Origin of the sequence: Sporosarcina gallistercoris, assembly GCF_014836415.1 — a bacterium.
In the GTDB taxonomy this organism is placed as follows: Bacteria; Bacillota; Bacilli; order Bacillales_A; family Planococcaceae; genus Sporosarcina; species Sporosarcina gallistercoris.
Genome location: NZ_JACSQY010000001.1, coordinates 576,713 through 632,869, shown reverse-complemented (window position 1 = coordinate 632,869; position 56,157 = coordinate 576,713). Strand labels below are relative to the sequence as shown.

The 56,157-nt window shown below is 43.1% G+C and carries 58 protein-coding genes, 1 tRNA gene and 1 other annotated feature (1 of these 60 running past the window's edge); of the genes, 41 read left to right on the top strand and 18 right to left on the bottom strand.

Features of this window, described 5'->3' with window-relative positions; translation table 11 throughout:
- Window positions 1-177: 177 nt before the first annotated feature.
- Entirely contained in the window at window positions 178-396 is a 219-nt protein-coding gene (locus tag H9659_RS03220; protein ID WP_191688493.1) for a hypothetical protein, read from the top strand.
- On the opposite strand, the gene trpS is transcribed toward H9659_RS03220, so the two are convergent.
- On the bottom strand, window positions 353-1,339 hold the full coding sequence (trpS, locus tag H9659_RS03215) for a tryptophan--tRNA ligase (protein WP_191688492.1): 987 nt from the start codon (window positions 1,337-1,339) through the stop codon (window positions 353-355). The genes H9659_RS03220 and trpS overlap by 44 nt on opposite strands.
- Window positions 1,340-1,491: 152 nt before the next feature.
- Window positions 1,492-1,712: a binding site (T-box leader), on the bottom strand.
- 441 nt (window positions 1,713-2,153) lie between these two features.
- Here trpS and spxA point away from each other — a divergent pair.
- From spxA to pepF, 4 genes are all read left to right on the top strand, one after another.
- Entirely contained in the window at window positions 2,154-2,552 is a 399-nt protein-coding gene (gene spxA / locus H9659_RS03210; protein WP_025786060.1) for a transcriptional regulator SpxA, read from the top strand.
- Between the two features lie 280 nt (window positions 2,553-2,832).
- Entirely contained in the window at window positions 2,833-3,495 is a 663-nt protein-coding gene (mecA, locus tag H9659_RS03205; protein ID WP_191688491.1) for an adaptor protein MecA, read from the top strand.
- Window positions 3,496-3,615: 120 nt separating this feature from the next.
- Window positions 3,616-4,782, top strand: a complete 1,167-nt coding sequence (locus H9659_RS03200; RefSeq protein ID WP_318240677.1) for a competence protein CoiA — start codon at window positions 3,616-3,618, stop codon at window positions 4,780-4,782.
- Window positions 4,783-4,835: 53 nt separating this feature from the next.
- Window positions 4,836-6,644 (top strand): oligoendopeptidase F, encoded by a 1,809-nt coding sequence (pepF, locus tag H9659_RS03195; protein ID WP_191688489.1) that lies wholly within the window; start codon window positions 4,836-4,838, stop codon window positions 6,642-6,644.
- A gap of 1,002 nt (window positions 6,645-7,646) precedes the next feature.
- Here pepF and H9659_RS03190 read toward each other — a convergent pair.
- The 3 genes from H9659_RS03190 to H9659_RS03180 form a co-directional block, all read right to left on the bottom strand.
- On the bottom strand, window positions 7,647-8,459 hold the full coding sequence (locus H9659_RS03190; RefSeq protein ID WP_191688488.1) for a DsbA family protein: 813 nt from the start codon (window positions 8,457-8,459) through the stop codon (window positions 7,647-7,649).
- The gene (locus H9659_RS03185) at window positions 8,456-8,848 is read right to left on the bottom strand and encodes a globin domain-containing protein (RefSeq protein WP_191688487.1); all 393 of its coding nucleotides are present in this window, start codon (window positions 8,846-8,848) and stop codon (window positions 8,456-8,458) included. Before H9659_RS03185 ends, H9659_RS03190 begins: the two co-directional genes overlap by 4 nt.
- Window positions 8,849-8,942: 94 nt before the next feature.
- Window positions 8,943-9,650 carry a lytic transglycosylase domain-containing protein gene (locus H9659_RS03180; RefSeq protein ID WP_191688486.1) on the bottom strand — a complete coding sequence of 236 codons (708 nt, stop codon included), beginning with the start codon at window positions 9,648-9,650 and terminating at the stop codon, window positions 8,943-8,945.
- A 156-nt stretch (window positions 9,651-9,806) separates the two neighbouring features.
- Between H9659_RS03180 and H9659_RS03175 the strand changes: the two genes are divergently transcribed.
- From H9659_RS03175 to H9659_RS03160, 4 genes are read left to right on the top strand one after another with little or no spacing between them, the layout of a single operon-like run.
- On the top strand, window positions 9,807-10,199 hold the full coding sequence (locus H9659_RS03175; RefSeq protein WP_191688485.1) for a UPF0738 family protein: 393 nt from the start codon (window positions 9,807-9,809) through the stop codon (window positions 10,197-10,199).
- Between the two features lie 27 nt (window positions 10,200-10,226).
- Window positions 10,227-10,901 (top strand): GTP pyrophosphokinase, encoded by a 675-nt coding sequence (locus H9659_RS03170; protein WP_191688484.1) that lies wholly within the window; start codon window positions 10,227-10,229, stop codon window positions 10,899-10,901.
- Window positions 10,901-11,707 (top strand): NAD kinase, encoded by an 807-nt coding sequence (locus H9659_RS03165; protein ID WP_191688535.1) that lies wholly within the window; start codon window positions 10,901-10,903, stop codon window positions 11,705-11,707. The genes H9659_RS03170 and H9659_RS03165 overlap by 1 nt, the downstream gene beginning before the upstream one ends.
- Window positions 11,694-12,644, top strand: a complete 951-nt coding sequence (locus H9659_RS03160) for an RluA family pseudouridine synthase (RefSeq protein WP_191688483.1) — start codon at window positions 11,694-11,696, stop codon at window positions 12,642-12,644. Before H9659_RS03165 ends, H9659_RS03160 begins: the two co-directional genes overlap by 14 nt.
- On the opposite strand, the gene prpE is transcribed toward H9659_RS03160, so the two are convergent.
- Window positions 12,611-13,351: a bis(5'-nucleosyl)-tetraphosphatase PrpE gene (gene prpE, locus H9659_RS03155; protein WP_191688482.1), complete on the bottom strand. Its 741-nt coding sequence runs from the start codon at window positions 13,349-13,351 to the stop codon at window positions 12,611-12,613. The two genes, H9659_RS03160 and prpE, sit on opposite strands and share 34 nt — an antisense overlap.
- A 93-nt stretch (window positions 13,352-13,444) precedes the next feature.
- On the opposite strand from prpE, the gene mgtE reads away from it, so the two are divergent.
- Window positions 13,445-14,818 carry a magnesium transporter gene (gene mgtE / locus H9659_RS03150; RefSeq protein WP_191688481.1) on the top strand — a complete coding sequence of 458 codons (1,374 nt, stop codon included), beginning with the start codon at window positions 13,445-13,447 and terminating at the stop codon, window positions 14,816-14,818.
- A 48-nt stretch (window positions 14,819-14,866) separates the two neighbouring features.
- On the top strand, window positions 14,867-15,286 hold the full coding sequence (locus H9659_RS03145) for a hypothetical protein (protein WP_191688480.1): 420 nt from the start codon (window positions 14,867-14,869) through the stop codon (window positions 15,284-15,286).
- Window positions 15,287-15,389: 103 nt separating this feature from the next.
- On the opposite strand, the gene H9659_RS03140 is transcribed toward H9659_RS03145, so the two are convergent.
- Entirely contained in the window at window positions 15,390-15,929 is a 540-nt protein-coding gene (locus tag H9659_RS03140; RefSeq protein WP_191688479.1) for a CotY/CotZ family spore coat protein, read from the bottom strand.
- Window positions 15,930-16,052: 123 nt separating this feature from the next.
- Here H9659_RS03140 and H9659_RS03135 point away from each other — a divergent pair, with 123 nt between their 5' ends.
- The 7 genes from H9659_RS03135 to H9659_RS03105 all read left to right on the top strand — a co-directional run bounded on the left by H9659_RS03135 (window position 16,053) and on the right by H9659_RS03105 (window position 19,170).
- Window positions 16,053-16,454, top strand: coding sequence for a hypothetical protein (locus tag H9659_RS03135; protein ID WP_191688478.1), 402 nt, complete (start codon window positions 16,053-16,055; stop codon window positions 16,452-16,454).
- On the top strand, window positions 16,454-16,909 hold the full coding sequence (gene spoVAC / locus H9659_RS03130; protein WP_191688477.1) for a stage V sporulation protein AC: 456 nt from the start codon (window positions 16,454-16,456) through the stop codon (window positions 16,907-16,909). Before H9659_RS03135 ends, spoVAC begins: the two co-directional genes overlap by 1 nt.
- A complete protein-coding gene (locus H9659_RS03125; protein WP_191688534.1) occupies window positions 16,906-17,910 on the top strand; it encodes a stage V sporulation protein AD in 1,005 nt (334 codons plus the stop codon). Before spoVAC ends, H9659_RS03125 begins: the two co-directional genes overlap by 4 nt.
- A gap of 10 nt (window positions 17,911-17,920) precedes the next feature.
- On the top strand, window positions 17,921-18,283 hold the full coding sequence (spoVAE, locus tag H9659_RS03120; RefSeq protein ID WP_191688476.1) for a stage V sporulation protein AE: 363 nt from the start codon (window positions 17,921-17,923) through the stop codon (window positions 18,281-18,283).
- Between the two features lie 88 nt (window positions 18,284-18,371).
- Entirely contained in the window at window positions 18,372-18,512 is a 141-nt protein-coding gene (locus tag H9659_RS03115; RefSeq protein WP_191688475.1) for a YjcZ family sporulation protein, read from the top strand.
- A 21-nt stretch (window positions 18,513-18,533) separates the two neighbouring features.
- Window positions 18,534-18,785 carry a stage VI sporulation protein F gene (locus H9659_RS03110; RefSeq protein WP_191688474.1) on the top strand — a complete coding sequence of 84 codons (252 nt, stop codon included), beginning with the start codon at window positions 18,534-18,536 and terminating at the stop codon, window positions 18,783-18,785.
- 73 nt (window positions 18,786-18,858) lie between these two features.
- Complete coding sequence (locus tag H9659_RS03105) at window positions 18,859-19,170, top strand: hypothetical protein (RefSeq protein ID WP_191688473.1); 312 nt, start codon at window positions 18,859-18,861, stop codon at window positions 19,168-19,170.
- Between the two features lie 61 nt (window positions 19,171-19,231).
- Here H9659_RS03105 and H9659_RS03100 read toward each other — a convergent pair whose 3' ends face one another.
- The 3 genes from H9659_RS03100 to H9659_RS03090 all read right to left on the bottom strand — a co-directional run bounded on the left by H9659_RS03100 (window position 19,232) and on the right by H9659_RS03090 (window position 20,991).
- Window positions 19,232-19,672, bottom strand: coding sequence for a GNAT family N-acetyltransferase (locus tag H9659_RS03100; RefSeq protein ID WP_191688472.1), 441 nt, complete (start codon window positions 19,670-19,672; stop codon window positions 19,232-19,234).
- A gap of 1 nt (window position 19,673) precedes the next feature.
- Entirely contained in the window at window positions 19,674-20,192 is a 519-nt protein-coding gene (locus H9659_RS03095) for a YjcG family protein (protein ID WP_191688471.1), read from the bottom strand.
- Window positions 20,193-20,268: 76 nt separating this feature from the next.
- Window positions 20,269-20,991 carry an esterase family protein gene (locus H9659_RS03090; RefSeq protein WP_191688470.1) on the bottom strand — a complete coding sequence of 241 codons (723 nt, stop codon included), beginning with the start codon at window positions 20,989-20,991 and terminating at the stop codon, window positions 20,269-20,271.
- A 117-nt stretch (window positions 20,992-21,108) separates the two neighbouring features.
- On the opposite strand from H9659_RS03090, the gene H9659_RS03085 reads away from it, so the two are divergent.
- The 5 genes from H9659_RS03085 (at window position 21,109) to H9659_RS03065 (ending at window position 25,993) form a co-directional block, all read left to right on the top strand.
- Window positions 21,109-21,660 (top strand): phosphatidylglycerophosphatase A family protein, encoded by a 552-nt coding sequence (locus tag H9659_RS03085; RefSeq protein WP_191688469.1) that lies wholly within the window; start codon window positions 21,109-21,111, stop codon window positions 21,658-21,660.
- A 175-nt stretch (window positions 21,661-21,835) separates the two neighbouring features.
- The gene (locus H9659_RS03080; RefSeq protein WP_191688468.1) at window positions 21,836-22,828 is read left to right on the top strand and encodes a TAXI family TRAP transporter solute-binding subunit; all 993 of its coding nucleotides are present in this window, start codon (window positions 21,836-21,838) and stop codon (window positions 22,826-22,828) included.
- Window positions 22,829-22,913: 85 nt separating this feature from the next.
- Window positions 22,914-23,444, top strand: a complete 531-nt coding sequence (locus tag H9659_RS03075) for a DUF1850 domain-containing protein (protein ID WP_191688467.1) — start codon at window positions 22,914-22,916, stop codon at window positions 23,442-23,444.
- Entirely contained in the window at window positions 23,428-25,467 is a 2,040-nt protein-coding gene (locus H9659_RS03070; protein WP_191688466.1) for a TRAP transporter permease, read from the top strand. Before H9659_RS03075 ends, H9659_RS03070 begins: the two co-directional genes overlap by 17 nt.
- Before the next feature lie 100 nt (window positions 25,468-25,567).
- A complete protein-coding gene (locus H9659_RS03065) occupies window positions 25,568-25,993 on the top strand; it encodes a hypothetical protein (RefSeq protein ID WP_191688465.1) in 426 nt (141 codons plus the stop codon).
- Between the two features lie 41 nt (window positions 25,994-26,034).
- Here H9659_RS03065 and H9659_RS03060 read toward each other — a convergent pair whose 3' ends face one another.
- Window positions 26,035-26,316, bottom strand: coding sequence for a hypothetical protein (locus H9659_RS03060; RefSeq protein ID WP_191688464.1), 282 nt, complete (start codon window positions 26,314-26,316; stop codon window positions 26,035-26,037).
- Window positions 26,317-26,507: 191 nt separating this feature from the next.
- On the opposite strand from H9659_RS03060, the gene H9659_RS03055 reads away from it, so the two are divergent.
- The 7 genes from H9659_RS03055 (at window position 26,508) to H9659_RS03025 (ending at window position 34,717) form a co-directional block, all read left to right on the top strand.
- Window positions 26,508-26,580: transfer RNA gene (locus H9659_RS03055), tRNA-Val, on the top strand.
- A 355-nt stretch (window positions 26,581-26,935) separates the two neighbouring features.
- Window positions 26,936-27,781 (top strand): DegV family protein, encoded by an 846-nt coding sequence (locus tag H9659_RS03050; protein WP_191688463.1) that lies wholly within the window; start codon window positions 26,936-26,938, stop codon window positions 27,779-27,781.
- Window positions 27,782-28,276: 495 nt separating this feature from the next.
- Window positions 28,277-29,137, top strand: a complete 861-nt coding sequence (locus H9659_RS03045) for a DNA-3-methyladenine glycosylase family protein (protein ID WP_191688462.1) — start codon at window positions 28,277-28,279, stop codon at window positions 29,135-29,137.
- Between the two features lie 219 nt (window positions 29,138-29,356).
- Window positions 29,357-30,733 carry a sigma 54-interacting transcriptional regulator gene (locus tag H9659_RS03040; RefSeq protein ID WP_191688461.1) on the top strand — a complete coding sequence of 459 codons (1,377 nt, stop codon included), beginning with the start codon at window positions 29,357-29,359 and terminating at the stop codon, window positions 30,731-30,733.
- Window positions 30,734-30,812: 79 nt separating this feature from the next.
- Window positions 30,813-32,132, top strand: coding sequence for an aspartate aminotransferase family protein (locus H9659_RS03035; RefSeq protein WP_191688460.1), 1,320 nt, complete (start codon window positions 30,813-30,815; stop codon window positions 32,130-32,132).
- 13 nt (window positions 32,133-32,145) lie between these two features.
- Entirely contained in the window at window positions 32,146-33,516 is a 1,371-nt protein-coding gene (locus H9659_RS03030) for a YjiH family protein (RefSeq protein ID WP_191688459.1), read from the top strand.
- Between the two features lie 85 nt (window positions 33,517-33,601).
- Window positions 33,602-34,717: an alpha-hydroxy-acid oxidizing protein gene (locus H9659_RS03025; protein ID WP_191688458.1), complete on the top strand. Its 1,116-nt coding sequence runs from the start codon at window positions 33,602-33,604 to the stop codon at window positions 34,715-34,717.
- Window positions 34,718-34,876: 159 nt separating this feature from the next.
- Here the strand turns inward: H9659_RS03025 and qoxD are convergent, their stop codons facing one another.
- The 5 genes from qoxD to H9659_RS03000 form a co-directional block, all read right to left on the bottom strand.
- A complete protein-coding gene (qoxD, locus tag H9659_RS03020; protein ID WP_191688457.1) occupies window positions 34,877-35,161 on the bottom strand; it encodes a cytochrome aa3 quinol oxidase subunit IV in 285 nt (94 codons plus the stop codon).
- Between the two features lies 1 nt (window position 35,162).
- Window positions 35,163-35,759 (bottom strand): cytochrome aa3 quinol oxidase subunit III, encoded by a 597-nt coding sequence (gene qoxC, locus H9659_RS03015; RefSeq protein ID WP_191688456.1) that lies wholly within the window; start codon window positions 35,757-35,759, stop codon window positions 35,163-35,165.
- The gene (gene qoxB / locus H9659_RS03010; protein ID WP_191688455.1) at window positions 35,749-37,698 is read right to left on the bottom strand and encodes a cytochrome aa3 quinol oxidase subunit I; all 1,950 of its coding nucleotides are present in this window, start codon (window positions 37,696-37,698) and stop codon (window positions 35,749-35,751) included. The genes qoxC and qoxB overlap by 11 nt, the downstream gene beginning before the upstream one ends.
- A 63-nt stretch (window positions 37,699-37,761) precedes the next feature.
- Window positions 37,762-38,685, bottom strand: a complete 924-nt coding sequence (gene qoxA, locus H9659_RS03005; RefSeq protein WP_191688454.1) for a cytochrome aa3 quinol oxidase subunit II — start codon at window positions 38,683-38,685, stop codon at window positions 37,762-37,764.
- A gap of 449 nt (window positions 38,686-39,134) precedes the next feature.
- The gene (locus tag H9659_RS03000) at window positions 39,135-39,278 is read right to left on the bottom strand and encodes a hypothetical protein (protein ID WP_191688453.1); all 144 of its coding nucleotides are present in this window, start codon (window positions 39,276-39,278) and stop codon (window positions 39,135-39,137) included.
- 325 nt (window positions 39,279-39,603) lie between these two features.
- Between H9659_RS03000 and H9659_RS02995 the strand changes: the two genes are divergently transcribed.
- The 8 genes from H9659_RS02995 (at window position 39,604) to H9659_RS02960 (ending at window position 52,471) form a co-directional block, all read left to right on the top strand.
- Window positions 39,604-40,992, top strand: coding sequence for an aldehyde dehydrogenase (locus H9659_RS02995; RefSeq protein WP_191688452.1), 1,389 nt, complete (start codon window positions 39,604-39,606; stop codon window positions 40,990-40,992).
- 145 nt (window positions 40,993-41,137) lie between these two features.
- Window positions 41,138-42,628, top strand: coding sequence for a UDP-N-acetylmuramoyl-L-alanyl-D-glutamate--2,6-diaminopimelate ligase (locus H9659_RS02990; RefSeq protein ID WP_191688451.1), 1,491 nt, complete (start codon window positions 41,138-41,140; stop codon window positions 42,626-42,628).
- A 33-nt stretch (window positions 42,629-42,661) separates the two neighbouring features.
- A complete protein-coding gene (locus H9659_RS02985) occupies window positions 42,662-44,236 on the top strand; it encodes a peptide chain release factor 3 (RefSeq protein WP_191688450.1) in 1,575 nt (524 codons plus the stop codon).
- A 143-nt stretch (window positions 44,237-44,379) separates the two neighbouring features.
- Window positions 44,380-47,457 carry an efflux RND transporter permease subunit gene (locus tag H9659_RS02980; protein ID WP_191688449.1) on the top strand — a complete coding sequence of 1,026 codons (3,078 nt, stop codon included), beginning with the start codon at window positions 44,380-44,382 and terminating at the stop codon, window positions 47,455-47,457.
- 472 nt (window positions 47,458-47,929) lie between these two features.
- Window positions 47,930-48,688 carry a TerC family protein gene (locus H9659_RS02975; protein WP_191688448.1) on the top strand — a complete coding sequence of 253 codons (759 nt, stop codon included), beginning with the start codon at window positions 47,930-47,932 and terminating at the stop codon, window positions 48,686-48,688.
- Window positions 48,689-48,906: 218 nt separating this feature from the next.
- Window positions 48,907-50,256: a TrkH family potassium uptake protein gene (locus H9659_RS02970; RefSeq protein ID WP_191688447.1), complete on the top strand. Its 1,350-nt coding sequence runs from the start codon at window positions 48,907-48,909 to the stop codon at window positions 50,254-50,256.
- Between the two features lie 234 nt (window positions 50,257-50,490).
- Window positions 50,491-51,930, top strand: a complete 1,440-nt coding sequence (locus H9659_RS02965; RefSeq protein WP_191688446.1) for an ATP-binding protein — start codon at window positions 50,491-50,493, stop codon at window positions 51,928-51,930.
- Window positions 51,931-52,018: 88 nt separating this feature from the next.
- A complete protein-coding gene (locus H9659_RS02960; protein WP_191688445.1) occupies window positions 52,019-52,471 on the top strand; it encodes a MarR family winged helix-turn-helix transcriptional regulator in 453 nt (150 codons plus the stop codon).
- A gap of 37 nt (window positions 52,472-52,508) precedes the next feature.
- Here H9659_RS02960 and H9659_RS02955 read toward each other — a convergent pair whose 3' ends face one another.
- Window positions 52,509-53,249 carry a hypothetical protein gene (locus tag H9659_RS02955; RefSeq protein ID WP_191688444.1) on the bottom strand — a complete coding sequence of 247 codons (741 nt, stop codon included), beginning with the start codon at window positions 53,247-53,249 and terminating at the stop codon, window positions 52,509-52,511.
- A gap of 49 nt (window positions 53,250-53,298) precedes the next feature.
- Window positions 53,299-53,505, bottom strand: coding sequence for a YkvS family protein (locus tag H9659_RS02950; RefSeq protein ID WP_191688443.1), 207 nt, complete (start codon window positions 53,503-53,505; stop codon window positions 53,299-53,301).
- A 205-nt stretch (window positions 53,506-53,710) separates the two neighbouring features.
- On the opposite strand from H9659_RS02950, the gene H9659_RS02945 reads away from it, so the two are divergent.
- On the top strand, window positions 53,711-53,920 hold the full coding sequence (locus tag H9659_RS02945) for an aspartyl-phosphate phosphatase Spo0E family protein (RefSeq protein WP_191688442.1): 210 nt from the start codon (window positions 53,711-53,713) through the stop codon (window positions 53,918-53,920).
- A 177-nt stretch (window positions 53,921-54,097) separates the two neighbouring features.
- On the top strand, window positions 54,098-54,961 hold the full coding sequence (locus tag H9659_RS02940) for an NAD(P)-dependent oxidoreductase (RefSeq protein ID WP_191688441.1): 864 nt from the start codon (window positions 54,098-54,100) through the stop codon (window positions 54,959-54,961).
- Between the two features lie 30 nt (window positions 54,962-54,991).
- On the opposite strand, the gene H9659_RS02935 is transcribed toward H9659_RS02940, so the two are convergent.
- Window positions 54,992-55,462, bottom strand: coding sequence for a YkyB family protein (locus H9659_RS02935; protein ID WP_225217598.1), 471 nt, complete (start codon window positions 55,460-55,462; stop codon window positions 54,992-54,994).
- A 210-nt stretch (window positions 55,463-55,672) separates the two neighbouring features.
- On the opposite strand from H9659_RS02935, the gene fadH reads away from it, so the two are divergent.
- On the top strand, window positions 55,673-56,157 hold the 5' portion of the coding sequence (gene fadH, locus H9659_RS02930) for a 2,4-dienoyl-CoA reductase (protein ID WP_039044180.1). The gene runs 274 nt beyond the window's last position; only the first 485 of its 759 coding nucleotides appear in the window; the start codon lies at window positions 55,673-55,675; its stop codon lies beyond the right edge, outside the window.

Genomic DNA, 56,157 nt, shown 5'->3' with positions numbered 1-56,157 from the left:
CAATCGCCGGTTCAATACCGACAATTGGCTGCATAATAAGGTGTTTTTTACTTGTCTCAAAAAGGTTAGTCAGTGCCGATTCATCCGAAGTAGCTCTTTTTTACATGGGCAGTGTATCAGTCTTAAAATCCAAATAGCTTTCATATAGTAGGACAAAACTAAAAAAGGATCGATGTCATGACGCGACTGTTCTTCTTCCTTCTTAGCTATGGCCTTATTGTGACGACTTGTACGACGATGATTACGTATCTGAATTACACATCCATGGGATTCGATATGAGGACTGTCGGGCTTTTCATCTTGCAATCAGCGGACTTTGCGCTGTTTATCGGGGCGGTTCTCTTACTATTGCTTACCGTTTACGTCCGAGTCCCATCGCGGCTTCCATCTTCGTAAGGGTCTCCGATGCGATTGCATTCGCTTTAATAGCGCCTGCATCCAGGATATCATCCAATTTGTCGGACTCCATCAGGTCATGATACGTTTCTTGGATTGGTGCTAAGTGCTGTATGACGCTTTCAGCAACGCCCGCTTTAAAGGCGCCATATCCTTGCCCCTCATACTTGGCAACCAGTTCATCTACGGAAACACCTGTCAGTGCAGATTCGATGATCAATAAATTTGAGACACCAGGCTTATTCTCGACATCAAAACGGACAACTCCTTCAGAATCTGTGACCGCACTTTTTATCTTTTTCTCGATTTGTTTCGGCGTATCCATTAAGAAAATCGTTGCCTTCTGATTCGGATCCGACTTGCTCATCTTCTTTAACGGATCTTGCAGCGACTTAATGCGCGCGCCGACTTTTGGTATGCGCACTTCTGGAATTGTGAGCACATTTGCATAACGGCGGTTGAATCGCTCTGCTAAGTCACGTGTCAGTTCCAAGTGCTGTTTCTGGTCTTCTCCAACAGGGACGACATCTGTATTGTAAAGGAGAATATCAGCTGCCATCAGTGGCGGATAGGTTAGCAAACCAGCAGAAACACCATCTTGCCCATCCGACTTATCTTTGAACTGAGTCATGCGCTCGAGTTCTCCGATAGAAGACGTACATTGCATAATCCATCCAGCTTGTGCGTGTGCAGGCACTTCCGATTGAATGAACAATACGGACTTCTCCGGATCGATTCCGCTTGCGATATACGTCGCTGCAAGCGAACGAATTGCTTGTTTCAGTTCATCGGGATCTTGCTGTACCGTAATTGCATGCTGATCCACGATACAGAAAATGCAATCCGCTTCATGTTGAAGCTCGATGAATTGGCGGAACGCTCCAATATAGTTCCCTAATGTAATGATGCCAGTCGGTTGAACACCTGAAAAAATAGTTGTCATAAACGCTTCCTCCTTCGAAATTAGCTTAACAAATGTTGCTTGGATATCAGATAGCCCTGTTGAAGGAAGCGGTAAGGCGTCCGCCTGCAGTTGAACTCAACAAGGCTAACAATATCTCTAAATACAAAAAAACACCGACACATCCCTATAAAAATAGGGACGGTCGATGTGCAGGAACCGCGGTGCCACCCGAATTGCCCGAAGGCCACTCAAAACCCCTTAACGCGGGGGAACGCAGTGGAAAAGTAGCAGCAGCCTACTTATTCAACCGAGCTCGGGAGCCCATTCCTCATAACCGCTTCACCTGTTCACACCACCCACAGGCTCTCTTAAGAAGCTGGATTAAAAGTACTTGTTCCGTCTAAGCCGTTCTTATAATTGGAGTAATTATAATATGCACATTCTCGGAATGCAAGTACTATTCGGTTTCAAACTATTTTCTTCGGGAATACTCGAAGTAATCAGTAAAAAATTATTGCAAATTGGAACCTTTTGGAGTTTGAAACGTACTAGTAAACAAGAACATATTTTCACTTCGATTTTGTAATTGATAATGCAAATTGAAAAAAATTGATGTTTAATCTCTTTCTGAAAAGGGAATAACGATATTGATTACATAATTACTTATGTTGAGAAATGTTGATTATTGCGGAAATGTTACAATCTTGAAGAGCACAGGAAATATTTTTTAAAAAGTGTATTCATTGAGAACAAATGTGTGTATAATAGTCATTATGAAGATTAATTTAAAATGATTCTAATGTAAAAAAGTAGTCACCATTATATGAAGCCGATTGAAAGGGAGTGTCAGCAAATGGGCGTTACATTATTTACATCACCAAGCTGTACATCATGTCGTAAAGCGAAAGCATGGTTGGAGGAACATGAAATTCCTTATGAGGAGCGTAATATTTTCTCTGAACCTTTAAATATTGATGAAATCAAACAAATTCTTCGTATGACCGAAGATGGAACAGATGAGATCATCTCTACTCGCTCTAAGATCTTCCAAAAACTCAATGTCGACGTAGAGAGTTTGCCTTTGCAACGGTTATATGAATTGATCCAAGAACATCCGGGTCTTTTAAGAAGACCGATCATCTTAGATGAAAAGCGTCTTCAAGTAGGGTATAATGAAGATGAAATACGCCGCTTCTTGCCTAGGAAGGTTAGAGCCTATCAGTTATTAGAAGCACGTCGCATGGTAAACTAACGAATACTTATAAATAAGCTGATAGGGGATCTCATGGTGAATGCCGTAAACCTATCAGCTTTTTCCATTCTCCTAGTTTCCGTGCACGATGCAACGGATGGATTCTACTCAGTAACTAGGCGCAGATAGTGGTTTTTTCGCTAAAAAAATTTTGTCTGCAATGTTCGAGGCAAAACCCTTTCGTTACTGATGATTTGAACATATAGTAGAAGAAGCATCGCGGGAACGAAAAAAAGAGGTTGGACAGCACGTCCACTTCAGGGGAAAGGAGAGAGAAATCATGGAAATCGAGAGAATCAATGAAAATACTGTTAAATTCTATTTGACTTATATGGATATTGAAGAGCGGGGCTTTACTCGTGAAGAAGTATGGTACAACCGCGATAAGAGTGAGGAATTGTTTTGGGATATGATGGAGGAAATCGATTCGGAGTCCGACATTGAATTTGAAATTGAAGGTCCTTTATGGATACAAGTGCATGCTATGAGCGGCGGGATCGAAGTTCTTGTGACCCGTGCACAACTTCCTGAAGATGGAGAATCGACGGAGTATCCTTATGGCATTGATGATCCTCGTAAACTCTTCCAGCCTGAACTTGAAGCATCGATGGACTCTTCTGAGTCGGCAAATGAGTCAGTTGCAGATAGCAGAATGGCAGCAGCACGTGAATTGTTTGTATTCAAAGACTTTGATGATTTAATCCCTTTGGCTTCTCAACTTTCTGATTTTGATGAAGCGACTGCATTATATGCTTTCGAAGAGAAGTACTACTTGTATATCGACTATAGTTCATCAGACAAAGAAATCTCAGATAAGATTGATGTGGAAAGTATTATTCTTGAATATGGTACGCCTACGAACTTGACGATTCATCGCTTAAAAGAATATGGAACTGAAGTAATGGGTTCTAATGTGTTCCAAACGATTGAATCTTATTTCTAAATGATCCACAGCCACCTTTCGAGGTGGTTTTTCTATGCTTGAAAATCCATTTGGAGGTAAGAAATAGATGAGCAATGAAATCAAAGTTGCTATTTCACGTATTAGTTCGTAAACTATTCAGTGAAAGGAGTGATTCACATACTGACCGCATCTTTGAACGATGGTACACCCGTTATTCTCGACGAAACCGTCAAACGAGAATACTTGAGAACGTGGCGTACCGAGCAACAATTCCATTGTCCGCAATGTGGCGAGCGTGTACTTTTGAAAGTTGGTTCCATACGGATTCCTCACTTTGCTCATGAAGCGGATTCATCCTGTTCGGCTAACTTTTCGGAAGGAGAGTCAATCCCGCACCTTCAAGGAAAACAGGTTTTGCACTCATTCTTTCAGCGCCTGGAGAAATCATCCGTTTTGGAGCCCCTCATACCAGAACTTGCACAACGTCCTGACTTACTTGTGCAGCATAAGGGTGAATCGATTCCGATTGAATTCCAATGCAGCCGTTTGCCTGAAGATGTGAAATCCAGTCGGACTGAAGGATATAGGTCCATAGGAATGGAACCTATTTGGATTTTACAAACTCCAGAAAAGTATAAGGAGCGTCCTGAAGGCATGGGACTATTCAGTTTTTCTGCTTTTCATCAACTGTTTTTTACAAAGAGCATATCCCCAGAAGACACTCTGCTCACGTTATCCCCCGAGACAAAGCAATTCCATTATTTCAGTCATCTGATGCTTATCGATGGAAATCGCTTCATCGCAAATCATCGTAAGTTATCGACTCATTTACAAACTTTTCCGTTTGCACGACCAAAACTTCCCGATCGACAGATGCTTCTCCACTACTACAAATCTTATAAAATTCAACGGGCGACGTATTTACAGCGTTCCATCTTTTTAAACCGCCGTGGCGTCCAGAACCCTTTCTTACGCCATTGTTACGAACTGAAACTGCATCCGACAGAACTACCCTTGTGGATAGGGGTTCCCGTCAAAGGGAATCGTGCATTCTCTGTTCACGACTGCCAGTGGCAAATTGGAATCATATATTTGTTACACCGCTTCGAGCTTTCACCGACCCGTGTCCCGCTTCGCCGATTGCGCCGATTTGTACATGCTTATGCAGGAAACGATGAGCAGCAAATTGAAGCCTGTTTGTACTATTTACAATTCCTTCAGAGAATCGGTTGGAAAAAGAAGGACTCCATCGCAATTGCTCGAATAGAGAAAGAGATTGTTCACATACTTCTAGAGCGATTCCTTGCAATACAGATGGAAAATTGAGAAAATGGGAAAAGATTCGATTCCCGAATCATCGGGATCAAGGAGGAATTACATTGGCAGAGAAACTACTTACGCGTGATGAAGTGAAAGTGGAAGAAACATGGAACTTGGAAAACATCTTTGAAAGCGATGCAGCATGGACTGCGGAGTACGAGGAAATCGAGAAACTTTCATCCGAAGCGGAATCTTACCAAGGTACGCTGGACGATGGACCAGAAGCACTTTTGAAAGCACTTACTTATCGGGATGAACTCTCACAACGATTAGGGAAACTATACACGTATTCACATTTGAAGACAGACCAGGATACAACAAATAGCACATACCAAGCAATGGATAGCCGTGCAAAATCTTTGGCTGTCAAGGTTTCCACGAAGCTGTCATTTTTCCTGCCAGAATTACTTGCTATAGATGAAGCGAAGCTCAATCAACTGGTAGAAGAAAATGAAGGGCTCGCTCTCTACAAACAAGAAGTGAAAGAATTGAACAGCATGCGTCCGCACGTGCTTCCTGCCGAACAGGAATCACTGATTGCTCAAATGTCTGAAGTTGCACAAGGTTCATCCAAAACATTCAGCATGTTGAATAACGCAGACTTGACGTTCCCGACTGTAAAAAATGAAAAAGGGGAAGAGGTCGAGCTTTCTCAAGGCCGCTTCATCAATTTTCTGGAAAGCCCAGACCGTTCAGTTCGTGAAGAAGCGTTCAAAGCGATGTATGCAACATACGGATCGTTCAAAAACACATTTGCGTCAACTCTATCTGGAAATGTGAAGACAAATAACGTCAACGCTTCAATCCGGAATTATGAATCTGCTCGTGACGCTGCCTTGTCGAACAACCATATTCCTGAGCAAGTATACGAGAACCTTGTGAATACAATTTCCGATAACGTAGGGTTGCTTCACCGCTATATCGCACTTCGCAAGAAAGTATTTGAATTGGACGACCTTCACATGTGGGATCTTTATGCGCCACTCGTGAAAGATCTGGATATGAAAATCACTTATGAGGACGCAGCGAAGACGATGCTTGAGAGCTTTGAACCAATGGGTGAAGAATATCGGTCCATCATTAAGAAAGGATTGGAGAGCCGTTGGGTGGATGTCCGTGAAAACAAAGGGAAGCGTTCAGGAGCATATTCTTCAGGCTCATATGGCACGAATCCTTATATTTTAATGAACTGGCAAGACAATGTGAATAACATGTTCACTTTAGCTCACGAATTCGGCCACAGTGCCCACAGTTACTATTCACGTGCAAACCAGCCATACATCTATAGCGGTTATTCGATTTTCGTCGCTGAAGTGGCTTCAACTGTAAATGAGGCGTTGCTGAATGATTATTTGCTGAAAACGACAGACGATGATCAGAAACGGATTTACCTATTGAATCATTGGCTGGATGGATTCCGTGGAACCGTATTCCGTCAGACGATGTTTGCCGAGTTTGAACATAGGATCTATCAGTTGGACCAACAAGGGGAAGCCTTGACAGCTGAGAAGCTCACTGAAGAGTATTATGCTTTGAATGAAAAGTATTTTGGTGGCGCGATGACAGTGGATGAAGAGATCGGATTGGAATGGTCACGGATTCCTCACTTCTACATGAATTATTACGTGTACCAATATGCAACAGGGTATAGCGCCGCAGTGGCATTGAGCCATCAAATCCTTACTGAGGGTGAGCCGGCAGTAGAACGCTATGTGACAAACTTCTTGAAAGCTGGATCTTCCGATTATCCAATTGAAGTGTTGAAGAAAGCGGGAGTCGATATGACAACGACTGCACCGATCGAGGAAGCATGCCGAGTATTCGAAGAGCGTTTGAATGAGTTGGAACAATTGCTTGCGAAACAATAAGTACTGAATATGATATATTGAAATAGCATTAAAACAGACATTCATACAAAGTGCGCATGGATGTCTGTTTTGATATCTTGAAATAATTCCTATAAGTAAGCGTTTTCAAACAGGCCATATGTGACAAATCCATGAAATCGCTTGTGAATTGTTGATGTAACAATTATTTTGTGATAGATTTAACTTGTGAATGAAACTCACAAACCAAACATACACCCCTTTTGTTTGAACGTGAACATTTTTCCCATTCCCTTTATACGAGCACCGCTTCCCCCCAGGAGCGGTGTTCTTTTCATTTCTACAATGAAAAGACCCGGATCCGTGATTGAATGATGCACAAAGCTCATAAATTGCAGAAAGTGATCATAACCCGGGGAAAACGCTCATAAATCGCGGAAAATGATCATAACCCGGGGAAAGCGCTCATAAATCGAGAAAAGTGATCATAACCCGGGGAAAGCGCTCATAAATCGTGGAAAATGATCATAACTCATGGAAAACGCTCATAAATCGCGGAAAATGATCATAACCCATGGAAAACGCTCATAAATCGCGGAAAATGATCGTAACTCGGGGAAAGCGCTCATAAATCGCAAAAAGTGATCATAACCCGAGGAAAACGCTCATAAATCGAGAAAAGTGATCATAACCCGGGGAAAGCGCTCATAAATCGCAGAAAGTGATCATAACCCGTGGAAAACGCTCATAAATCGCAAAAAGTGATCATAACCCGAGGAAAGCGCTCATAAATCGCAAAAAGTGATCATAACCCGAGGAAAGCGCTCATAAATCGCAGAAAGTGATCATGCCCCGAGGAAAGCGCTCATAAATAACAAAAAATGCTCATAACCCACACCAAGCGCAAATATCCCCACAAAAAAACTTCCATAATCTATCTTATTTCATCAAACCCAATCACCGACCACATTCAATTAAATTAAAAAACAGATGGAGAAAATCTCTCCATCTGTTACGTATAATAATCGAATGCAAACACTATCCTTAGTGTTTGCGCCATAAGACTTTATCGTTAATAAAAATGCGTTCTACCTCTTGTTTCAGCAGAAGTTTCTTTAGCTCTCGTTCGCTCTCTTTTTCAGGGACACCGTAGATAGCTGCTATTTCTGCAGTTGCGAGCATCTCGAATCGGCTGAATAACTCTTCCAACGATGGAGCACGATCCCGGATGATTGGAGAACCTGTAAGCTCTTCTATAATTTGTTCATAGATTTCATAGCTGTACGAGCCGTCCACCATTAGGCCTTCGTCTTCAATGTTTTCATTGAAAAATACGAAGGTTGGGGATTTCAGAACTTCCATCTCTTTTGCTAAATGTAAATCGACTTGCAAGGACTGGAGAACGTTTTTTGAGAAGAAATCGCTGATGAATTCTTGTTTGTCCAAGTTCAATTTCTCGGCAATTTCAACGAGAACAGCAAAGGATTTAACGTTACGTGATTTTAAAAATGAATACTCGAATAGTTTTGTAAGAAATCTGAAACCGGCGCGTTTCCCTTGAAACTCCGCTGCCTTGATCGCAATGCTTGGGAACGCCGGATGTGACTTTTCAAATGCATGGGCTTCTTCACATTCGTCATCCACTAAAGGGAGTGCTTTATAATTCATCTTCGGCAGGGACGTAAGAAGACCGATGCGTAACGTGAAATACCGTTCGTATTCAACTTGCAGCCTTCTTAGTATGGGTTGCAATGCCCAGCAATCTTGACATAAGGGGTCAAGAAATACGTATAATTCAATTGGCCGAGGATGTGCAATCGGCTGCTGTTCAACTTCTGCGAAAGTTCTTCGATTCACTGCTCTCCCTCCTCGTTCCGGTTCACCATGTGGTTGGCTGTTAAGACGAGGCGTTGATAATAGATTTCACGAAGAGGACCGTCAAGACCGACCTCGTCCATCGCTTCAGCCATACAGGCTAGCCAAGCTTTGGCGCGTGTTGGTGTGATTGCAAACGGCATGTGCCTGGCTTTCATCATCGGGTGTCCGTGTTCTTCTGTATATAAATTAGGTCCTCCCAGATATTGCGTCTGGAATTGTTTTTGTTTGCGAGCGGTTTCTGTTAGGTCTGGTGGGAAAATGGGAATCAAGTCCGGATGCTTAGCCACTTTAGCGTAAAACCGGTCTATCAGTTCCGACAAACGTGCTTCACCGATCTCCTCATAGGGTATCAAAGGCTTTCGTGTCATGAATGTCATTCTCCTTTGTTGTATCTCTGCATTTCTATAGTATCAACCACATAAAACAATCACAAATAAATAGCTTCCAATACTCCGTTTCAACTTACACATTAAACGTATTGTAGTTGTTCATAACTTTGGTGACGTAATTTTGAGTCTCACGGAACGGAGGGATCCCTCCGTATTTACGGACATTTCCTGGACCTGCGTTATAAGCTGCTAGCGATAATTTCATATCGCCTCCGAACTGGTCGAGCATTTGCCGTAAGTACTTAGCGCCGCCCATAATATTTTGTTCAGGATCGGATGCGTTCGAAACGCCTAGAAATTTTGCAGTTCCAGGCATGAGTTGCATAAGCCCGGTTGCACCGGCATGACTCACTGCATCTTTGTTGAAGTTCGATTCCTGCTTGATAACCGCTGCAATCAATGCCGCGGGAACGTCATATTTTTTTGCGGCTTTGGTGATCAAAGGCGCATAAGCGCTACTGATACTGCCTTCGTTATATGTTAATGGAGGGCGGCTTGCTGAAACTTGGTCAATATATTGCAGTGCATCAGCAGGCGAATTGACCGATGGCGTGGAAAAGAACGCAAACGGATCTGCCCCTTGTGGAGATTGAATACTACCAAGCGTCGTCGCAGAGAAGCTTGAAAGCGAATCGGAAATGGAGCTCTCATTCGTCATTTCATTCAATAACGTCTGGAAGAAATCCGTGGCTCCTGTTTCCGTTTCGGTTGCAGAGTGAACAGCCCCTAGTGACTGCAGTGAATTCAATTCGAACAGGGTACGAATCATTTTCGTGTCCATACTAATCGTCCTTTCCGAGAGCTAATCATCCGTGGCAAATCTGATTCTTCTTCCAGTATATCAATTTCAGTGCCGAAAGCACAATCCTGACTGCAACAGAGGTGACTCTATGGTAAACTAATCATACTGACTGATAGGGGAAGGGAAGAGAAAAAAGTGCGTATTGAACATCGGATAACAGAAGGACGATTAAAAGAAGGAACTGTTTGTTTCAATTATAATGGAACGGAAAATACACTTGGAGATTCCCCCTCAGGGAAAATGATTACCGATTCGGATGCACTCAGTTTCGTGTATCTTTTTGAAGACGGCGAAGAATATCGGTATCTCCATTTTACGCAGCACGTATGGCCGCTCATGCAGCAACTTATTGAAATGGAAAATGGGGATCCTGTAATAGAGTGTGAAGATGGAACTGTTCAATTAATTGGGTTTACAGAAGAATTGACGATGTTGGTATTCAATATAGAAGGTAATGGAAATTACGGGGAAGAGTTCATGCTTGCTGTGGAGCAAGCATTCAAAAAGACATTACAACAAACTAGCTAACATGAACGGATGGGAGGCGGCCTTTATATGAGAATGTGGAATGATTTTCTTGCGCCCTATAAGCAAGCAGTAGTGGAGCTTAAGGTGAAGCTAAAAGGCTTGCGGCACCAATACAAATTGGAGGACCTTCATGCACCAGTTGAATTTGTGACAGGGCGTGTAAAACCACTCGCTAGCATTTACGACAAGACTCTCGAAAAGAACATTCCGTTCGAGCCATCTCCGGAACTGGCTGCTGAAGTCCCTGATATTGCAGGCCTTCGGATTATGTGCCAGTTTGTCGATGACATCGAAAGTGTCGTCGGCATGCTCAGACAGCGCAATGACTTAAAGATTGTCGAAGAAAGAGATTACATATCGAACAAAAAACAGAGCGGTTATCGCTCGTTCCATATTATTATCGAATATCCTGTCGAGACGATCCGCGGCGAAAAGACGATTCTTGCAGAAATTCAAATCCGCACACTTGCGATGAATTTCTGGGCTTCGATAGAGCATTCTTTGAATTATAAATACCAAGGGGAGCTCCCGGACGTCATCCGGCAGCGACTTGAAGGAGCTGCGGAAGCCGCTTTCCGGCTGGATGAAGAAATGTCGCTAATCCGAGATGAGATACATGAAGCACAATCGTATTTCAGTTCATTTAAAGAAACGGAAAAACGGGATATACAAGATACCTCATGGAAGGGGGAACCAGAATGATGAAGTTTGTCATCCAATCACGTGGTGATGAGTTATCCAACCGTCTAATGGCGGAGGCTAAAGAATATTTGGTGGAGTTTGGTTTGGAATATGACGAGGTGGAACCGGATATCGTTCTTTCCATCGGCGGAGATGGAACGTTGCTGCATGGTTTTCATAAGTACGTTCATCGCCTGCACGAAACTGCATTTGTCGGGATCCATACGGGCCATCTTGGATTTTATGCGGATTGGAAACCGGAAGAAATTGAAAAGTTGGTTATCATGATCGCCCGGAAAGACTATCACGTCGTGCAATACCCGCTTCTGGAGGTTGAGATTTCATACACCCATTCCGAAGAGAAATCCACGTATCTTGCATTGAACGAATCGACGATTAAATCACCCGAAGTCACTCTGGTCATGGACGTGGAGCTAAATGGAGAACATTTCGAGCGATTCCGAGGAGATGGTTTATGTATGTCCACTCCATCGGGTTCAACTGCGTATAGTAAGTCCCTGAATGGAGCGATTTTACATCCGTCATTGTCATGCATGCAACTGACTGAGATGGCGTCCATTAACAACCGCGTATTCCGTACTGTCGGATCGCCGCTTGTCCTGCCGGCGCATCATTCGTGTTTACTGAAACCAGTTAAAGGACCGGATTTCATGGTGACAGTTGACCACCTTCAGCTGCTTCAAAAAGATGTGAAGTCCATCGAATACAAAGTCTCAAAGGAACGCATTTCGTTCGCCCGTTTTAGACCTTTTCCATTTTGGAAACGTGTGTCCGAATCGTTTGTCGCCAGTGATGAAGAAAAGTAATCCTACACCGCTATTACTGAAATTCATAGCAGAAGAACAAATTCTCCTAAGGGACTTCCTTAAACTGAAAGGCCTTTCCAAAAGAGCATTGACTGCCGTTAAATTTGAAGGTGGTCGGATTATAGTAAATGGAGAAGAACGAACGGTCAGATGGATGCTTGAGCAAGGAGATCAGGTCATCATTGAATTTCCACCTGAAGAAGTAGGTGAAGGGTTGGTGCCTGAACTTGGAGAACTTTCGATACTTGCCGAGGATGATTCGATTTTAGTTGTGGAAAAACCTGCTGGGCAAGGAACGATACCATCAAGAAACCATCCGAATGGCACCCTTGCGAATATAATTTTCGGGAAGTACGTTATCGACCAACACTTTGCGACGGTTCATGTAGTTACCCGTCTGGACACAGACACATCCGGTGTCGTATGTATTGCAAAAAATCGTCATATTCATCACTTGATGAGTACACAAATGCAGCAAACTAGATTTGACAGACGGTATATAGCATTTGTGAGTGGATGGATTCTTGAAGACACGTTTACGATTGAAATGCCAATTGGCCGGAAAGACGGCAGCATTATTGAACGGATTGTCCGTCCGGATGGGCAATATGCGCGTACCGATGTGCTTGTAACAGGTCATTTTGAGATCGATGGCAGTCGGTATACAATTGTTCAACTTCAATTGCATACTGGAAGAACTCACCAAATAAGGGTTCATATGGAGTATATTGGCCATCCTTTACTCGGTGATGATTTGTACGGAGGTCCTTGTCACCTGATTTCTCGGCAAGCCCTTCATTGCAGGTCCATTTCGTTTAAGCACCCCACCACGAGCAAAAACGTTTCTTTTGAGAGTGAACTTCCACAAGATTTACTAAAACTTCTCCCAATGGAAATGAAATCTCAAGAAGGATACAAAGTAAACTTCTCAGGTTGAAACGGTTGTTTAGAAGCTACGGAGACGGTTTCACATTCCGGCCATCTAAATGCAGTCAGTTTACCGCCGAACACACATCCCGTGTCGATATTCACGGTATGATTCTTAAAGCGCGGCTCTCGTACGGGGGTATGTCCGTAGACGATCCAGGCAGTTCCGTGATACGACTTTGCCCAGTCACGTCGATCAGGACGTCCGTCCGATAAGGTCTTTCCTGTAATATCTCCGTAGAGGACAAATGTCCGGACAGCTCGGGATATCGGAGCGCCTATCAATTGCTCAGAAATACCTGCGTGTGCAATGATTAACTTTCCGCTGTCTAACTGGTGGTAAAGTGGCAGCGCTTCGTAGAATCTTTCGTAGCGATTCAGAATATGAGATCGTTTTTCTTTTGGCAAAGAGTCCAACTCTGCAATCGTGGTTTCCAACCCATGCGTGTGTTGCACGTTATTCCCTTTTGCGTACCGATACAGTTTGTTACAATGATTTCCCGGGGAATAAATGAGTTGTCCTTCGTCTTGCAGATCAAATAAAAGCTGCATCACTTTTACAGATGAAGGACCGCGATCCATTCCATCTCCGACAAATGCAACCTGTCTGCCGCCAGGATGGATTGGAATACCAGACTTCAAAGAATATCCAAGTGTGTCTAGTAAATCGAGCAGTTCATCGTAACAACCATGTATGTCACCGATTATATCGAACATATGATACACTCCTTTTTACGAAGTATTTGTAAAGCACACAAGTAGTATACAGGAGTAGTGCCAATTGGCGAAAAGAAAGGAAGGTGTAGCAAAATGGAAACAACAGAGGACCGCAAAGATGAAGTGGATTTCGATGAAGAGAAGCTAAGAGAAGATTTAGAGCGGCAAGATATTAAAGCGTTCCGTGATGAATATTTGCTACTCCATCCTTACGATCGCGCAATCTTCTATGAAGAAGCAGGACCTGAACTTCGGAAAACGATGTACTATTTCCTAAGTCCGAAAGAAATGGCGGAGATTTTTGAAACAAGTGAAATTGACGAAGATGAATACGAAGAGTTCCTTCAGGAGATGGAGGCGACGTATGCCGCTGAGATGATTTCTTACATGTTCGTGGATAACGCGGTCGATGTCCTGAAAGAACTCGATAAGTCTCAAAGCGTCAGCTATTTAACGCTCATGGACAAAGAAGCAGCGGATCAAATCAAGGAACTCTTGCATTACGAAGAGCACACTGCTGGATCGATCATGACTACGGAATACGTAACGATTCCCCAGAATTCCACGGTTCGATCTGCGATGAATATTTTGCGCATTCAAGCTCCAAGTGCTGAAACGATCTACTACGTCTTTGTTGTGGACGAAGACAACCGTCTAACAGGGGTTGTTTCGTTGCGTGACTTGATCACCTCTGAGGAAGATGTCTTGATCAACTCCATCATGAATGAACGTGTCGTAAGCGTACTTGTGTCCGATGATCAGGAAGACGTCGCCCGGACCACGCAGGACTATAACCTGCTTGCTGTACCAGTCGTGGATTTTCAGCAGCATATACTTGGAATTGTTACAGTCGATGATGTGCTCGACATCCTCGAAGAAGAAGCATCGGATGACTACTCGAAACTAGCCGGTGTATCAAATATGGATACATTTGACAAAAACTCGTTGTCTGCAGCAAAGAAACGAGTGCCATGGCTTATTATCTTACTTATACTCGGGATGATTACGGCGAATTTAATTGATATGTTTACGGATACCATTTCCCAAGTGGCGTTACTCGCTGCATTCATTCCTTTAATTGCAGGAACTGCTGGAAACAGTGGTACCCAAGCACTCGCCGTTGCCGTTAGAGGTATTGCCACACGAGATATAGAAGATGAAAGCAAGATGAAGTTATTGATAAGAGAAGCGGGTACCGGACTGATCACAGGATTCATATGCGGAGTTTTTGTCATCGGTTTGATCTTTTTCTGGAAACACGAATTGGTTATCGGAATGCTGGTCGGAGCAGCGATTTTCGTATCGATTTTTGCGGCAACTATTTCCGGGTCATTCATCCCTTTGTTCATGCACAAAATGAAAATAGACCCGGCCGTTGCTTCAGGTCCATTCATTACGACATTGAATGATCTGATCAGTATTTTAATCTACTTAGGGTTGGCGACTACATTCATCAACCTTCTATAACTTCAGTCACGCATGGGCAGATGTTGCATATAATGCAGTAAAAAGGATGTGGCGCATATTTCACTTCAAGTTCCTCTGCTTTTTATCGACGGATCCCCTATGGTATCGATTGTGGAAGTTGTGAAAGACGAGAGTACGTCCATTTATTGGTCAGGTAATGATCCTGAGCTGATGGAACAGAATGAGTCATTGCAAGAAGAATCAGTGCCGCTTAAGGCGAAAGAAGCATCGGAAGATTCTCCAATCGTGAAAAGGTTGCGTTACTTAGCTGAACCATTCCCCCGCAATGCATATCGGCCACTCCAATTTTTGGTGAACGGTCAATTATTGACAGGCGGCATTTCTGCGATGACTGATTCTCAGATTGCGATAGAAGTGAAACAAGAAAGCAAAGATTTAAACGAGATCCGTACGCTGAACTTGCAGGAAATCGAAGAAGTGTTCTGGAAAGGGACACCGTTTTCATGAAATAACGCGCCTCAGGCTAACGAGTCTGAGGCGTTTTTTGTACAAATAAAAAGAGGACTGCCCAAGGGGGCAGTCCTCTTTTCGCGCATCGCGGGGGTGATGCTTATGCTGGTGTTGTTGAACACTGCGTGACGAATGTATCTTTGATACATTGGATTGCGCAGAAACAATTCAAGTCGACCGTGATACAAGATTTAGTTGCTCTGAAACGCTCAACTTTGCAAAGCTTTTCAAGGTTTACTTTACCACAATCGATGATATCGACCGGTTTTCCGTCTTTGTCTAGCGGCTCAAGTACCATCAAGGTAGCGCAGCAATTGTCAAAAATGTTTTGTACTCTAAAGAATACAGAGAAACAATTGATACCATGATGGGTATGGCTTTTCGGACGGTACATCGCTTTAAAGAAATCACCGTCTTCAGTCAGCAATGAAAACACACGTGTATTGAAGCGCTCATTTGCTGGGTTTACTAGACTGCCAAGCGGTCTCATGAAGCAGTCTGTATCGCAGTCGAAGCAATCGTCGTCAGTGTGCGTGTCTTGAAGGCGTTTAATGAAGCGGACTGCCTCACAAACACAGTGTCCTTGAATCGGATTCACCTTATCCCCCGTATTTTCGTTCTTTCCACATCCACAACTCATTGATTATTTCCTCCTCTCGTTTGTTCTCTATACCTTATGGCGGGTCACAACCTATTGACAGGGCGCTTGAACCGTTATGAATAAAATGTAAGACAATCAGACATACTGGTGAAAAAGGAGGGGATGACAATCCGAAAATTACTGCCCCTTGTATTCATCCTCGTATTGCTGGCGGGGTGTTCGACATCGATTGGTTTCAAAACCGTCAATACAACAGATCAGGATTACCAGCAAGTAGAAAAGTTATTGAAAGAAGATAAGCGTATTAAAAATGCGGTCGTGCTTATCCACAAGGATCGGCTGATTGCTGGATTGCGTGTGAATACTTTTGAAAGATTCAAGAAGCGTAAAATTGCAAAGGAACTCTCAAAAGAACTGGAAGAAATGTATCCGGATCTAAATGTTACGGTATCCGCTGATAGTAAAGTTTTGCTGGAAACAAACAAGTTGATCGAAAAAGAGAATGAACAGAACTATGAAGAGAAGATGAAAAAAATTAGTGCATTAGTAAAGGAAGAGACGTAATGGATGAAAAAAAGTACCAGCAATTGGAACAACAGATTACTCCTAAACCAAAATATGTGAAGAATTGCATCGCAGCATTCTTAGTGGGAGGCTTCATTTGTTTTATCAGCCAATTCGTAGCACTTTTTTATATCATTTTCTTTGATTTCACAGAACGTACCGCAAGTAATCCGACGGTTGCTACTATGATTTTTGTATCCATGCTATTGACCGGATTCGGCTACTATAAAAAAATAGCGCAAGTCGGTGGTGCAGGCAGTGCTGTACCAATTACCGGGTTTGGTAATGCAATGATTTCATCAGCGATTGAACACAAATCAGAAGGATACGTATTAGGTGTCGGAGGAAATATGTTCAAACTGGCAGGATCGGTCATTATATATGGAGTTTTTTCCGCATTTGTAGTCGCTCTCATTAAAACGATACTTGTTGGATTAGGAGTGGTATCTTGGTGAACAAACGAGGGTTACTGACATTTGCATCCAAACCCGTCATCGCGTCAACTGGTGTTACGGTAGGGCCTTTGGAGATGAAGAAGAGTCCTTTTGCCAAATACGCGGATAAGAATTATGATGACGAACGCTGTGGATTGAAGACGAATGAGCAAGGTCACGCAAAGATGATGGAAGATGCGTGCATGATTGCACTGAGCAAGCTGGACAAAACCCCGGGGGATGCGGAATTTGTATTGATGGGAGATTTAGTGAATGAAATGACTCCATCCAACTTTGCGGCCAGCACCATCGGGGTCCCGTATATCGGGATGTTTTCTGCTTGTGCTACGTCCATTTCTTCGTTATTGATGGCTGCATTATTAACGGAGTCCGGTATGGCTGAACTAATAGTCGCTGGGTCTTCCAGTCAGCATAACGCTATTGAACGTCAATTTCGTTATCCACTTCAATATGGAAGTCAAAAAGGCGCCACAGCACAATGGACTGCAAGTGCAGCAGGAGCAGCAACGGTAATCCCTTATATAGAAGGAGCTCCGATTATTGCTTGTGGAACAATTGGGATAGTAACGGATCTTGGTCTGACAGATCCATTAAATATGGGGGCTGCGATGGCACCTGCAGCAGCGGATACATTTAAACGTCACTTGGAAGGTCACGGCACGAAACTTGAAGATTACGATTTGATCATGACGGGTGATTTAGGGAAAATCGGCTTCGAGTTGTTCAAAACGCTGCTGGATCGGTGGGAATATAACGTTTCAAGTACGTTCCGTGATGCGGGTGCTGAATATTATGGCAAGCACCCTGAATTCCTTGCAGGAGCCAGTGGTTCAGGTTGTTCTTCCTCCGCTTATTTCTCTGAAGTTTACGATAAGCTCCTATCTGGAACATATAAACGCGTATTACTGATTGCAACAGGCTCCTTAATGTCTCCGCTTTCGTATCAGCAAGGCGATACGATTCCCTGCATAGCGCATGCAGTGGAAATCCAAATGAAATGAGTGATGTGAATTGCTATCCATATTTATAACAAGTTTTATAGTCGGCGGACTCATTTGTGTCATCGGTCAGTTGATGATGGATGTCGGTAAACTCACCCCAGCACATACTCTTTGCACACTCGTCGTAGCTGGTTCCATTTTGGATGGCTTCGGACTTTATGAGCCGCTGATTGATTTTGCTGGAACAGGGGCAACCATTCCTATTACGTCTTTCGGGAATGCTCTGACGCATGGTGCGCTTGCTGAGGCTGAGCGACATGGAATCATCGGTGTACTGACAGGGATGTTTGAAGTGACAAGTTCGGGAATTAGTGCAGCCATCATTTTCGGTTTTGTCGCTTCCCTCATTTTTAAGTCAAAGGGCTCCATCTGAATCGTCAACTGAAAATAAATATGCAAATGTCCCGCCCGCTTCGCTGTGTTCTTGCATAGGATACAGGGAAGAGAGGGGGGATTTTCTTATGTATGGAAACTATTGCTATGGAGAACCGCGTTATGAAGGTGCATATGACCGCGGCTGCAACCAAGGTGGCGGCTCTACGTTCGTATTGCTCGTTGTATTGTTCATCTTACTGATTATTGTTGGTAGTACGTTCTGCTAAATGAGAGGGGGGAATAGGAGTATGAATGACTCCTTCTTCAAGAAAATAGAATCAAAAACCGGTGTACCGATGACTGAAGTATTTGCTCTCGCAAATGCAATCCAACATGCAGATTTTAAAGATGAACGTCAAGTGAGGAGAATTATTCAAAATGTGGGAATGCTTGCGAATAAGAATGTCCCTCAGCATTTGGAAGACGAACTCGTCAAATCACTCGTTTCCAGTGGCCAGCCTGTCAATATAGCTGACATTCAAAGAATGCTAGGGAAATAAAAAAAGAGGTTTAGATATTCCGGAAGTCGGGTAAAGCAGAGTATTAACTTAAACTAGGAAGAAGGTGGAGGCAATGGGTTACCTACTGCCGATTCAGAACATCCAATCACAAATATATGCAAATCGTATGGAAAACGCTTCACCATCTTTTGCATATATTGACAGAGTCCAATCTGTGAAATTACAAACAGAATACGACGAATGGCAAAAGGTCCTTCGCCGTGAGCGGGAGAGGAATTCTGAATGGGAGTTTGGTGAAGAAGCGAATCAGCAACAACCCTTGCCTCCAGCTAAAAAAGGGTTTATCCAGCCAAATCCAACAATGCTTTCCAAACAAGTAGCTGCTGTCGTCGGTAAAGGGATGGCCATAAACGAATACGTATAATAGGCGTTCTAAACAAACAAAAAAGACCCAAACCTTAAACGGAATGGGTCTTTTTGCTATTCTAAAGTGATAAGTCGATTTGTTTCTCCATCGCGCGATGAGGAATATCCGCATCCATGAATTCGGGTGAAGTGACACCATACCCGAGCTTCTCGTAAAAAGGAATTGCGTAAGACTGGGCATTCAACAAGATCTTGTGAATCCCAGTCGTTTTTGCGTGTTCCTCCAGAGCATTCATGATCAGCACGCCGAGATGCTGTCCGCGATATTCTTTCAACACACAAACGCGTTCGACTTTCCCGACTTCGCTTGAGATGCTTCTGATACGACCGGCAGCGATTGCTTTCGGACCATCATAAACGACAAAATGCGAGGACGTCTGGTCATGTTCATCAATTTCCATCGATAAGGGAACCCCTTGCTCTTCTACAAATACTTTCTTCCGTACAGTAAATGCAGCTTCACGTTCTTGTTCAGACGTGGCAATCTTCACTTCGTACAAATCAGTTTTCCTCTTGCAGACGGAACGTTTCGTAAACTGTCCAAGAACCGTCCTCAAGCTGATAAAGAAGATGGATGCGATCAATGGTTTCAGAGTGATCTGCACCAATCATTTTCAGCTGACCGATAATGTCGTCATGCTCACCGGAAGTTAGACTTTGAGCAATCGTTATATGAGGAACAAACGCGTACTGTGGAAGCGGACCGAAAAATTCATCGTTATTCAGTGCTTTGTGCAGTGCAAGTAAGTCATCGTTGGGCGCAACTTTGAAAAAAATTGTATTCGTTATCGGAGCAAAAGTACTTACTTTTGAAACGCTTAGTTCAAATGGCTTGTGTTTCCTTGCTACATTGCGTATCGCTTCAGCGACTTCTCTGATTTCAGATTCATCCGCATCAAAAACACCTTTTACAGTCATATGTGGAGTAATCTGAGCATAGTGAGGATCGTACCTTTTACGATATCCATTAGCTAAATCTTGCAATTTTTTTGATGGGAATGCTACAACACCGTATTTCATGAAAAAAACCTCCTTAGGAAAGTAAATACAATTCTTATTTCAAGTATAGCAGAATTGTTGGGAATTGTCCGATTGGTTATTGTCCATATACCATTTGGACAGCACGTCGCACATCTGGCTGCCAATATTTCCATGTGTGCTCCCCATTGAATTCTTCATAGAAGTATGGAAATCCTTTATTCTCAAATAATTTTTTTAGTTTTCGATTTGGAGTCAAGAAATCTTGCTTCCCATCGACTGTTGTTACAACCTCGGTTTCTCCGGTTCCGATTACATGATATACGGATAGAGCAGAGGGGTTTTTAGCTGCATTGACGGCGTTAAGCACTTTTTCGTCTACAAATGGAGAATGGAGAATGACTTTTCCAAAGCAATTCGGATAGTGCAATGCGGTTTGCAAGGAAACTGTTGCGGCTAAAGAATCGCCGATCAATCCTCGCCCTCCGCCAATTTGGTAAGTCGGATAATTTTCGTCTATATATGGAACGAGTTCGTGCACGAGGAAACGAATATAGTCTTTTTGGCGATCGCCATCTGGATGATACATTCTTCGCCTTTCTGAAACGGACTTGTATGGGATGCCGACCACGATGACATTTTCGATTTCCTCTTTATCCAAGTATTCATCGATAACTTTCCCGATTCTTCCGTACTGGAAATAGTCTTTTCCGTCCGACGCGAAAAGCACGGAGTATTTATAGAGTGGAGAATAATTATATGGAAGATGAATAAGAAGCTCCATTTCCTCCTGAAGTGATTCGCTGTAAAATTGAACATCGTGGATCTTTCCGTAGTTCATTTTGTTGCCCCCTTCACGTGTCTATTCAAAGAGATTGTAACATACGATCGTTAGAGGGTATAATGTGCACGATTGACGGAAAATTGTTACAGTTAGAATACGAAGGGGATGATCTGCATGTTTGATGGAAAGAGTAAAGTTCGTTCGGAAGTAATTGCAGCAGCCACAAAAGAAGCACTGCAACGCCGAGGCGTGGAATTGATAGATATCGCGAAAATCGTCTATGAAATGCAAGCACCTTATAACGAAGAGCTTCAGTTGGAACAATGTGTGGATTCGGTCGTGAATGTACTGAAAAAGCGGGAACTGCAACATGCGATTTTAGTAGGTATCGAGCTTGACGAACTTTGTGAGCAGGGCAAGTTATCAACACCGTTACAAGAAATCGTGGAATCGGATGAAGGGCTTTTTGGGGTAGATGAAACGATTGCACTCGGAGCTGTGTTCACGTACGGTTCGATTGCAGTGACGACTTTTGGTCACCTGGATAAAAACAAAGTCGGGATTATCAATGATCTGGATACGAAAAAAGGGAATAAGGTCCATACATTTTTAGATGATTTAGTGGCAAGCGTCGCATCTTGTGCCGCCGCTCGCATCGCTCATCGTTCTCGGGATTTAGATGAAGCCGGCTTGACATTTGAAGATGTCAAAGATGCGGCAAAGTAACGTAGTGAAGTGGAAAAAAGGAATGAAAAGGGTGCTCCGGCGCTCTTTTCTTTTTTACTTTTCAATTATGAAACCGTTTGCAAGTGATTTTGTTTTCTGAAAACCATTGACAATTGAACCCGCTTACATGGTAGAATATACATTACTAGACAAATAAAAACTAGGGGGTCTTTGGATGAATAAGAAACTTTTAGGGCTCATCTCGATGCTGCTCATTGCAGTGCTTGCACTTGCAGCGTGTGGGACATCGGATGATGCTGGAAAAGATGATGGAGAAAAAGGGGATGCAGATAGCGGGAAAGAATATAAGTTCCTCAGTGTTTTGACGGGGGGGACACAAGGGACGTATTATGCACTTGGTGGTGCAATCGCTGAATTTATCGAAAAGGATACGGGTGTGAAAACATCAGCTGAAGTGTCTCAAGCATCAGCTGCCAACATGACTGCACTGAAAGATGGTAAGGCGGAAATCGCTTTCGTCCAAACGGACATTGCGTATTATGCGCAAGAAGGCGAAATGATGTTCGAAGGTGATAAAGTCGATACAGTATCTGCAATCGGTTCACTTTATCCTGAAACAGTTCAACTCGTAACACTCGAAAAAACAGGAATCAAAACATTTGAGGATTTGAAAGGTAAGAAAGTTTCTGTCGGTGCTCCTGGTTCTGGTACGTATGCGAACGCAGAGCAGCTTCTTGAAATTCACGGATTGTCCATGGACGACATCAAGCCGCAAAACTTGGACTTTGGGGAGTCTCAAGAAAGTTTGCAGGCAGGTCAGATCGATGCGGCATTTATTACAGCCGGAACTCCTACTGGTGCTGTTGAAGGATTGAACGCAGTAGCAAAAGTATTCGTAGTACCTGTTGAAGACGAAAAGGCTGATGAGCTGATCAGCAAGTATAAGTATTATGCGAAAGAAGTGATCCCAGCTGGAACATATGGAATGGCTGAGGAAACACCGACTGTTTCAGTAGGAGCGATGCTTGTTATTCAGAACGATGTACCCGAAGACCTCGCTTATGAAATCACAAAAGCGATTTACGACAATGCATCTAAACTTCAGCATGCTAAAGGTAAGTTAATCAAAGCTGAAACAGGCCTAGACGGAATTGGTATCCCAGTTCATCCAGGTGCACAAAAGTATTTTGATGAAGTAAACAAATAAGAGTGGAATGAGAGGACGGGGCGGTGAGGCGATCGATGCTTCATCCGTCCCTTCTTCATTACTAGATCTTTTAAGAGGTGAGCGGATGAAACGATGGAGGATTCCGCTTGGGTTACTCATTGTCACTATACTGCTGATTGGTGCACTAACGATTCCAGTGAAGCAAGCATTCACGTTTTCAGAAATCCGGACAGAGAAACCGAAGCTCGCATACTACATAATGGATGCAGACTCAGAGTTTCAAATCCGGTATGTCCATTCGATTTTCTTGACCGATGTACTCGAAACGTATCGAGTGCAACCTGATGCGTCGCTGAAATTTTTAACGATGCGTTATGAGGATGTCGGAATTGGACTTCCAGCGTATGCAGAAGAAGGCGAAACACTGGATGTAACTGAAGATGGCATGTATACACTTACATATCAAGACAAAGTAATTGATTCTTTTGTGATGTATATCGGAGATGTAGACGCACAGTTGGCCTTTCGATACAAAGGGATTGAAACCGATTTGAAAGCGTACTTACAACGCGGGCAATCGTATGAATTCCGTGTGGAAAAACTAACTTTATATGAACTCATGAAAGGAGTTAACTTGAATGGCAAAGAGGAGTAAACAAAAGAAAGTGGAACCGATAACGGATCCGAATGATGATCGATTCGAAACCCTCTCGGAGGCTGAACAACTGGAACTCCTTCAGAAATTTGACCCTGAATCCAATACGAGAGATTTAGTAGGAGTCATCGGTAAGATTGTATTTTTTGGTCTGCTGGCATTCTCGATGTTTCAATTATATACGTCGATCGGTAAACCGTTCACCGCGTATATCCAGCGTTCCATACACTTAGGATTTGCCCTGTCATTGATTTTCCTATTATTTCCGGCACGTAAAAAACCTGGTGTCAAACGAAACAAAGTTCCCTTTTACGATGTGATTTTATCCCTTCTTTCCATAGGTGTCGGATTGTATTGGCCACTTAATATGAACGAACTCATCTTAAGGGTCGGTCGTGTGTCGGATATGGACTTGATTGTCGGGATTTTAGCTGTATTGTTAACGATGGAAGCGGCTAGACGGGCTGTTGGTTTGCCAATCACCATCATCTCAGGTGTGTTCTTGGTATATGCGTTTTTCGGGCCGTATTTTCCAGGATTCCTGGCACACCGCGGTCAGGACATAGAAAGTCTTGTGCAACTTATGTTCTTCACAACGGATGGTATTCTAGGAACGCCAATTAGTGTATCAGCTACTTTCATTTTCGTGTTCCTGTTATTCGGAGCGTTCCTCGTAAAAACAGGTGTCGGTAATTACTTTAATGACTTGGCAGTCGTCCTAGCGGGGAGATTGACAGGCGGGCCTGCGAAAGTTGCAATCTTCTCTAGTGCTTTGCAAGGGACGATTTCTGGCAGTTCCGTGGCAAACGTCGTGGGGTCGGGTTCCTATACGATTCCGATGATGAAGAAACTCGGCTACCGTAAAGAATTTGCAGGTGGAGTAGAAGCGGCTGCGTCAACAGGTGGTCAGATCATGCCGCCGATCATGGGGGCTGCTGCGTTCCTGATGGTCGAATTCATCGGCGGCGTTACGTATTGGGAAATTGCCAAAGCTGCGACAATTCCTGCATTGTTGTATTTCACAGGAATTTGGATTATGACGCATTTCGAAGCGAAGCGGGTCGGACTAGAGGGGATGAAACCTGAAGAAATCCCGAATCGTAAGAAAACGCTGAAGAAAATTTACTTGTTGCTTCCAATCATCGGGATTATCGTATTCTTGTTACTCGGAATTCCAACGATGAAGGCAGCATTACTAGGTATCGTTCTAACACTAGTTGTCAGTTCGTTCAATAAAGAAACACGGCTCAGCATAAAAGATATTATTCAAGCGCTTGTTGATGGGGCACGGACAGCTCTGGCTGTAGCAGCTGCCACTGCATGCGCAGGGATTATCGTTGGAGTGGTTGTGAAAACAGGTCTAGGACTAAGTTTGGCAAATGGCCTCGTTTCTGCTGCTGGTGGAAACATTTTGCTGACTCTAATCTTTACAATGTTTGCTGCGATTGTTCTTGGTATGGGTTCACCGACTACAGCGAACTATGTAATCACTTCTACGATTGCAGCGCCTGCAATTATTACATTACTGATGTTGGAAACGCCTGATGCAACAGTGCCAGTTGTCGTTGCGATTTCTGCTCACTTGTTCGTATTTTACTTCGGAATCATCGCGGATATCACGCCCCCTGTTGCGCTGGCTGCATTTGCCGCTTCCGGTATCTCGGGCGGAGATCCGATTAAGACCGGGGTGACGTCAGCAAAACTTGCCATTGCGGCATTCATCATTCCATATATGTTTGTATTTAACCCTGCGATGCTTATGATTGACTCCAGTGTAGGGGAAATCATTTGGGTCACCGCTACGGCCATAGTCGGAATGATAGCGATAGGTGCAGGCATGATTGGTTTCTGGTATCGAAAGATCAATTGGATCGAACGGATCATTACAGTTGCAACTGGTATGATGCTGATCTATCCGGAAACGAAAACGGATTTCATCGGACTTGGCATGTTTGTCATTCTGGTGGCGATTCAACTTGTCACGAAAGACAAAAATAAAAAAGAAAAAACCGTAACTGTATAAGGTTGACCCGTCTGCCAATAATTGCAGACGGGTTTGTTTTTTGAAACTTTATACTATACCAAACGTCTATTGAGTAACGTATTAAAGGGGGACGACGAACGTGAGGTTTATCAAAAGACTGATCATGACAGCAGTTGTGATCGCTTTACTATTAGGAGCTGCATACTATTTCGGTACGAATTGGATTGCTGACAAAGCGATGGATCAAGTGACGACTCAGTTAGAAAATAATGGACAACTGGATTCGGTCAAACAAGAAATCACGAGCAATCCAGAAGTCCAGGCTTATTTACAAGATGCAAAGACGGCAGACCGCAGTAAATTACCTATTAAAACAAAAGAACAGGCAACTCGCGTTGTGCTAAAGAAATTCAGCGTTCGCGAACTGCAGGATATACAGAAAAAAGCGCAGTCAGGAATGTCTGCACAAGAGCAGCAGCAATTAATGCAACAAGTTGAAAGCCGCCTTACGGAAGAAGAACTTCTTTCGTTGAAAGTGTTAGCTCTGGATGAGCTCTCGAAGTGAACCTTCTTTTAAATAAAAACAGGGACTATGCCACGGCAGCTTCAAAGACGCCATGGACTGTCCCTGTTTTGGTTTTTCTTTAGCGATTGAATTTCACCGGTCAAGTATTGAATCTGAGCTTTCATCTCTTTTAACTCAGTCACTAAAACGTCGTTGTTCGGTGGATTATTTCTTTTGTTTTTTTCTTCTTCGATTGCGAGCACAGCAGCATATGTCGAGATGGACTCTCCAATAATGGTGATGAAACTTCCGATGATATCGATTTTCGCCGCTTGCCCGCCTTCTTCTATGTCGAAGAAATCCAGACTATCGGGATTAACCATTAGCGTGCCCCCTCTATGCGAAAGATCCCTACTTTAATGTATGCTCTAGGCGGTAAGAGGTGTATCGGTCATAAAAAATCGCAAAAAAGTATTGCGTATGACGAGAAATCATGGTATTATCATACATGTGCTGAGTGAGAGCTCGTTTACCTTAAACGTTTGCTTGTCATGAAAGCCATTGAAATATTCCCGATTCCTTAGCTCAGCTGGGAGAGCGCTACCTTGACAGGGTAGAGGTCGCTGGTTCGAGCCCAGTAGGAATCATTGGGTGCCAAACCCACGGAAGTATCGTCGGAACAACGATACTTCTCCACAAGCAGTCCTATTAGGCCGTATGCCTAGGGGCTGTTTTTTTGTGTTTTATTTATTTGTGTGCCAAGAAGTTAGAGGGAATGCTCACTAATAATATTTTTTCGGAACACATCTATCACCATCCTTGAAGTTTCAAAATTGTAGAGCACAAGTAAAAGACGATATATGTTCAAATTATGACAGCATATTCTATACTTCTTCATAATATGACAGTTATCACTAGTATCCTTTTAAAATGTAGTGTAAGTTATCGGAGAGTACTGAGCTGCTTCCGTTATGAAATACAATTTTAGAGGAGAAGTATGAAATGAAGAAAATAGCCTGGATTACGGATACAGCGGCGCAACTAGAGGATGCATTCATCCAAAAACATAACATATATATTTTGCCCCTGGGTGTTGTTTTCCCCGAGGGCTCATATAAGGAGTCCATTGATCTTACGCAGGAAGAGTTTTACGAAAAATTACAAATGTCGAAGGTTTCACCGAAAACCTCTCAGCCTGCAATTGGAGAGATGCTTGCTTTGTATGAAAAATTGCAGACAGAAGGATACGATTTCGCAATTGCTCTGCATTTATCAAGTGGCCTTTCGGGTACCTTCGAAAGTGCGCAGTCGGCTTCGGAAATGACTGACTTCAAAGTGTACCCAATCGATTCGAAAATCGGTTCTTTTCCAATGGTTAAAATGATTGAAATCGGTAATGAACTGTTCGAAAGTGGTAAGGACGTAGAAGAAGTGGTTACAACCATCAATGAGATAACAACCAAATCTAAGTTGTCCTTTATACCCGATAGTCTGAACCAATTGCATAAGAGTGGACGGGTATCGGGTACGCAGACATTCTTAAGTAATTTGCTGAACATCAAATTAATCATTAGTTTTGAGGACGGAAAACCTGTTATGAAAGAAAAAGTGCGTTCGAATAAGCGAGCAAAAGATTACGTGACTTCTTTACTTCTAACGGATATGGATAAAGGGACTGTACCGGAAGTAGCTGTTATACATTGTAATAATGCTCCTGACGCTGAAATCTGGAAGAGTGAGCTATCGAGAGAGTTTCCCGCTTTAAAAATACACGTCGTTCCACTTAGTATTTGCGTCGGTGTACACGCCGGTGAAGGAACTACAGGACTAAGTTGGATTGCTAATTAAGGCTTTTAAGCTTTGCATAGGTGGATCGCTGTATGACGTCACCGAGTTCTCTTAAGAGGTTGCAAAAAAATAGAAGTATATGAAATGGGGTACGAGTCCGAAAACGGCTTCGTGCCCTTTTTTAGTATGATACTTGGTGAATGAGTGCCTGAATTCCATCAACTCAAAATTGAATCTAGATCACAAGTCGATATCACCTGTTAGCTTGGTGAGTGTGTTCTTCTGTTATAAAGAGGGGCTGATAAAAATTGCTGTAATCAGAAAGAGCATCATCGGAACTCGAGCAACGGCGGGAAATGTGAAGAAGAGAAGACCTGTCATAGTTAACAGGATGATTAGCAGAGCAGGGAAATTCTTTTAAGACAGGCTATGGTAGAATAAGAGATGATTTCATCCTGCAGGTTACGGTTCTTGAGGAGGAGTTGCTATTAAATATAAACACATTATCTTTCCACTTACTGCTATGCACTATCTTCAATGGAGGAGGTTTTTCTTATGAATGCTGAACTGAATCTACCATTCACTTACGATTTCGATCGTGCGCTTGAAAGACTATCCGGAACGCCGGTAAATTCCGTGGATCATCAGCTGCGATTGGCACGTGTTCCGATGGAAGAGGGTAATCTGGTAACTGTTAGAGCAACAGGGACATCACAGGAGCCGAATTTCATTATAGAAGGCATAATGGGCGAGGAACAACTCGCTCGTATCAAATGGATTTTTCACTTTGAAGAATCGTTGGATGGTGTTGCGGCTCATTTCGCTCAGACAGATCTTGCGCCAATCTTCAAAGAACATATCGGCACACCGCTTGTCAGAAGCTTTTCGCTTTATGGAGAACTGATGAAGAGCATTATCCATCAGCAATTGAACCTTAAGTTTGCAAACACACTGCTCATGAGATTTGTAGAGAAATATGGATCCCAGCAAGAGGGAGTGTGGAGGTATCCGAGTCCAAAAAGGATTGCCACTGTCACAGTAGAAGAGCTCCGTGAATTGCAATTCAGTACACGTAAAGCAGAGTATGTCATTGGTCTTTCACAAGCGATTGCTGCAGGAGCATTGGACCTCGAATCTCTGCGGTCAAAAACCGACGAAGAGGTGGTTGCTGAACTGACTGCTTACCGTGGCGTCGGCCCTTGGACTGCGCAAGGTCTCCTGATGTTTGGTCTCGGCAGACCGAACCTGTTTCCAACAGCAGACATTGGACTCCAGAATGCACTTAAGATACTTTGGAAATTGGATCGCAAACCGACACAAAACGAAATACGTGAGCGCTTTTCTGTCTGGTCCCCTTATTTAAGTTACGCGGCGTTATATCTTTGGAGAAGTATTGAAGTTCCTGCGGTGGAGTAAATGGTGAAAAGAGAGCCGATCGAGTGAATGAACTCAATCGGCTCTCTTTTTATGTTGATGGCAGGTATTGGGTGCCTCGCAAATAACCAGACATCGGTACATTTTTGTAGGACTTATTGAAAATTCAAATTTCCTCTTGCATACTAACTATTCATTACTGTATAGTTGATTCATATCTTGATAATATCTGAAAATTCTAGTGTTTTGAAAGGAGAACGTATGGCTCAATTCCATCTGACACCGAATTCTGTTCAAGAAGTTTTAGAAACTCACGATGAAGACGTGATTGTTACAAATCACAAAGGCATTATTATGAAGGCGACACGGATAAGTGGTCAAAGATATGGAATCGAAGCTGAAGATTTAATCGGCAAGTCGGTCTATGACCTTGAAAAAGAAGGGATTTTCTCTCCTGCTATCACACCACTGGTCCTAAAGGAAAAAAAGAAAGTAGTGCGAATACAAGAAACGAAAAGTGGTTCAAAGATTTTAATTACTGGAATGCCATTTTTTAATTACAACGGGGATGTGGATTATGTCATTAGCTATTCTTATGATGTTTCCGAGTTGCTTGTCATCCAAGATTATATGAAAGAAATTGAATATGAAATGTCGAAAGTGCGAGAAGAAGTACAGTATCTGCGTAATCAAATGTTTTCTGAGAAAGATTTCATTATGAGAAGTAAAAGTACACAAGAAGCCTTCAAGACGGCTCATCGAATAGCCGCACTTGACGTCTCCGTTATCTTATACGGAGAAACTGGTACAGGTAAGTCGACCATTGCTAAAGAAATACACAAAGAAAGCACCCGAGGTAATGGACCCTTCATCGAATTGGATTGTGCCACCATTCCTGAATCGTTAATGTTAAAAGAACTTGTTGGAGAACGAGCAGATAATGGCACAGTAATACCGGGACTTCTAGGGATAGCGGATGGCGGTACACTATTTTTAAAAAATATCGATCGAATTGCACTTCATTTACAAACAAAGCTCGCGAAAATTGTAAAAGAAGAACGTTTTTACCCAATAGGATCTGTGTCTTCCCGTACCTTGAATGTGCGCTTTGTATCCTCGACGGATAGTGATTTGCAGGATGCTGTTACTCATCAAACCTTTTTAAGCGAATTATATTACTTGCTCAATATTGTACCTATCCACATCGATCCATTAAGAGAACGCATCGAGGATGTAAGCGCTCTCATCTCTCATTTTCTGAAGATATTCTCATTGAAATACAAATCGGACAAAATGGTGACAGAACAAGTCTTTGCTCAGCTCCTGCAGCTTGAATGGAGAGGGAATATCCAGGAACTTCGTCATGTCATTGAACGCATGGTAGTCCAAAGCGAAGGGAAAGTAATTGACGTTAATGATTTGCCATTTGAATACAGATTATCAGAAGATGAGTTTCCAGAGTTCAACTTTGAAGGGGAAACGCTGCCAGATATTCTAGAACAAGTAGAGATGCAAGTGATTAATAGAGCTAAGAAGCGCTATAGAACAACTACTGAAATGGCGAAGATTTTAGGGATCAGTCAACCTTCAGTTGTTCGTAAATTAAAGAAATATACCCAAACAGAATTTGATTCATAATTTACATATTGCATAAATATTCATTATGATATATTTTTATACAATATAACTTTTTAAACTATTACTTGGAGGTCATTTTATGCAGAACCAGACAGACAGAGAGCAAGACTGGGTACACATGGTGGATTCGATTGGAAACTTTCTTGCACCGAGTATGGCTAAAGATCACCCGAACTTGCCTGTGACAAAAGCGGAAGGGTGTTATTACTACGGCGTTGATGGGAGAGAATACTTGGATTTCACTTCAGGAATAGCAGTTGAAAATGTAGGGCATCGACATCCGAAAGTTGTGCAAGCCATTAAAGATAGTGCAGATCATTTAATCCACGGACCGTCCGGTGTCATTATCTATGAGTCGATTTTGAGATTGGCTGCAGAGTTGCAAAAAATATTGCCCCCAAAACTTGATAATTTCTTTTTTGCAAACAGCGGCACAGAAGCGATTGAAGGAGCGCTCAAGCTTGCGAAGTATGTAACGAAACGACCTTATGTTGTTTCTTTTACTGGATGTTTTCATGGCCGGTCGATTGGAGCGCTTAGTGTAACAACTTCAAAGAGTAAATACAGGAAGCATCTTCAGCCTTCATGGTTATCCTACCAGCTGCCTTATGCACTCCCTGAATATTTACCTGAAGGAGCGGATCCCGATATCTTTTTTGCTGACAAGCTAGAGCGGGACGTCAAGGAGTTATTCAGCCATCAAGTTGATCCGGAAGAAGTTGCATGTATGATTATTGAACCGATTCTCGGTGAGGGAGGTTATATTATCCCTCCCGCATCCTGGCTTAAGAAAATACGGGAAATCTGTGATCGCCATGGAATTTTACTTATCTTCGATGAAGTCCAAACTGGATTCGGCCGGACGGGGAATTGGTTCGCTGCTCAAACGTTTGGCGTGACACCGGATATCATGGCGGTGGCCAAAGGAATTGGCGCAGGATTACCACTAAGTGCAACGATTGCTTCAAAAGAACTGATGGATCAATGGCCGCTCGGATCACACGGTACAACATTTGGCGGTAATCCAATTGCCTGTTCTGCGGCACTTGCTTCTTTAGAGATTATTAAAGAAGAGCAGTTGCTAAATAACGCACAAGAGATGGGCGCCTATGCAATGGCTAAATTGCTTTCCATGAAGGAAGAGTTCCCTATGATTCGCGATGTACGGGGAGTCGGACTTATGATTGGTATCGAATTAGGTGACCCGATTACAGGAGAAGCCTCTGGGGAAGTAGTGATGGACGTTCTCGATAAGTGTTTGGCTGATGGCGTGCTCTTCTATCTATGCGGAAATTCAGGTGAAGTGATTCGAATGATTCCGCCACTTACGATTTCGAAGGAGCAAATCGATATTGGACTTGACGTGTTGAAAACTGCAATTCAAACTGCATCACACTAAAGGGGGAAAAGCTATGTCCGTTGCGTTTAAAGGGGAGAAGACAAGTTCGAAAAATGCTGTTTGGAAGTTTCTTATTCCATCGCTCATAGGTGTATTACTATTTTTAGTACCAATCAAAGTGAATGGAGAAGTGACAATCGGAGTTGGGGTCCTGGCGTCATTTCTTCTGGAAAGTGCAGGGGACTACATTCCACATTTCATTTTAGTCTTGTTGACTGTTACAGTTGCACTGACGCTAATCACAGTAACTTTCAAGCCGAGAGTGATAATTGATCGCCCTTTCTTGAAAAATATATTCCAAGTCGGTTGGTTCGGAATTACGATGCGCGTCTTCGGTCTGGCAGTCGGAGTGATGACTTTCTTTGAAATCGGGCCGGAATTCATAGCTTCCCGCAATACGGGCGGGGTCGTACTCTTTGACCTAGCGCCTGTTCTGCTTACATGGTTCTTGTTTGCAGGTATTTTACTTCCGCTCTTAGTTGAATTCGGTTTGATGGAATTTGTCGGCGCGCTGTTAAAGAAAGTGATGCGACCGTTATTTACTCTCCCGGGCCGCTCTTCCATTGATACGATGGCTTCATGGATGGGCGCAGGAACTGTTGGTGTGCTAGTGACTATGAAGCAATACGATGAAGGGTACTATACGAAACGGGAAGCTGCTGTCATTGCTACTACGTTTTCAATTGCTTCAGTAGCTTTTTCGCTAGTGGTTGCAAACGTTGCGAAAATCGGGCATTTGTTCGTTCCGTTTTATATTACTGTCTCTATTGCAAGTGTGATTGCGGCAATCATTATGCCCCGAATCCCGCCATTGTCCCGCAAGGCTGACACCTATTACGAGCCAGTCGGTCAACGAATCGATGAAACTCAGCCGGACGGCGTATCCAATCTCCAATGGGGATGGAAGCAAGCGCTGGATAAGGCGAGCACGGCGAAAAGTCCGATTGGCTTGATAAAAGATGGTGTCGAGACCGTGATGGATATATGGTTAGGGCTGATCCCTCTTGTCATGAGTTTGGGTGCACTTGCACTCATCGTTGCAGAGTTTACACCTGTGTTTAACATTATATCGTATCCACTCGTTCCGTTACTTGAACTCATGCAACTGCCACAAGCTGCGGAGGCTGCACCGACGATGTTGGTTGGGTTTGCAGATATGTTCTTACCGGCAGTAATTGGAGGATCGATTGAAGCGGAAATCACCCGGTTCGTTGTGGCGGCGCTCTCATTAACACAGCTAGTATATATGTCTGAAATCGGAATTCTGATTTTGCGATCGAATATACCGGTATCATTCGTGGAATTATTTATCATCTTCATTCAACGGACCATTATTACACTGCCGATTATTGTATTAATTGCCCATCTATTTGTTTTTAACTAAAAAATGAGCTTTATCAGCCCGGTTAGAAGGAGTTGCTGAAGTTGATAAAGCTCTTAACCTTTTAGCAGATGAGGAGGAAAGGAATATGATCACTGCAGCAGATATACAACCAGAATTCGAAAGTTTGTTAGAAAGAAAAGCATTCGAAAAAATCAGGAGTGAAGCCTTCGACTATATTGCAAGAGGTGCGGGCAGCGAAGCGACGATGCAAGAGAATCTGCTTGCTTTTTCGAAATGGAAGATTCGTCCTCGCGTCTTGCGGAATGTTGCTGAAATCGATATGTCTAGCACATTGTTCGATCAAAAGCTCTCTATGCCGGTCTTATTTGCACCGATTGGGGTTCAACGGATTGCTCATCCAGAGGGCGAACTTGCCTCAGCTAGAGCCGCTAAAGAACTCAATGTCCCATTGGTTGTGAGCAGTGCTGCCTCCTATTCGATGGAAGATATCGCGAATGAGTTAGGAGGTTGTTCACGGTGGTTTCAATTATATTGTTCATCTGAAGAAATTGTAACAAGGAGCCTGGTGCAACGTGCTGAAGCGAATGGTTATTCAGCAATCGTCATCACAGTAGATACCCCGGTATTAGGAATCAGGGAATCTGATGCGCGCAATCAGTATTCTCCACTAGAAGAAGGGGACGGGTGTGGGAATTACCTAAACGATCCAGCATTTTTATCATTACTCGATCTTTCCCCTGAAGAAGATATGAAAGCGGCATTACAAAAACAAATAGACATCATCGACCAGCCAGGACTCGATTGGGATGAACTGAAAAAAATACGTGAGTTGACGAGTTTACCTATATTATTGAAAGGGGTCTTGCATCCCGAAGATGCGAAGTTAGCACTCGAGAACAATGTCGATGGTATCATCGTTTCCAATCACGGCGGAAGACAGTTGGATCACTGCATTGCTTCATTAGATGCTTTACCGGATATTAAAAATATCGTTCAAGATCGTATACCTATTTTACTGGATAGTGGCATCAGATCGGGTGTCGATGTATTTAAAGCACTCGCACTTGGTGCAGATGCGGTATTGCTAGGAAGACCCCTCGTTTATGGCCTAGCTATAAATGGGGAAGTCGGAGTAATGCAAGTAGTTCATAAGATTCTTCACGAACTTGAAATCACCATGGCGTTAGCGGGTGTTCGTAGTATTAAAGAAATCAATTCAGATTTGCTTTTTAAAGGGTGAATATGAATTACTTGATAGTCAAATAATGAAAGGTCCAAGATGCAATCGAGACGCAAATTGTAACAGTAACAGTCTCACTTATAATTGCTGAATATAAAAAGCAGCCTCAAGAGTCATTGGATGACCTTGAGGCTGCTTCGTGTTTTGTACCATCTTATTTCACATATATCCCCACTGCATCGCGAACAAGGTCCCGAAAATCGTGACAAGTCCTACGAATAAGGCATACAGGATATTCAAATACAAGGTCTTGCTCTCTGCGTTTTCCTTCACGTGCATGAATAGGAAAAGCTGCAGACCCGCTTGTACCAAAGCAGTGACGACTAGAATCGTCATACCGGCAACAAATGATAAGTCAAAAAGGACCGCAACGAGCGCTACTAGCGAGAGTAACAGGGAGAACAAGAATCCCATGACGTGCTGAGCTGGGAAAAGTTGTTTCATCTTACATCAATCCTTTCAAGTAGACGAAGCTGAAGATGAAAATCCAAACCACGTCAAGAAAGTGCCAATACAATGAGAAGATGAACGACTTATTCGCAGTTTCCGGTGTGAAGCCACGCTTTTTGATTTGTACTAAAATCGCGCCGCCCCAGAACAGACCGAATGTAACGTGCAATCCGTGAGTACCTAGAAGTGTGAAGAGGGCAGATAGGAATCCGCTCGTCTGAATGGTTGCTCCTTCGCCAACATACGTGACGAATTCATAAACTTCTACACCGAGGAATGCAGCACCAAGCGCTAGCGTAATACCGAAGAACGTCATCATCGGTTTCTTCAAACCAAGACGCATTGCGTGAATTCCTAACCCGATCGTGAAACTGCTTGACAATAAGAGGATAGTTTCGATCATGACCGGTGTCAGATGGAAGAGATCCGAAGCAGTGGGTCCCACTTTTGTATTGTTTTGCAGTGTGAAGTACACGGCAAACAAAGTGGAGAAGAGGGCGATTTCCGCCCCCAAGAAGATCCAGAATCCAAGGATCTTCATCTTGTTTTCATCTGTACTATATTCCATAGGTACTGAGTGATCAATTTTCATGCTGTTCACCTCGCAATGCATTTTCTGTTCTCTCTATTTCTTCCACAGAAATGTAGTGACCATGATCTTTCTCGAATGTGCGGTAAGCCAACGTACCTAAAATCACTACTCCGAAGACGATAGCCGGAATCCACCAACTGAATACCATGAAGAAGCCCCAGAAGAAGAATGCAGCTCCCATAATTACTGGTACACCGCTGTTATTCGGCATGTGGATCGGTTCATACTTACCAGACGTTAGCGGCTTTCCTTCTTTCTTGGAGAACCAGTGAGCGTCCAAACGATCCACAGTAGGGATTAACGCAAAGTTGTACTCAGGTACTGGACTGTGAGTGCTCCATTCAAGTGAACGTGCATCCCAAGGATCGCCATTTGTATCGCGTGGGCTGTAACGCACGCTGTAGTAAATGTTGTAGACGAGAATGATGAACCCGACTGTCAGGCCGAGTGCACCTACCATGGACAACATGTTAAGCGCTCCGTATCCTGTACTTTCCGAATACGTATACATACGTCGTGTCATTCCGTTCAGTCCAAGAATGAATAGAGGGAAGAACGTGACGTTAAAGCTGACTGCAATAAACCAGAATGCCCATTTTCCCAGTCTTTCGTTCAGACGGAAACCGAACACTTTCGGGAACCAGAAATGGAACCCTGCTATGACCGCAAACACCGTACCTGGAATCAGTACATAGTGGAAGTGGGCAACTAAGAACATCGTATTGTGATATTGGTAATCAGCACTTGCCATTGCAAGCATGACACCTGTCACACCGCCGATTGTGAAGATCGGAATGAATGCCAGGGCATACATCATCGGCGTCGTAAAGCTGATTTTCCCCTTACGCAAGGTGAACAGCCAGTTGAATATTTTCACACCGGTTGGAATCGCGATGGCCATAGTGGTAATCGAGAAGACACTGTTGACCATGACTCCATGTCCCATTGTATAGAAGTGGTGAACCCATACAACGAACGAAAGAAGTGAAATCGCGACCATACTGACGACCATGGATTTATAGCCATACAGGTTTTTCCGGGCGAAAGCAGAAATGATTTCGCTGTATATCCCGAAGGCAGGCAAGATCACGATATATACTTCAGGGTGACCCCAAACCCAGAACAGGTTCGCCCAAAGCATGTCCATCCCGCCATTTTGCATGGCAAAGAATTGAGTGCCGAATTGCCGATCAAGTGTCATCAATGCAAGAGCCACTGTCAATACAGGGAATGCAAACACGATAATGACGTTAGTGATCAAGACAGACCAAGTGAACATTGGCATTTTCATAAGTGTCATGCCAGGTGCGCGCATTTTAAGAATCGTCACTAAGAAGTTGATCCCCGTCAACAAAGTACCGATCCCGGCAATTTGGAGAGCGATAGCATAATAGTTATTCCCGACAGTTGGACTGAACTCAAGACTCGCAAGCGGGAAGTAGGCAGACCATCCTGCATCCGGTGAACCACCGATGACGAATGAGATATTGAACAGCATCGCACCAGCGAAAAATAACCAGAAGCTGACTGCGTTCAAACGAGGGAATGCAACATCGCGTGCCCCGATTTGGAGTGGAATCACGACGTTCATTAACCCGATAATGAATGGCATTGCCATAAACAGGATCATAATGACCCCGTGCGTTGTAAAAATTTCATTGTAATGCTGGCCGTCCAGCAATCCATTATCAGGAATCGCTGTCTGAGCACGCATCAGGAGTGCATCGACGCCTCCGCGGAAGAGCATGAGGAGTGCAGCAAGAATGTACATGACTCCGATTTTCTTATGGTCAACCGTAGTTAACCAATTCGTCCAAAGCCAGTTCCATTTTTTAAAGTATGTGAGCGCAATCGGAATTGCGAGAGATACGACAACAATGCTTGCCATCGCTGCGTAGATCATCGGTTCCCCGGTTACGAAAAATTCGTCCCATTTCATATCGTTGAACTCCTTTCGTTTGTTAAGTACGTGGATGGAAGGCTAGTTTTGCTAGACAAGCACTTAGTGCGCATCATGATCCATATCCATATCCATATCTTCGTGTCCTTCATGCTGATCTTCTGTTTCAGTAGAGCCACCGTGATGATGTCCGCTGTTCTCCCCTTCAGGAGCAGGTTTGAACTCAAGGTGGTTAGAAGAATAGGTTTTACGGCCGACGTGTTCAGCTTTTAATAGATCGTTAAACTCGTCTTCGGTAAGTTTAGGAGCTGTTGCTTTCACGTCATCTATCCATTCCTTATAATCAGCGTCTGATAGCGATTGAGCTTCGAATTCCATTTTGGCAAATCCTTCACCACTGAAGTTCGAGTTTTTACCCATGAACGAACCGGGGACGTCAGCAGACATATGGATGGTTGTAACCATGTCACTCATCGCATACTTTTGGCCGGCTAACTGTGGAATCCAGAAACTTGTAATCGGACCATAAGAATAAAGTCTGAATTCAATCGGACGGTTTGCTGGGAAGTTTACGTAGTTCACCGTTTCGATTCCTTCTTCAGGGTAACTGAAATGCCATTTCCAGTTGGAAGAAGAAGCGTAAATTACGATAGGTTGTTCATCTGCGTAGGCGACAGATTTTTGTTCCACTTTACTCGTTGAAGACACAGTAACAACAGATAGGACAATTACGATGATAACCGGTATTGTTGTCCAAATAATTTCTAACCATTTGTTGCCTTCTTCGTGAGGCGGTTCGTAATCTTCGTCCAGTTTTGAAGCACGGTACTTCACTAATACAACTGTATATAGCACATAAACGACGAAAAGGATGCCTGCCATTATCGCGATAGAGAACAGGATAGTATCCGACAAAGTCTTAGCTTGCGGACCTTTTGGATCGAATATGAGCAGTGGGTTGTCACAACCGGCAAGGAAAACAGCTGTAAGAGAAAATAGCATTAGGGCTATCCACTTTTTCTTCATGATAGAACTCCTCTCAAGGGTGAAATGGTAACAGTGACAGTCGTTTTATTTAGCCGTTAAAATATATTCTAATAATTATAAACGGTCTGTATTTTTCAAGAAAATGTAAACGACTGCCTTGCGAACTTTATAATAGTACCGGGGAACGAAGAATACAATGCTCAAGTGAGTATTTCACAAAAGGTTCTTATCTGTTCGGATTCATGAGCGAACAACTTGCGTCACCCATTTAATGGGTGTAAAATGAATACTAATTTGCTTGATAAAGTTATTTGAAATATAGAGTTTTTTAGTTAAATCGGAGAGTTGTGAGGATTACAGAAGTGACAAAGAGGTCCATTTTTAGGCGAACAAAAACAGCTTTTCTTTTTCGGGTTCTGAAAAAGAAAAGCTGTTCTATGTACCGCTGTCATTTTGAAAAGATCGATGGGTAAGCTGCGTCTTCAAAATCAGTTGACAACCTCTTGAGTAATTTCTTCGTCCTTAAAATATAGGAAGTGTTCTTCATCTAATTCTCTCATCCGCTCTTTGTTCAATCCTGCTGCCAAATTACCTTCGAAAATTGTTTCCCACCAAGTATCAGTTGCTGTCATGATAATTCCTCCCTTAAAGAATGTGGTTGCTTGCTTGTTGTACATTCTTTACCCTGCCTTTGTTTGTCTTAAAACATCGTTATGAAAAAAGACTCCGATAGTCCTGACAAGATCTCCCGGTTATGCAGCACTACCTGATGAAGTTAGTATATGTTTCGACAGCAGTTGCTAACCTGCGTATTTTGTCGGAATTATTGTCACGGAAAACAGATCCTTTTGAATGATTGACTTCCAAACGAAGTTTTGATAATAAGCAGTTTGGATTTTTGCGAATTAATCGATTGGCCGTTAAGATAGATGAAACAGCCTAAGAGGAGGAACGCGCATGAACTTTACACCTAAAGACGTAGAAGCAATGATCGAACGACAACATGATTTTTACTTTTCGGGAGCAACGCGTTCTGTTGAATTCAGAAAAGAAATGCTGAATCGCTTGAAAGAAGCGATTCAAAACCATGAACAAGAAATCGAGGAAGCTCTCTACCGGGACTTACGGAAAAATCCTTTCGAGTCGTATGTCACTGAAATCGGCTTTGTTCTTTCTAGCATCGGTCATATGTTAAAACATTTAGATGAATGGATGGAGCCGGTAATAGCGAAAACTCCACTCTATTTACAGCCAGGCAAAAGCTATGTCATCCGAGAGCCGTATGGATCGGTTTTAGTGATTGGGCCGTTCAATTATCCATTTCAACTAGTCATGGAACCGATTGTTGGAGCGATTGCTGCAGGAAACTGCATAGTAGCAAAGCCATCAGAAGCCGCCCCGAACACCGCTGCTGTTGTCAGGAGAATTTTAGAAGAGCAATTTCCTCCTGATTATGTGCGTGTTGTAGAAGGGGCGAAAGAAGAGACCTCAGCTTTAATACATGCGCCATTTGATTCGATTTTCTTTACGGGCAGTGTAGCAGTGGGGAAAATTGTCATGAAAGCGGCATCGGAACGGCTAACGCCTGTCACACTTGAACTAGGTGGTAAGAGTCCTGCAATTGTAGATCAGACGGCCAATTTGAAAATTGCTGCTGAACGGATTGTATGGGGGAAGTTCTCGAATGCAGGTCAAACGTGTGTCGCACCGGATTATGTAGTCGCACACAGAACCATTCAGGAACCACTTTTAAAAGAGATTAAAAAAGCGATCCGACGTTTTTATGGAAAAGACCCATCCACGAGCAAAGATTATGGCCGGATTATCAACGAAAAACAATTCGATCGTCTGCAAGCGATTCTCGAAAAGGAGCAACGCGCTGTAACTGCAGGAGGAAATACCAACAAAGCTGATTTATATATTGAACCGACTGTATTAGACGGAATTCGTTTTGACAGTCCTTCAATGGAAGATGAATTATTCGGACCGATTCTGCCTATCTTGGAATACGAAAACTTGGGAGCTCTCTTACATCAAATACGTAAAATGCCGAAACCGCTTGCTGGATATATGTTCACTGAAAATGAGGAAGCAGCTGGATATTTCACTGAACAGCTTCCGTTTGGTGGCGGGTGTATCAATGATACGATCTCCCATGTCGGCAACATACACTTGCCGTTTGGTGGGGTGGGATCCTCTGGACTAGGGAACTATCATGGGAAAGCAAGCTTTGATGTGTTCTCTCATGAAAAAGCGATGATGAATCGCAGTACGGCAATTCCAATGAGGGCTGCATTCCCTCCGTATGGCAATAAGCTTAAATTCATCAAACCGCTGATTCGTTAAGATCAGCGGTTTTTCTTTTGATTCGTTAATTCAGCCATGACGTAGCCCTTAAAAAAAAGTATAATGAATGTACTGCCTGAAAAACAGCAGTAGGTTGAACGGTAAGTTGAAACCGCTGCAAGGTACGGCTGAACGGAGGAGTACAATGAATACGAAACAGTTATTGGCGATTTTGCCAGTTAAACATGTGGTAGGCGAACTACCTGAAAACGTAACGGATTTGACGTCGGACTCACGTGCGATCAGCGCAGGAGGACTTTTTGTCTGTATCGAAGGATATACTGTAGATGGGCATAAATATGTCACATCCGCAGTAGAATCCGGTGCTCGCGTCATCATTGCATCTAAACCTATCGATGTGGATTTGGAAAAAGTGGCCGTTGTCTACGTCGATAGCACATCAAGAGCGATCAGGTTGCTTGCTGCTGCCTGGTGTGGATATCCTTCCAAACGGATGAAGATGATTGGTGTCACAGGGACGAATGGGAAAACGAGTGTCAGTAATGTCATTCACGGAATCTTGATGGGAGCAGGGGAACGTTCGGCTGTTTCCGGTACGATCGGATTCAACTTGGATGGCGTATTGTATGAAACTGAAAATACGACTCCAGACGTGTTGACCACCCAAAAAATGATTGCCCGTGCAGCAGAAGAAGGATGCGAGACGATGACGATGGAAGTTTCTTCCCACGGCCTCATCGAAGGACGGTTAGCCGGAACGGAATTCGACATTGCGATCTTCACGAACTTGACCCACGATCACTTGGATTTCCATGGCACGATGGAGAACTATGGAAATGCAAAAGGGCTGCTTTTTGCCCAGCTTGGACAAGACTTGCAACAACAGAAAGTAGCTGTGCTGAACGCAGATGATCCGTGGCACACTAAAATGAAAGAGATGACGTCTTATCCTGTCCTAACTTATGGAATCCATACAGAGGCGATGTTTACAGCAGTAAATATCGATCTCAGAACGGATGGCACCTCATTTACGCTTCGCTCTCCTATAGGGGAATGGGATGTGGAAATGCGAATGATCGGTGAGTTCAGTGTCTCCAATGCACTGGCTGCCATTACTGCACTTTATGCTAAAGGTCTGGCAATCCCTGATATCTTAGCGCCACTCCGTTATCTTGCGCCTATTAAAGGTCGGATGGAACGAGTGGAAACGGAATTACCGTTAACAATCTACGTAGACTATGCCCATTCTGCAGATGCGATTGAGAAAGCGATTGGTGCTGTTCTTCCATATAAATCAGCAGAGTCGAAGCTTATCTTTGTTATCGGTACAGGCGGGAACAGGGATCGGAAGAAACGACCTGTGATGGCTGAAAAAGCATCCGCTGCCGATTACGTGATCTTAACGACAGACGACCCGCGGGATGAGCCGTACGACTCGATCACATCTGAACTTGCAGCAGGTATGACCCATAAACAGTTTGCATGTATCGGGGACCGGGAGGCAGCTGTTAGACACGCAATCGAAGTTGCGGACGAAGGGGATATCATCATCTTTGCAGGTAAAGGGCATGAAGATTTTCAAATTATCGGCTCCACAAAATATCCGCATTCAGATGCTTCGATTGCATTAGAGGAAGCGGAAAAGAAGTTTGGTAAAGGCTTGATCGGCAACTGAATGCCGGCTCGTATTAAGAAGGAGAATAAGGAAATGACTAAAAACATGCAAGAGGAAATTGCTTCACGACGAACATTCGCCATCATTTCTCACCCGGATGCCGGGAAGACAACAATGACAGAAAAACTGCTCTATTTCGGTGGAGCTATCCGTGATGCCGGAACAGTTAAAGGGAAGAAAAGCGGGAAATACGCCACTTCCGACTGGATGGAGATCGAAAAACAAAGGGGTATCTCGGTCACATCATCTGTTTTGCAGTTCGATTACGACGGAAAACGGGTTAATATTCTAGATACACCTGGACACGAAGACTTCAGTGAAGACACGTATCGTACGCTGATGGCAGTCGATGCAGCAGTCATGATGGTCGACTCTGCAAAAGGGATCGAGCCTCAAACCATCAAGCTCTTCAAAGTTTGCCGCATGCGCGGTATCCCTATTTTTACATTCATGAACAAAATGGATCGACAAGGTAAAGAGCCACTTGAGTTAATGGAAGAACTTGAAGAAGTACTTGGCATCCAATCCTATGCAATGAACTGGCCGATCGGTATGGGGAAAGAATTCATGGGAATCTACGATCGCTACAACAATCGCATCGAACAAGCGAGAGTTGAAGGGGAAGATAAGTTTCTTGAGCTGGACGACAATGGTGAATTGGCGAAGCCTCATCCAATGATGGAAACGTCTTATTACAAACAGGCTGTGGAAGATGCGCTACTATTAAAAGAAGCCGGAAATTCATTTGACGAAGACCGCATTGCCAAGGGAGAACTGACTCCTGTATTCTTCGGCAGTGCTTTGACAAACTTTGGCGTTCAAACATTTTTAGAGACATTTTTGAACTTTGCTCCCTCCCCGCAACCACGGATTACAGAGAACGAACAGTATGTGGATCCGATGATGGAGGAATTCTCAGGCTTCATCTTCAAGATTCAAGCGAATATGAACCCTGCACATCGGGATCGTATCGCATTCGTCCGAATTGTGTCCGGGTCATTTGAAAGAGGGATGACTGTTAACATTCCCCGGATCGGAAAAACGGTTAAGCTATCTCAGACGACACAGTTCCTTGCAGATGATCGTGAAACGGTAAATGATGCAGTAGCAGGAGATATTATCGGCTTGTACGATACAGGGAACTATCAAATCGGTGATACTGTCGTTGGTGGCAAGTCCACCTACAAATTCGAAGCTCTACCGCAGTTCAATCCGGAGTTATTCGTTAAAGTCACTGCGAAGAACGTCATGAAGTCGAAACACTTCCATAAGGGTATCTTGCAGTTGGTCCAAGAAGGGGCTATTCAATACTACAAAACACTGCATACCGAGGAAGTCATACTGGGTGCAGTAGGTCAGCTACAATTTGAAGTATTCGAGCACCGGATGAAAAACGAGTACAATGTCGAAGTCCAGATGGAACATATCGGTTCAAAAGTCGCGCGCTGGATCGAGAACGAAGCTGATGTAAAAGAATCGATGACAGGACCGCGTTCGATGCTCGTGAAAGACCGTTTTGATAATTTTGTATTCCTTTTCGAAAACGACTTCGCAATGCGATGGTTCGGCGACAAATTCCCGGATATCCGTTTGTATAGTTTGTTATAAGAAGAAAAATCACTTCGAAACCCGTTACATATTTGTGTACGGGTTTTTTTACTATCTCAAAATTTTCAAACGTTCTGTTTGAACTCAAGCGTTGCATTGCATATGATGAAAGTACTGTAATTTAGACAAAAGGGGACGCGCACATGAAAATTAGCGATTTTTCGATTAAACGCCCAGTATTCACCATCGTCACGATGTTTTTAATCATCATACTTGGAGCCGTATCTTTTTTTAAGATACCTGTAACGCTCATTCCGGACTTGAATCCTCCAGTAGCGGTAGTAGTAGCGAATTATGGAGGCGCTTCTCCGACGGAAGTCAGTGAAAAACTGACAAAGCCATTGGAAGAAAGCTTATCCACAGCCCCCGGACTGAAGTCTTTGCAATCGACTTCCCAAGAGGGCGCGACACTTGTTTTTATGATGTTTGACTGGTCTGCTGATATCGATGATGTCCAGCTCGACATCTTACAGCGGATTGATCAGGTACCTGTACCTGAAGGAGCGGACAAGCCCCGCTTCATGAAGTTTGACCCATCGCAATTCCCTGTTATCCAACTCTCTCTTAAAACGGCTTCTGAAGATAGCGATATCCGGAAGATTGCAGAAGAATTGGAAACTGAATTGCACCAGACAGAAGGCGTTGCCAGTGTAAGTGTTTCCGGTAAACTAGTTGAAGAGATTCAAATCGTTTTAGACGAAAGTAAGCTGGAAAAGAACGGACTGACTCAAGCGGACGTATTACAAGCCGTCCAAGCTTCGAATGTAACGATGCCAGGTGAGCCCGTGAGTGCATCAGGTGGCAAACAGCTGACAACGAGAATTATCAGCACGCTCAATTCAGCGGATGACGTGAAAAACGTCATTATCGGTCCGAATCCTGTGACTGGTAAACGGTTGTTTGTAAAAGACGTTGCGAAGGTCAGCCTCGCAGAAGCCGATAGTGGCACGCTCACTCGTGCAAATGACCAACAAGCCGTACTACTCTCTGTCCTTCAGGAGTCAGGTGCGAATACCGCTGAAGTATCCAAGTCTTTTAAACAATCTTTAGATCGTCTATTGGACGAGGAACAATTTAAGGGTGTAGATGCAGACATATTGTTCGACCAAGGCGATTACGTAAAATTGGCCATCAATAACATTGGTCAATCGCTCATTCTTGGCGGTATCTTCGCCATGATCGTATTGTTCTTCTTCCTTAAAGGAATTAGAAGTCCGATCATAATAGGTGTTGCCATTCCATATTCAGTGATTGTCACATTTGTTCTCATGTTCTTTGCCGATTTCTCCCTCAATATCATGACGTTAGGTGCTCTGGCACTTGGAATAGGAATGCTTGTTGATAATGCGATTGTCGTCATTGAAAACATTGAACGGCACCTTGCTATGGGGAAAGACCGGAAAGTTGCAGCTAGCGAGGGTGCAAAAGAAGTCAGTGGAGCCATCATTGCATCCACGTTGACAACGCTCGCCGTCTTTGTTCCTGTTATTTTCATCTCCGGGTTGATCGGCCAAATCTTTACTCAATTTGCGTTGACCATCTCGTTCAGCTTATTTGCTTCGCTAGTAGTTGCATTAACGGTGGTGCCGATGATGGCGAGCCGGATGCTCCGTAAACCTCGCCGCAATGTAGAAGCCCGTCGTCGTCGCTCGAAAACACTCAATACATTTGAAAAGTCGATAAAATGGTCATTGGCACATAGATTCCTCATTCTCGCCATGACAGTAGTGCTGCTTGGTGCCAGCGCATTTGGATTGTTCAAGGTCGGAACGGAATTTTTACCATCTACAGATGAAGGTTTCTTCAGCATCAACGTAGAGCTTCCGAATGGTTCTTCACTCGAAACGACAAATGCTGCTGTGAAAAAGGTTGAAGATGTGTTGAAAGACCAAGAAGATGTAGAAGTTTACGTCAGTCTCGTTGGAGGAACCCAACAGTCCATGGCTCAAGGGGGATCTCAAGCGGATACAGCGGAGATGTATGTGAAGCTGAAACCATTGGATGATCGAAATCGTTCTGTGTTCGACTTCATGGACGATGTGAAACCGAAAGTGAACAAAGCGATTGGGGATACTGCGGAAGTCAGCTTCAATGTACAAGCTGCTGCAGGTTCAAGTCCTAATACGCTATCGTTTTCAATAGAGGACACAAACGAATCACGTCTAAATGAAGCGACAGAAAAAATAGATGAGGCACTTGGAAAGTTGGATGGGGTTACTGAAGTATCCAACAACCTCATGGATACGGTCGAAGAAGTCCAAGTAACCGTCGACCAAAAACTAGCTGCTGATTTCGGATTAGCCCCTTATCAAATAGCACAAACAATTACTGATGTTACACGAGGCACATTTGCAACTCAGATTGTCGATGAAAATGATCAAGTGTTAACAGTGAACGTCCAGTACGACAAAAAGTTCTATGAAGACACCGGTGCTCTAAGGAAGATTAAGCTCCGTACGCCAACAGGACAATTTGTTAAACTCGGGCAGATAGCGAAAATCGATATTGCTGAAGGGCCAGTTGCTATTCAACGTGTCGACCAGGCGCACTCCGTTTCCTATGATGTGAAGTATGAAAATGATAGATCCCTTGGCGAAATGACGACATCCGTAAACGACACCATTGATGGACTCAAGTTGCCGGATGATGTAAAGATGTCCTATAGTGGGGATCGTGAACTGTTTGAGAGCGCAGCGAACGATATGCTGCTAGCACTCATACTTGCAGTCGTTCTCGTTTATATTGTAATGGCGGCACAGTTCGAGTCATTTAAATACCCATTTGTTATTATGTTCTCGGTTCCATTGATGATCATTGGTGTTGCAATTGGTTTGTTCGCAACAAGTACACCGATCAGTGTTACATCGATCATCGGAATTCTCGTATTAGTAGGGATTGTGGTGAACAATGGAATTGTCCTCGTTGATTATATTAATCAGCAAAAGGAAAAAGGGATGGGCTCGTATGACGCGATTGTCATATCCGTGAAAAACCGGGTGCGTCCAATCCTTATGACCGCACTTACAACAATTCTGGGCTTGCTGCCACTTGCTCTAGGTATCGGGGAAGGTACGGAAATCAACCAACCAATGGGGATTGCCGTAATTGGCGGACTGATCAGCTCAACATTCTTGACTCTCTTCATCGTTCCTATTATTTATAGCTTGTTCGATAAAGAAACAAGAAGGCGAGCACGACCAAAAAATACTATGGATAACTAATTCTACCCATATTCAATACTTACAAAGCAGAGGGACGACCCCTCTGCTTTTTTGCAGGTTCCGTTTAGGACAATCATTCATAGTACGCACTGCTTTTTCATATAGTGTAAGTATCTGCAAAGGAATGTTTGAGATGAAAAAGACAGCGGCTGCTACATGGGATTCTCCTGAATGGTTTGGAATGTGACGAAACTGAAACATCCGGATGGAACTTATTAAAATAATTGGATGTTTAGTTTACAGAACAGCTGTTGATTAGTATAATAAAGGGAGAAAAGTACCCAACAACTGAATGTCTTTGACGTTTGTCAAAGGGGAGTAGCTATAGGGAAACCTATTTCATAGTCGTCAATACATGGTGATACAGCGCCATCGGTTATGATAGCTGGATTTTTTACAAATTCCGACTTAGCGAGACCTTTGCCTTTTATTAGGTGAGGGTTTTTTTGATTGAAAAAAAGGAGGAATTTTTTTGGAAACGATTTTCTTGGAATACGCGTGGGTCCTGCTTGTACTTATCATACTGGAAGGGTTACTCGCAGCAGATAACGCAGTAGTTATGGCGGTAATGGTGAAGCACTTACCGAAAGTGCAACAGCAGAAAGCATTGTTCTATGGGCTGTTAGGAGCTTTAGTTTTCCGGTTTACCGCACTATTCTTCATCACGTATCTTGTCAACTATTGGCAGATTCAAGCGTTAGGTGCGATCTATCTATTGTATATTTCGATTAAAAATATTTACGACCAAAAACATCATAAGAGTGATGACTCGACGAAGAAAAAACGCAAAGAGTCCGGTTTCTGGTTCACCGTATTGAAAGTTGAACTGGCAGATATCGCATTTGCCCTGGATTCGATGCTTGCAGCTGTAGCATTGGCAGTCACACTTCCGGAACTAGGTAACTTCCACATTGGCGGCATTAACGGAGGTCAATTCACAGTTATGCTAGCAGGTGGAATTATCGGGCTTATCATCATGCGTTTCGCTGCACGTCAATTCGTGACCTTGCTTGCGAAATTCCCATCACTTGAAACGGCTGCGTTCCTGATTGTGGGCTGGGTAGGTGTAAAACTAGCTGTATTGACACTCGCTCATCCAAATGTACAAATTATTGATACAGAATTCCCGCACTCGCTTACATGGAAGCTTATTTTCTGGGTGGTCCTTGCTTCGATTGCAATTGGTGGCTATTTAACAGGAATTTCAAGCCAAAGAAAAACTTCGAAATAACTTTTAAAACTGTCCAGCGCGAATCACGTATATCGCACTGGGCGGTTTTTTTGCTTAATGGGACACTCATTTGGTTGCTCAGCCTGACTACAAATTGATACTCTGAAGGTTGGAACTGGAATTCAGTGACGATGATAGTAAGGTACAGAATTTCTCTAACAGGATAATTTCGGATATGGTATGATAATGTCCTCCTGAAAGAAAGGATCGGATACTACATGAAACTTAACCGTGACACTTTACGCAGGTTCACACCTGCTCAATTAATCGTGTTTTACTATTTTTTAGCTATCGCATTCTCTTTTTTATTATTGAACTTGCCAGGTGTTTACAAGCCAGGTGTGGAAATTTCATTTATCGACAGTTTATTCACGTCAGTGAGCGCGGTGAGTGTTACAGGATTGACTCCGATTAGTATTGCTGGCACTTATTCCGTATTCGGATTATGTATGCTCATGCTTGTCCTGCAACTAGGCGGTATTGGAATCATGTCGATCGGAACATTTTTTTGGCTGCTCGTCAAGAAGCGGATCGGCCTTCGGGAACGTCAGCTGATTATGGTGGACCACAATCAGTATACGTTAGCCGGTGTCGTACAGCTTATCAAGCAGATTGTACGGATCATTTTCCTGATTGAACTCATAGGCGGAATCGTTTTGACGCTCTATATTATGCCTTTATATGATACATTTTCAGAAGCTCTCTTAAATGGTATGTTTCTAGCGGTATCAGCAACCACAAATGCAGGGTTTGATATTACGGACGCATCCTTGCTGCCCTATTTCAATGATTACTTTGTCCAATCTGTCATCATGGTACTTATTATATTAGGAGCTATCGGTTTCCCTGTACTTGTGGAAGTGAAGAGCTTCTTTTCAAAGAAAGTTCCACATTTCCGATTCTCACTATTTACTAAAATCACGACTGCCACTTTTGGAATTCTGTTAGTTTTTGGGGCGCTGATGATCTTTATATTAGAATCCTTCCACTCCTTTAAGGGGATGGTATGGCATGAAAAGATCTTTTCATCTCTTTTTCACTCAGTTTCAGCACGATCTGCAGGGCTGACGACGTATGATATTACGAACTTCAGTGATGCAACAGATATTGTAATCAGCTCGTTAATGTTCATCGGAGCTTCTCCAAGTTCTGTCGGTGGGGGCATCCGGACAACGACTTTTGCAATTGCTGTCCTTTTTCTCATTAACTTTGCGAAGGGGAAAGATGTCATTCACATTTTTAAGCGACGCATCAAACTTGTCGACATTTTTCGTTCATATGCTGTCATTTTGTTAGCGGGGTTTATGGTGATGACGGCCCTTCTTATCTTATTAGTGACGGAGCCAGGAGTGCCAGTGGTCTCTTTATTATTTGAAATCACCTCTGCATTCGGAACTTGCGGGATGTCACTTGGAATCACTTCTGATTTATCCATCCCTGGAAAAATCATCATCATGGCACTCATGTTTATCGGTCGAGTGGGACTTATTTCTTTCCTATTCACACTAGGTGGGAAAGTGAATAAAACTTCTTTCCGATATCCGAAAGAGCGTGTAATCATAGGCTGACACGATTTAGTTAAACATTAAACAACAGACTGAACATTCGATAAAATGATTATTTCTTTCATTAAAATATCATGAATGGAAGAAAGTTTTAATAATATGATTCTTAAGACCTATATAAGATGTGACTGAGATGTGGAATAATCTGAATTGTATATAGTGAATCGATATTTTATTGAAGTTATATCATTTGGTGCTAATTCATATCTTGTCTAAACAGTCTTGGGAGGGTAAATAATGCTAGAACAATTAGAAAATGTGAAGGCATGTAATTCACATTTTGTTACCGACAACAGTCGCCCTTGTATTTTGGTCAATATGGATGGTGTCATTGCTGAGGCGAATTCCTTATTCTTTAAAAAGTTCTCATTGGGTAAAAACGACAATTTTTTATCGTTACTTAAAAGAAATGGGTTACGCAGCTGGAATGACTTTAAGAAAGGCTGTACGGAAACAAAAGTAGGCATGTTCGACGACCTATTAATGATTTCAGAAGGTAAGATCGAATGTTTATGTAAAGTGCATGCTTTCTATTCGCACGAAACCAAACAAGCTGTCCTGACATTCGTAATGCCAGCAGTATGTACAGATCTCCCATTGTCCGCTTACGTAAATTGCTTTACACATGCCTCGAAGTTAATGATGATCGTGAACGATGAAGGCTACATCATAGACGTCAATGATCGGGTGGATGAATTATTCAATCTTACAAGAAGTGCAGTTATTGGGAAGCACATCCAATCGCTGTATAGAAAATTCAATACACAAAAAAGCAATGCCGAAGCTCAATATGAAGCACATTTGAATACTCTTAAAACGTATGGTGACATTAAAATAACAGAACGGTTTGAGAATGAACCGAATACGATTCAGTTTTTAGAAATCTGTGCGACGTACACAAGTGAAAATGGTTTGTATATCATTGAAATACGTGATTGCACAGAAACGGAAATGCTGCGCAGAAAGCTCGATCACTCGGGATCACTGTCGACAGTCGGACAGATGGCAGCGAGCATTGCTCACGAAATCCGGAACCCGATGACCACTTTAAAAGGTTTTGTACAATTGATGGAAGTGACTGCAACGGGAGATACCGCAAAGTATTTGTCTGTGGTGGATGATGAGTTGCAGCGGATGGAAGCAATCCTGAATGAAATGCTTATGTTATCGAGGCCGTCTGAAGAGAAAATCTCAGAGTTCTCATTAGGGGTTTTAATTACAAAAGTTCTGGAAATCATGAAGCCGAAAGCAATGTTCGAGTCGATCCAAATCGACTGGCATGATGCTTCTTTTTGTGATTCGATGATCTATTCCAATGCAGATAAGATTAAGCAAGTGCTATTGAATATTTTCAAAAATGCATTTGAAGCAATGGAACCTGGAGGGGTGCTGACGCTGAAATTGGAAAAGGCGGGAGAGAAATCTTTTACACTTTCTGTGAAAGACACTGGAAAGGGAATGTCCCCCTTGCAGATTAAAAATGTTTTTATGCCCTTTTTCACGTCCAAACCTGAAGGAACCGGCTTAGGGCTTCCATTCGTATTAAAAACGATGGAAGATCTAGGCGGCGAAGTAGCGGTATCAAGTGAGTGGGGAATTGGAACAACGTTTACGTTAGCCTTCCCGCAGCACTATTTGGAAAACAGTACAACGATTGAGCGGTATTCAGCTAACTGATCATCCATTCAGTTTTGTTTTGACGAATTGCTCGTTAACCGACTATACTAGCTTCATAGCTTAAAATGGAAATAGCAGGTGAATAATTATGGAGAATGCAAACGAACGGGCACTTAAGTTGTTCGTAGTTCTATCACGGGCAAATAAAGTGCTGCATGAAGAGACGAATCGACTAATCTCATCTAAAGGGTTAAATCCGACGGAGTTTGCGGTTCTCGAGTTGTTGTACCACAAAGGAAAACAGCCTATACAAAAAATTGGTGAAAAGATTTTAATGCGGAGTGGTTCGATGACGTATGTCATTAACAAGTTAGAGTCGAATGGTTACTTACGACGGGAAGTCAATGCCATCGACAAACGGGTGACGTATGTTGAAATTACTGCACAGGGTACACAGTTAATGGACTCCTTGTTTCCTGGACATGCGGCAAACATCACAAGTCTGCTTTCTTCCTTAACAAGTGAGGAGCAGGATCAGGCGACTCGATTGCTTCAAAAATTAGGAGTCTCCATACGAGATTTGTCCTCAAAAAAAGACTGAACTGCGTAAATTACGCTGTTCAGTCTTTTTTCCATCTTTACTTTGCTTCAATCGATTCAGCCATCTGTAAAAATTCTTCGTAATAGCTCTCATCGTTGTTATCATACATCATGACACGGACAACCATTTCCCCTTTTTGGAAGATCATTGCAGTAATTGGACCTTCAGGAGAAGTTACACGATAAGCTTGGACCTTTTCCAACTCTTTGTTCGTCGGAAGCTTTGTTTCATCTGTCAATGCTACAGGAGTTGCATCTGTACTAGTTGCTGCAAGTGTTTCGGTCATGTTTTCGACAGCTTTGTCAAAATCAGTATCAGAAGCATTCATTGTTCCGATGACCATATATTTATCCTCTTGTTCTTTTAGATAGAGAATGTCACGTCCCGGTTCTTCGCTCGTCAACTTATAAGCAGGCAACACTTGGATTTTGAAGTTTTGCTCATCACTTTCCGTTTCCACTGCGCCTTCGAGCTTGCTGACGTCATCCGTTTCGCTGCTGTCCGCTCCGGATTCCGAATCATCCGTAGCATCCTCTTCAGTTCCATCCTCTTTTGCTCCATCTTCTTCGTTTGCAGCGTCCTCGTCAGTAGCATCAGTTCCTTCTGTGCTATCCGTTTCGTTTTCAGTAACATCAGATCCTTCTGTACCGGTATCTGCAGATTGGTCACTATTTTCTATCGGCTGGTTACTGTTGTCCTCCTCACTCGTATCAGTTCCACAAGCGGCTAGTAATAGTGAGGCAGACAGTGCTGTGTAAAGTAATTTTTTGTTTTTCATGCGTTCATCTCCTCCTTATTGAATCTGACGAAAGTCATAAAAGAAAGTTTCAATTCTCTTTTTTGTGAACGATCGTGTAGCGTTTATGGTTGACGACTGTTTTTTCTTCAAGACCTAGATCCTCGAAGTTTTCCATGTACGTTAAGTTTACAATAACTGAGTTATCATTCACTTTTTCTACAATGCCTTGTAACCCATCTTTAAACTCAATGATGGTTCCAACCTCTGCGATATCCAACTCTTCCATTTCTTCCATCGGATTCAACTCCTCCTGAAACTGTTTAAGCCTAGTATACTTAACAAAAGTAATACAGGTAAAGTATCATGAAACGCAGGAATGTACAAATGATTATAGTTTCGACAAATACTTGTCGTGAATTGTCGAAAGGTTTTGACACAAAGGCTGCCTCTTTGTGATACCATATACTAAGCTTTGAAAAAAATCGTCAGGAGGGCTGTCTATGGATAATCTGGAATATAAAATTGAACGGATTCGAAGGGAGCTCTTGAAGACCGCGGAAGAAAGAGGTATGTCCTCCGTTGAGACGGTCAAACTGAGCGTGGAGTTGGATCACTTGTTGAATTTATATTCATATGATGAAAATAGCTCTGTAATTGAAAAGTGTAATTTAGAAAGCAATGCTCCCATAAAAAATAAAATATTTGGCTGAATATGTTTAGAAACATGAAAAAGGGGCATATTATGATTGAACACAGCAACATTCTCATTTCCCCCTTTTGAAGACGGTCCTTTCCCAGGACCGTCTCTTTTTTGTTTTAAGAAGGGAAACAGAGAGTTTTAAGGTATTATTAAGAAGAGAGCGAAATTGTTAAGGGGGATCATGTATATGAAAAATATTTCATTTATCGGAACAGGTGTAATGGGGGCCAGTATCGTCAAACACTTGCTGCAAGCTGGATATCCTGTAACGGTACATACACGTACGAAAGCAAAAGCGGAGCCACTGCTCACTGCGGGAGCTAAGTGGGCTTCTACGGTCGCTGGGGCTGTTCAGGGAGCGGATCTTATCTTTACCATGGTTGGCATGCCTGATGATGTTGAAGAAATCTATCTGAATGGAAACGGAATTCTCGCTAACGGAACGAGGGGGCAAATTGTGGTGGACATGACGACTTCAAGTCCAGCGCTTGCGAAGGAAATTGATCAAGCTGCGGCTGAAAGAGGAATGGCTTCACTTGATGCACCCGTTTCGGGCGGAGATGTAGGAGCTAAAAACGGCACTCTCTCAATCATGTGTGGTGGTGAAGAAACCGTATTCGAATCAGTTAAACCGATCTTCTCGCTATTTGGAAGCCGAATTATACGTCAAGGAGGAGCTGGAGCAGGACAACATACAAAAATGAGTAATCAGCTCGCCATTGCGACCAACATGATCGGAGTATGTGAAGCGCTTGCCTACGCTGAAAAAGCGGGATTGGATCTTGAACGTGTATTAGAGTCCATTTCTCCGGGCGCTGCAGGTTCGTGGTCGCTTTCTAATCTTGGACCGCGTATGTTAGCCGGGAATTTCGAACCTGGTTTTTATACGAAGCACTTCCTTAAGGATTTGCGGATTGCACTCGATGAAGCCCGTAACATGAACCTTGAGCTTCCGGGATTACAACTAGCGGCGCGTCTTTATGAGGACCTGATGGCTAAAGGTTATGGAGACAAAGGTACTCAAGTACTTTTCAAACACTATCAATCATAAAAAGACATGCCTGAACTCAGGCATGTCCCTTTAATGTTTACCGTCCAAATAGGAAGAACGAAAGACTTCCGTGTTTGAAACTCTTCTAGTTTTTGATTGTGGAGATTTTTTCACTGAAGTTGTCGGTGCACTCTCTTGGAGAACACCCGTAAAATCAGTAAGGATATCACGAGCGGTCTTTAAACTCATTCGCTCTTGAGGATTCCTAAACTCCAAATCTTGCTCACCTAGATGTGGCAACTGTGCGAAGTCATCTTTTTCAGGGAGAGTGTGAAAGAGGAATTCCCCACAACGTACGAGGACAGTGGAATGCTGTTTGCTGTATTTTGGATTTTCTACAAAATGTAACCCAACTTTTTCGGCGCCACCTGTTTCAAGAAGTTTAGCGATTGCTACTTTCTTCAATTGGTAAAGTGGTCGATTATCCGGAGCTGTTTTTGCATGCCGGTTAACGGTATAGATTGCTACGGCTAGTTCCCGCAGTGAATTGGCGTCTGCCAATATATAGACCTCCCATCTAATTTTAGAAACATCAATTTGACAGTATTGTACTAGTAAAATAGAAATAAGTACACAAAAAGCGACAAAGTCTTTTAAACTTTTGGCGACAGGTTCTTCAAGAAAAAGTAGAATGAGGAGCGGATGAAAAATAATCAGAGTTGTGGTACAATTTGAATGAGTATTCATTCATTTTATGAGGGGGATGTAAGAATGGACGAGAAAAAGGTTATTATCGTTACAGGCGGGTCAAACGGGATGGGGAAATACATGGCAAAGAAATTTGCTCAAGACGGGGCAAATGTCATTATAACGGGAAGAGACTTGGAAAAGTTGAATGCTGCCAAAGAGGAAATTGGCGAAAATGCTTATACTTTTCAAATGGACGTACGCGAGATTGAAACAATCGAAGCACTTATACACTATGCAGACAAGACATTTGGGAAAATTGATGGTCTTGTCAATAATGCCGCCGGGAATTTCATCGTACAAGCAGAAGATCTATCTCCGAACGGATGGAAGTCAGTGATCGATATTGTTTTGAATGGAACTTTCTACTGTTCAAGTGCAGTGATGAATTACTGGAAAGAAAAAGGACAAAAAGGTGCAATATTAAATATGTTGGCAACGTATGCATGGGATGCAGGTCCAGGGGTAGTTCATTCTGCTGCAGCGAAAGCAGGTGTCATGTCTCTAAC

Coding starts and splice junctions, on each gene's coding strand:
- H9659_RS02990 (WP_191688451.1), top strand. CDS start 41,138: ATGAATACGAAACAGTTATTGGCGATTTTGCCAGTTAAACATGTGGTA.
- H9659_RS03075 (WP_191688467.1), top strand. CDS start 22,914: ATGAAACGATGGAGGATTCCGCTTGGGTTACTCATTGTCACTATACTG.
- qoxC (WP_191688456.1), bottom strand. CDS start 35,759: ATGAAAATTGATCACTCAGTACCTATGGAATATAGTACAGATGAAAAC.
- H9659_RS02955 (WP_191688444.1), bottom strand. CDS start 53,249: ATGAAAAACAAAAAATTACTTTACACAGCACTGTCTGCCTCACTATTA.
- H9659_RS03180 (WP_191688486.1), bottom strand. CDS start 9,650: ATGGACACGAAAATGATTCGTACCCTGTTCGAATTGAATTCACTGCAG.
- H9659_RS03040 (WP_191688461.1), top strand. CDS start 29,357: ATGGCTCAATTCCATCTGACACCGAATTCTGTTCAAGAAGTTTTAGAA.
- H9659_RS03165 (WP_191688535.1), top strand. CDS start 10,901: ATGAAGTTTGTCATCCAATCACGTGGTGATGAGTTATCCAACCGTCTA.
- H9659_RS03085 (WP_191688469.1), top strand. CDS start 21,109: ATGTTTGATGGAAAGAGTAAAGTTCGTTCGGAAGTAATTGCAGCAGCC.
- H9659_RS03160 (WP_191688483.1), top strand. CDS start 11,694: ATGAAGAAAAGTAATCCTACACCGCTATTACTGAAATTCATAGCAGAA.
- H9659_RS03025 (WP_191688458.1), top strand. CDS start 33,602: ATGATCACTGCAGCAGATATACAACCAGAATTCGAAAGTTTGTTAGAA.
- H9659_RS03110 (WP_191688474.1), top strand. CDS start 18,534: ATGAATGACTCCTTCTTCAAGAAAATAGAATCAAAAACCGGTGTACCG.
- H9659_RS03220 (WP_191688493.1), top strand. CDS start 178: ATGACGCGACTGTTCTTCTTCCTTCTTAGCTATGGCCTTATTGTGACG.
- H9659_RS03030 (WP_191688459.1), top strand. CDS start 32,146: ATGTCCGTTGCGTTTAAAGGGGAGAAGACAAGTTCGAAAAATGCTGTT.
- H9659_RS02965 (WP_191688446.1), top strand. CDS start 50,491: ATGCTAGAACAATTAGAAAATGTGAAGGCATGTAATTCACATTTTGTT.
- H9659_RS02995 (WP_191688452.1), top strand. CDS start 39,604: ATGAACTTTACACCTAAAGACGTAGAAGCAATGATCGAACGACAACAT.
- spoVAC (WP_191688477.1), top strand. CDS start 16,454: ATGGATGAAAAAAAGTACCAGCAATTGGAACAACAGATTACTCCTAAA.
- H9659_RS03105 (WP_191688473.1), top strand. CDS start 18,859: ATGGGTTACCTACTGCCGATTCAGAACATCCAATCACAAATATATGCA.
- spxA (WP_025786060.1), top strand. CDS start 2,154: ATGGGCGTTACATTATTTACATCACCAAGCTGTACATCATGTCGTAAA.
- H9659_RS02950 (WP_191688443.1), bottom strand. CDS start 53,505: ATGGAAGAAATGGAAGAGTTGGATATCGCAGAGGTTGGAACCATCATT.
- H9659_RS03095 (WP_191688471.1), bottom strand. CDS start 20,192: ATGAAATACGGTGTTGTAGCATTCCCATCAAAAAAATTGCAAGATTTA.
- H9659_RS03000 (WP_191688453.1), bottom strand. CDS start 39,278: ATGACAGCAACTGATACTTGGTGGGAAACAATTTTCGAAGGTAATTTG.
- trpS (WP_191688492.1), bottom strand. CDS start 1,339: ATGACAACTATTTTTTCAGGTGTTCAACCGACTGGCATCATTACATTA.
- H9659_RS02985 (WP_191688450.1), top strand. CDS start 42,662: ATGACTAAAAACATGCAAGAGGAAATTGCTTCACGACGAACATTCGCC.
- H9659_RS03140 (WP_191688479.1), bottom strand. CDS start 15,929: ATGAGTTGTGGATGTGGAAAGAACGAAAATACGGGGGATAAGGTGAAT.
- H9659_RS02960 (WP_191688445.1), top strand. CDS start 52,019: ATGGAGAATGCAAACGAACGGGCACTTAAGTTGTTCGTAGTTCTATCA.
- prpE (WP_191688482.1), bottom strand. CDS start 13,351: ATGTTCGATATAATCGGTGACATACATGGTTGTTACGATGAACTGCTC.
- H9659_RS03135 (WP_191688478.1), top strand. CDS start 16,053: ATGACAATCCGAAAATTACTGCCCCTTGTATTCATCCTCGTATTGCTG.
- qoxB (WP_191688455.1), bottom strand. CDS start 37,698: ATGAAATGGGACGAATTTTTCGTAACCGGGGAACCGATGATCTACGCA.
- H9659_RS03090 (WP_191688470.1), bottom strand. CDS start 20,991: ATGAACTACGGAAAGATCCACGATGTTCAATTTTACAGCGAATCACTT.
- H9659_RS02980 (WP_191688449.1), top strand. CDS start 44,380: ATGAAAATTAGCGATTTTTCGATTAAACGCCCAGTATTCACCATCGTC.
- H9659_RS02940 (WP_191688441.1), top strand. CDS start 54,098: ATGAAAAATATTTCATTTATCGGAACAGGTGTAATGGGGGCCAGTATC.
- qoxD (WP_191688457.1), bottom strand. CDS start 35,161: ATGAAACAACTTTTCCCAGCTCAGCACGTCATGGGATTCTTGTTCTCC.
- H9659_RS03170 (WP_191688484.1), top strand. CDS start 10,227: ATGAGAATGTGGAATGATTTTCTTGCGCCCTATAAGCAAGCAGTAGTG.
- H9659_RS03185 (WP_191688487.1), bottom strand. CDS start 8,848: ATGACACGAAAGCCTTTGATACCCTATGAGGAGATCGGTGAAGCACGT.
- H9659_RS03050 (WP_191688463.1), top strand. CDS start 26,936: ATGAAGAAAATAGCCTGGATTACGGATACAGCGGCGCAACTAGAGGAT.
- qoxA (WP_191688454.1), bottom strand. CDS start 38,685: ATGAAGAAAAAGTGGATAGCCCTAATGCTATTTTCTCTTACAGCTGTT.
- H9659_RS03070 (WP_191688466.1), top strand. CDS start 23,428: ATGGCAAAGAGGAGTAAACAAAAGAAAGTGGAACCGATAACGGATCCG.
- H9659_RS03115 (WP_191688475.1), top strand. CDS start 18,372: ATGTATGGAAACTATTGCTATGGAGAACCGCGTTATGAAGGTGCATAT.
- H9659_RS03060 (WP_191688464.1), bottom strand. CDS start 26,316: ATGGTTAATCCCGATAGTCTGGATTTCTTCGACATAGAAGAAGGCGGG.
- H9659_RS02945 (WP_191688442.1), top strand. CDS start 53,711: ATGGATAATCTGGAATATAAAATTGAACGGATTCGAAGGGAGCTCTTG.
- H9659_RS03045 (WP_191688462.1), top strand. CDS start 28,277: ATGAATGCTGAACTGAATCTACCATTCACTTACGATTTCGATCGTGCG.
- H9659_RS03035 (WP_191688460.1), top strand. CDS start 30,813: ATGCAGAACCAGACAGACAGAGAGCAAGACTGGGTACACATGGTGGAT.
- mgtE (WP_191688481.1), top strand. CDS start 13,445: ATGGAAACAACAGAGGACCGCAAAGATGAAGTGGATTTCGATGAAGAG.
- H9659_RS03080 (WP_191688468.1), top strand. CDS start 21,836: ATGAATAAGAAACTTTTAGGGCTCATCTCGATGCTGCTCATTGCAGTG.
- H9659_RS02970 (WP_191688447.1), top strand. CDS start 48,907: ATGAAACTTAACCGTGACACTTTACGCAGGTTCACACCTGCTCAATTA.
- mecA (WP_191688491.1), top strand. CDS start 2,833: ATGGAAATCGAGAGAATCAATGAAAATACTGTTAAATTCTATTTGACT.